The sequence below is a fragment of the Nocardia sp. NPDC024068 genome (assembly GCF_040638875.1).
In the GTDB taxonomy this organism is placed as follows: domain Bacteria; phylum Actinomycetota; class Actinomycetes; order Mycobacteriales; family Mycobacteriaceae; genus Nocardia.
Window position 1 is genome coordinate 1 of record NZ_JBEZYU010000049.1, and the last position, 42894, is coordinate 42894.

General features: G+C 68.1%; 40 protein-coding genes and 1 pseudogene. 15 read left to right on the forward strand and 26 right to left on the reverse strand.

From position 1 onward, the window contains the following. Positions 1–124: 124 nt before the first annotated feature. From AB0F41_RS25470 to AB0F41_RS25545, 16 genes and pseudogenes are all read right to left on the reverse strand, one after another. Positions 125–619, reverse strand: coding sequence for a MarR family transcriptional regulator (locus AB0F41_RS25470; RefSeq protein WP_357427954.1), 495 nt, complete (start codon positions 617–619; stop codon positions 125–127). Between the two features lie 157 nt (positions 620–776). Further along, positions 777–2399 carry an NADH-quinone oxidoreductase subunit NuoN gene (nuoN, locus tag AB0F41_RS25475; protein WP_357427956.1) on the reverse strand — a complete coding sequence of 541 codons (1623 nt, stop codon included), beginning with the start codon at positions 2397–2399 and terminating at the stop codon, positions 777–779. Then, complete coding sequence (locus AB0F41_RS25480; RefSeq protein ID WP_357427958.1) at positions 2389–4011, reverse strand: NADH-quinone oxidoreductase subunit M; 1623 nt, start codon at positions 4009–4011, stop codon at positions 2389–2391. The genes nuoN and AB0F41_RS25480 overlap by 11 nt, the downstream gene beginning before the upstream one ends. After that, entirely contained in the window at positions 4008–5894 is a 1887-nt protein-coding gene (gene nuoL, locus AB0F41_RS25485; RefSeq protein ID WP_357427960.1) for an NADH-quinone oxidoreductase subunit L, read from the reverse strand. The genes AB0F41_RS25480 and nuoL overlap by 4 nt, the downstream gene beginning before the upstream one ends. Position 5895: 1 nt before the next feature. Continuing rightward, the gene (gene nuoK, locus AB0F41_RS25490; protein ID WP_357427962.1) at positions 5896–6195 is read right to left on the reverse strand and encodes an NADH-quinone oxidoreductase subunit NuoK; all 300 of its coding nucleotides are present in this window, start codon (positions 6193–6195) and stop codon (positions 5896–5898) included. Next, the gene (locus AB0F41_RS25495) at positions 6192–7127 is read right to left on the reverse strand and encodes an NADH-quinone oxidoreductase subunit J (RefSeq protein ID WP_357427964.1); all 936 of its coding nucleotides are present in this window, start codon (positions 7125–7127) and stop codon (positions 6192–6194) included. The genes nuoK and AB0F41_RS25495 overlap by 4 nt, the downstream gene beginning before the upstream one ends. Further along, entirely contained in the window at positions 7124–7732 is a 609-nt protein-coding gene (gene nuoI / locus AB0F41_RS25500; RefSeq protein ID WP_357428028.1) for an NADH-quinone oxidoreductase subunit NuoI, read from the reverse strand. The genes AB0F41_RS25495 and nuoI overlap by 4 nt, the downstream gene beginning before the upstream one ends. A 6-nt stretch (positions 7733–7738) precedes the next feature. Then, positions 7739–8941, reverse strand: a pseudogene (nuoH, locus tag AB0F41_RS25505) (NADH-quinone oxidoreductase subunit NuoH); the annotation flags it as partial. Next, positions 8934–11399: an NADH-quinone oxidoreductase subunit G gene (locus AB0F41_RS25510; RefSeq protein ID WP_357427966.1), complete on the reverse strand. Its 2466-nt coding sequence runs from the start codon at positions 11397–11399 to the stop codon at positions 8934–8936. The gene AB0F41_RS25510 and the pseudogene nuoH, both read right to left, overlap by 8 nt. Then, on the reverse strand, positions 11396–12724 hold the full coding sequence (gene nuoF, locus AB0F41_RS25515; protein WP_357427968.1) for an NADH-quinone oxidoreductase subunit NuoF: 1329 nt from the start codon (positions 12722–12724) through the stop codon (positions 11396–11398). Before nuoF ends, AB0F41_RS25510 begins: the two co-directional genes overlap by 4 nt. Next, complete coding sequence (gene nuoE / locus AB0F41_RS25520) at positions 12721–13440, reverse strand: NADH-quinone oxidoreductase subunit NuoE (protein WP_357427970.1); 720 nt, start codon at positions 13438–13440, stop codon at positions 12721–12723. The genes nuoF and nuoE overlap by 4 nt, the downstream gene beginning before the upstream one ends. 64 nt (positions 13441–13504) lie before the next feature. Then, positions 13505–14881 (reverse strand): NADH-quinone oxidoreductase subunit D, encoded by a 1377-nt coding sequence (locus tag AB0F41_RS25525; RefSeq protein ID WP_357427972.1) that lies wholly within the window; start codon positions 14879–14881, stop codon positions 13505–13507. Further along, positions 14881–15654 (reverse strand): NADH-quinone oxidoreductase subunit C, encoded by a 774-nt coding sequence (locus tag AB0F41_RS25530; protein ID WP_357427974.1) that lies wholly within the window; start codon positions 15652–15654, stop codon positions 14881–14883. The genes AB0F41_RS25525 and AB0F41_RS25530 overlap by 1 nt, the downstream gene beginning before the upstream one ends. Then, on the reverse strand, positions 15651–16205 hold the full coding sequence (locus tag AB0F41_RS25535; RefSeq protein WP_357231701.1) for an NADH-quinone oxidoreductase subunit B family protein: 555 nt from the start codon (positions 16203–16205) through the stop codon (positions 15651–15653). The genes AB0F41_RS25530 and AB0F41_RS25535 overlap by 4 nt, the downstream gene beginning before the upstream one ends. 66 nt (positions 16206–16271) lie before the next feature. Continuing rightward, a complete protein-coding gene (locus AB0F41_RS25540; protein ID WP_357427976.1) occupies positions 16272–16652 on the reverse strand; it encodes an NADH-quinone oxidoreductase subunit A in 381 nt (126 codons plus the stop codon). 283 nt (positions 16653–16935) lie between these two features. Further along, on the reverse strand, positions 16936–17346 hold the full coding sequence (locus tag AB0F41_RS25545) for a hypothetical protein (protein WP_357427978.1): 411 nt from the start codon (positions 17344–17346) through the stop codon (positions 16936–16938). Between the two features lie 82 nt (positions 17347–17428). Between AB0F41_RS25545 and AB0F41_RS25550 the strand changes: the two genes are divergently transcribed. Then, positions 17429–17833: an NUDIX domain-containing protein gene (locus AB0F41_RS25550; protein ID WP_357427980.1), complete on the forward strand. Its 405-nt coding sequence runs from the start codon at positions 17429–17431 to the stop codon at positions 17831–17833. Between the two features lie 41 nt (positions 17834–17874). On the opposite strand, the gene AB0F41_RS25555 is transcribed toward AB0F41_RS25550, so the two are convergent. Genes AB0F41_RS25555 through AB0F41_RS25570 form a run of 4 tightly spaced genes read right to left on the reverse strand, consistent with a single transcriptional unit; the run spans position 17875 to position 21671 of the window. Then, positions 17875–18465, reverse strand: a complete 591-nt coding sequence (locus AB0F41_RS25555; protein ID WP_357427982.1) for an ATP/GTP-binding protein — start codon at positions 18463–18465, stop codon at positions 17875–17877. A gap of 10 nt (positions 18466–18475) precedes the next feature. After that, positions 18476–18850 (reverse strand): DUF742 domain-containing protein, encoded by a 375-nt coding sequence (locus AB0F41_RS25560; RefSeq protein ID WP_357427984.1) that lies wholly within the window; start codon positions 18848–18850, stop codon positions 18476–18478. A 16-nt stretch (positions 18851–18866) separates the two neighbouring features. Continuing rightward, the gene (locus tag AB0F41_RS25565; RefSeq protein WP_357427986.1) at positions 18867–19286 is read right to left on the reverse strand and encodes a roadblock/LC7 domain-containing protein; all 420 of its coding nucleotides are present in this window, start codon (positions 19284–19286) and stop codon (positions 18867–18869) included. Further along, positions 19287–21671: a nitrate- and nitrite sensing domain-containing protein gene (locus AB0F41_RS25570; protein WP_357427988.1), complete on the reverse strand. Its 2385-nt coding sequence runs from the start codon at positions 21669–21671 to the stop codon at positions 19287–19289. It abuts the gene before it with no gap. Between the two features lie 166 nt (positions 21672–21837). Between AB0F41_RS25570 and AB0F41_RS25575 the strand changes: the two genes are divergently transcribed. Further along, a complete protein-coding gene (locus AB0F41_RS25575) occupies positions 21838–23391 on the forward strand; it encodes a succinic semialdehyde dehydrogenase (RefSeq protein WP_357427990.1) in 1554 nt (517 codons plus the stop codon). 11 nt (positions 23392–23402) lie between these two features. On the opposite strand, the gene AB0F41_RS25580 is transcribed toward AB0F41_RS25575, so the two are convergent. Then, complete coding sequence (locus AB0F41_RS25580; RefSeq protein WP_357427992.1) at positions 23403–23813, reverse strand: DUF779 domain-containing protein; 411 nt, start codon at positions 23811–23813, stop codon at positions 23403–23405. A 306-nt stretch (positions 23814–24119) separates the two neighbouring features. Next, positions 24120–24428: a hypothetical protein gene (locus AB0F41_RS25585; protein WP_357427994.1), complete on the reverse strand. Its 309-nt coding sequence runs from the start codon at positions 24426–24428 to the stop codon at positions 24120–24122. A gap of 139 nt (positions 24429–24567) precedes the next feature. On the opposite strand from AB0F41_RS25585, the gene AB0F41_RS25590 reads away from it, so the two are divergent. Continuing rightward, on the forward strand, positions 24568–25449 hold the full coding sequence (locus AB0F41_RS25590) for a TIGR03621 family F420-dependent LLM class oxidoreductase (RefSeq protein ID WP_357427995.1): 882 nt from the start codon (positions 24568–24570) through the stop codon (positions 25447–25449). 37 nt (positions 25450–25486) lie between these two features. Here the strand turns inward: AB0F41_RS25590 and AB0F41_RS25595 are convergent, their stop codons facing one another. Further along, positions 25487–26104, reverse strand: a complete 618-nt coding sequence (locus tag AB0F41_RS25595; RefSeq protein ID WP_357427997.1) for a TetR/AcrR family transcriptional regulator — start codon at positions 26102–26104, stop codon at positions 25487–25489. Positions 26105–26222: 118 nt separating this feature from the next. Between AB0F41_RS25595 and AB0F41_RS25600 the strand changes: the two genes are divergently transcribed. From AB0F41_RS25600 to thpD, 12 genes are all read left to right on the forward strand, one after another. Further along, positions 26223–27287, forward strand: coding sequence for an aldehyde reductase (locus tag AB0F41_RS25600; RefSeq protein WP_357427999.1), 1065 nt, complete (start codon positions 26223–26225; stop codon positions 27285–27287). Positions 27288–27297: 10 nt separating this feature from the next. Beyond that, positions 27298–27498 carry a hypothetical protein gene (locus AB0F41_RS25605; protein ID WP_357428001.1) on the forward strand — a complete coding sequence of 67 codons (201 nt, stop codon included), beginning with the start codon at positions 27298–27300 and terminating at the stop codon, positions 27496–27498. Positions 27499–27762: 264 nt separating this feature from the next. Then, the gene (locus AB0F41_RS25610; protein WP_357428003.1) at positions 27763–29304 is read left to right on the forward strand and encodes an NAD(P)/FAD-dependent oxidoreductase; all 1542 of its coding nucleotides are present in this window, start codon (positions 27763–27765) and stop codon (positions 29302–29304) included. Between the two features lie 73 nt (positions 29305–29377). Then, a complete protein-coding gene (locus AB0F41_RS25615) occupies positions 29378–30751 on the forward strand; it encodes an FAD-dependent oxidoreductase (protein WP_357428005.1) in 1374 nt (457 codons plus the stop codon). Positions 30752–30884: 133 nt separating this feature from the next. Beyond that, positions 30885–32009: a protein phosphatase 2C domain-containing protein gene (locus tag AB0F41_RS25620; protein WP_357428007.1), complete on the forward strand. Its 1125-nt coding sequence runs from the start codon at positions 30885–30887 to the stop codon at positions 32007–32009. 211 nt (positions 32010–32220) lie between these two features. Further along, positions 32221–32526, forward strand: coding sequence for a hypothetical protein (locus AB0F41_RS25625; RefSeq protein ID WP_357428008.1), 306 nt, complete (start codon positions 32221–32223; stop codon positions 32524–32526). A 161-nt stretch (positions 32527–32687) separates the two neighbouring features. Then, positions 32688–33398: a response regulator transcription factor gene (locus AB0F41_RS25630; protein WP_357428010.1), complete on the forward strand. Its 711-nt coding sequence runs from the start codon at positions 32688–32690 to the stop codon at positions 33396–33398. Positions 33399–33410: 12 nt separating this feature from the next. Continuing rightward, the gene (locus AB0F41_RS25635; RefSeq protein ID WP_357428012.1) at positions 33411–34499 is read left to right on the forward strand and encodes a HAMP domain-containing sensor histidine kinase; all 1089 of its coding nucleotides are present in this window, start codon (positions 33411–33413) and stop codon (positions 34497–34499) included. A gap of 72 nt (positions 34500–34571) precedes the next feature. Beyond that, the gene (gene ectA, locus AB0F41_RS25640; protein ID WP_357428014.1) at positions 34572–35180 is read left to right on the forward strand and encodes a diaminobutyrate acetyltransferase; all 609 of its coding nucleotides are present in this window, start codon (positions 34572–34574) and stop codon (positions 35178–35180) included. 1 nt (position 35181) lies between these two features. Continuing rightward, entirely contained in the window at positions 35182–36441 is a 1260-nt protein-coding gene (ectB, locus tag AB0F41_RS25645; RefSeq protein ID WP_357428016.1) for a diaminobutyrate--2-oxoglutarate transaminase, read from the forward strand. A gap of 14 nt (positions 36442–36455) precedes the next feature. Beyond that, positions 36456–36851, forward strand: coding sequence for an ectoine synthase (locus tag AB0F41_RS25650; RefSeq protein ID WP_357428018.1), 396 nt, complete (start codon positions 36456–36458; stop codon positions 36849–36851). Positions 36852–36869: 18 nt separating this feature from the next. Continuing rightward, positions 36870–37739 (forward strand): ectoine hydroxylase, encoded by an 870-nt coding sequence (gene thpD / locus AB0F41_RS25655; RefSeq protein ID WP_357428020.1) that lies wholly within the window; start codon positions 36870–36872, stop codon positions 37737–37739. A gap of 65 nt (positions 37740–37804) precedes the next feature. Here thpD and erm read toward each other — a convergent pair whose 3' ends face one another. From erm to AB0F41_RS25670, 3 genes are all read right to left on the reverse strand, one after another. Beyond that, complete coding sequence (gene erm / locus AB0F41_RS25660; protein ID WP_357428022.1) at positions 37805–38659, reverse strand: ErmE/ErmH/ErmO/ErmR family 23S rRNA (adenine(2058)-N(6))-methyltransferase; 855 nt, start codon at positions 38657–38659, stop codon at positions 37805–37807. A gap of 335 nt (positions 38660–38994) precedes the next feature. Continuing rightward, positions 38995–40479 (reverse strand): MFS transporter, encoded by a 1485-nt coding sequence (locus AB0F41_RS25665; protein ID WP_357428024.1) that lies wholly within the window; start codon positions 40477–40479, stop codon positions 38995–38997. Between the two features lie 84 nt (positions 40480–40563). Beyond that, positions 40564–42282 (reverse strand): hypothetical protein, encoded by a 1719-nt coding sequence (locus AB0F41_RS25670; RefSeq protein WP_357428026.1) that lies wholly within the window; start codon positions 42280–42282, stop codon positions 40564–40566. Positions 42283–42894 lie beyond the last annotated feature (612 nt).

Here is a 42894-nt window from a genome sequence, read left to right on the forward strand (position 1 = left end):
GGCGTTGGCGACGATGGTGGTGCTGAGTAGCGCGGTGAACAGCGCGGCCAGCAGGCCGGTCATCGCTTCGAGGATCTGGCGATGGCTCATGGCGACCGGCTCGCGTGAGACCGGCGCCGCGGTATCAGTCGACATCGACTCTCTCTTCCGAATGTTTCTGGTGGTCGGCCGCGGCGCTGCGGCTGTCCCGTTCGATGAGGCGGCTCCGGAGCGTGTGCAGGATCTGCCGCGCGCGTTCCGCGTCGTCCTGGGTCCAGTCGGCCAGAACCTCCTGGAGGCCTCGGACCCGCGATTCGCGGATGCGGGCCAGGAGTTCGCGGCCGGCGGGGGAGACCTCGACGCGGGTGGCGCGGGCGTCGCTGGGATCGGTATTGCGCACCACATAGCCGTCGGAGACGAGCTCGCTGATGTGGCGGCTCATGGCCGAGGCGCTGATACCGATCTGGCAGGCGAGTTCGACCTGACGGCAGGGCCCCGCCATTTCCAGATTGACGAGGACACTGATTCCACCCGGCAGCAGGTTGCCCTCTTCGGGCTGTGCGAGAGACCGGCGCAATGCTCGACTGATCAGAAACAGTTCGTCGAGAACGCCCTGTGCGGTGTCGGGTGAAACGGCCATGTGGGCTCCAGAGATTGTTCAGTTGCTTGCGGTAATCAACTATATGTTTGTTGCTTTACCTAATCAACAATCTGGCGGTGTGCCGGTGACCACAGCCGACCAGCGCAAACGCGAAGACCCGGGTCCGCGAACCCGGGTCTTCGCGCTACGCGGCGGGTTACCGGACGAAGTGGCCCGCGCTGTCGGCCAGATTCAGCAGCGGCTGGGCCACGATGCCGAAGAACAGGGTCGCCGCGGCGGAGATACCGATCAGTGCCGTGGTGGCCGGCGGGACGGCGAGAACCGGCGGATCCGCGGGGGGATCGGTGAAGAACATCAGCACGATCACCCGGATATAGAAGAAGGCCGCCATGGCGCTGGCCAGGACACCGATCACGACCAGGAATCCCGCCTCGCCCGCGGCCGCGGCCTGGAACACCGCGAATTTCGCGACGAAACCGGCGGTGAGCGGGATACCCGCGAACGACAGCAGGAGCAACGCATAGGCGCCCGCGAGCCAGGGCGAGCGGCGGCCGAGACCGGCCCACCGTGACAATTCGGTGGCCTCGGTGCCGTCGGCTTCGCGTACGGTGCTCACGATCGCGAACGCGCCGAGGGTGCCGAGGGCGTAGACGGCCAGGTAGAAGAGGGTGGCCGAGGTACCCCGGTCATCCGCCGCGACCAGGGCGGTGAGCAGGAAGCCGGTATGCGCGATCGAGGAGTAGGCGAGCATGCGCTTCATATCGGTCTGTGTGATCGCCAGCACCGCACCGACCAGCATGGTGGCCACGGCGACCGCGGCGAGCACCGGGCGCCAGTCGGCGGCGATCCCGGGCACGCCGACCTGCAGGACCCGCAGCAGCGCGCCGAGGGCGGCGACCTTGGTGGCCGCGGCCATGAACGCGGTGACCGGGGTCGGGGCGCCCTGGTACACATCGGGCACCCAGGCCTGGAACGGCACGGCGCCGATCTTGAACAGCAGACCCACCGCCAGCATCGCCACCCCCAGCAGCGCCAGGGTCGGTTCGCCGGTCTCGGCCGCGAGGGCGTCGGCGATCCCGGTGAGCCGGACCGTCCCGGCCTGGCCGTACAGCAGGGCCACGCCGTACAGGAAGAACGCCGAGGAGAACGCACCGAGCAGGAAGTACTTCATCGCCGCTTCCTGCGAGAGGAGGCGACGCCGGCGGGCCAGCCCACACAGCAGATACAGCGGCAGGGAGAGCACCTCGAGCGCGACGAACATCGTGAGCAGATCATTGGCGGCGGGGAACAGCAGCAGCCCGCCCAGTGCCAGCATCAGCAGCGGGAACACCTCGGTGGGGGTGATACCCGCGGTCGCCGCGGACCGCTCGGTGGCGCTGCCGGGTACGGCGGAGGCCTGCGGGGTGAACGCGTCCATACCGTAGCCGGGCGCGGCGGCGGCGCGGCTCCAGGTGCCCGGACCCGAGCGCGGCCGGGGCAGCGGCCCGCGTTCCGCGGCGAAGGGTACGACCAGGATCGCGACGATCAGCATCGTCGCCTGCAGGAACAGGGTGACCCCGTCGACGGCGACCGCGCCGCCCACCGCGGTGGTGGAGGTACCGGCGAGCAGGATCACCGCCACCAGCGCCGCGGTCAGCCCGGCCATCGTCAGGGTGAGCTGGGTGGCATAACGCCGGGCCCGGGGGACGAAGGCGTCCACCAGAACTCCCAGTACGGCCGCGCCGAAGACCACGAGAATCGGTGCCAGGACGTGGTATTCGATACTCGGTGCCGGGATGGACGCGGCGAGGATCGCGCCTCCGGTCGGCTCAGCGCTCATGATGCACACCTCCGCTGTTCGCCGCCTCCGGCCGGGCCGGTACCGGTGGTGGTGGATCGGCACTTCCGATGGTGGTGAGGGTCTGATTCACGGCGGGATCGATGAAATCCAGCACCGGTTTGGGGTACAGGCCGAAGAAGATCAGTGCGGCGATGAGCGGCACCACCACCGCGAGTTCGCGCGGAACGAGGTCCCGGATGCGTTCGCTGCCCTCGGCCACCGGGCCGGTCATCATCCGCTGATACAGCCAGAGAACGTAGACCGCGGCCAGGACCAGGGCGGCCGACGCGATCACCGCGGCCACCTGATACCTGCTGAAGGTGCCGATCAGGACGAGGAATTCGCTGACGAACGGGGCCAGTCCGGGTAGCGACAGTGTCGCCAGGCCGGCGATGAAGAACGTTCCGGCCAGCACCGGCGCGACCTTCTGCACACCGCCGTAGTCGGCGATGAGCCGGCTGCCGCGCCGCGACACCAGGAAGCCCGCCACCAGGAACAGTGCCGCCGTGGACAGTCCGTGATTCACCATGTACAGGGTCGCGCCGGTCTGGCCCTGACTGGTCATGGCGAAGATGCCGAGCACGATGAATCCGAAATGCGAGATCGAGGTGTAGGCGATCAGCCGCATCACATCGGTCTGCCCGATGGCCAGCAGCGCGCCGTAGAGGATCCCGATCACGGCCAGCGTGATCACCAGCGGGGCGTAGGTGCGCGCGGCATCCGGGAAGAGCAGCAGGCAGTAGCGCAGCATGCCGAAGGTGCCGACCTTGTCCACCACGGCCATCATCAGGACCGCGCTGGCAGGTGTCGCGGCGACGGCGGAGTCCGGAAGCCAGGTGTGCAACGGCCACAGCGGGGCCTTCACCGCGAAGGCGAACAGGAATCCGAGGAACAGGGCGTTGAGGAGCGCGGGCGCGGCGCCGAGCTGCCCGGAGTTGGCGGCTTCCACCACCAGCCGCAGATCGAAGGTGCCCGCGCCGTCCGCTCCGAGATCCTGCTGGACGGTCAGGACGTAGAGCCCGATCACCGCCGCCAGCATGATCAAACCGCCGAGCAGGTTGTACAGCAGGAATTTCACCGCCGCCCGGGAACGCTGCCGGCGCACCTGCGCGTCGTCGGTGCGGGGTCCGAAGCCGCCGATGAGGAAGTACATCGGGATGAGCATGGCCTCGAAGAACACGTAGAACAGCAGGATGTCGAGCGAGACGAACGAGACCAGGACCATCGCCTCGACCAGCAGGGTGAGCGCGATATAGGTATGGGTCACCCGCTTCCCGGTGCCGACCTCGCGGTCGTCGTGCCATCCGGCCAGGACCAGCAGCGGTACCAGGCCCGCGGTGAGCAGCACCAGGACCAGCGCGATCCCGTCCACTCCGACGGTGTAACCGGCACCGAACGCCGGTATCCAGGTACGGGATTCGACGAATTGGAACTGCTCGCCCCCCGGCTGGAAGGCGGCGGCGATTCCGAGTGCCACCACGAAGGTGCCGATCGCGAACAGCAGGCCCAGCCAGCGGGCCGCCGCCCGTCCGGACGCGGGCAGTAGGAGTACGACCACCGCACCCACCACGGGAAGCAGCCACAGTATGGTCAACCAGGGCACGTCGCTCACCAGATCCTCACGGCCAGCAGGGCTGCGGCCACCAGGGCCGCGCCGGTGAACATGGACAGGGCATACGAACGGACGAAACCGGTCTGGATCCGGCGGAACCGCGCGGACACCCCGCCGATGACGGCGGCGGTGCCGTTGACGAGACCGTCGATTCCGCGGTTGTCGAGGAACACCAGCGACCGGGTCAGATGCCGGCCGGGTCGCATGAAGACCGCCTCGTTGACCGCGTCCCCGTACAGGTCGCGACGCGCGGCGACGGTCAGCGCGGTCACCGCCTCGGGGGCGGTCTCGGGGACTTCGGCGCGCGCGTACTGCCGGTACGCGACTCCTACGCCGACCGCGACCACCACCAGCGCGAGACCGGTGATCACCGGAACCGGCAACGCGGGCTCGCCGTGATGCTCGCCGACCACGGGCGCGAGCCAGTGCTGTAGTGAAGAACCCCACACGAATACCGCGCCGGCGCCGACCGACCCCAGGGCCAGCAGGATCATCGGGCCGGTCATGACCCCGGGTGATTCGTGCGGATGGGTATCCGGTTTCCAGCGCCGCCCGCCGAAGAAGGTCAGCAACATGACCCGGGTCATGTAGAAGGCGGTGAGCCCGGCGCCGAGCAGGGTCACGGTGCCCAGAATCGGTCCCGCGATACCGTCCGCGGCGAAGGCCGCCTCGATGATCCGGTCCTTGGAGAAGAAACCGGCGAACGGCGGCACCCCGATGATCGCGAGGTAGCCGAGACCGAAGGTGACGTAGGTGATCGGCAGCAGGGTGCGCAGCCCGCCGTAGCGTCGCATATCGGTTTCGTCGTCCATGGCGTGCATCACCGAGCCCGCGCCGAGGAACAGGCCCGCCTTGAAGAAACCGTGGGTCAGCAGATGCATGATGGCGACCGCGTACCCGGCAGGACCCAGACCGACGGCCAGGACCATATAACCGATCTGGCTCATGGTGGACGCGGCCAGCGCCTTCTTGATGTCGTCCTTGGCGCAGCCGATGATCGCGCCGAACAGCAGCGTCACCGCACCGACCACGACCACCGCCACCTGGGCGGTGGGTGCGAGGTTGTAGAGGGGGTTGGAGCGGGCGATCAGGTACACACCGGCGGTCACCATGGTGGCGGCGTGGATGAGCGCGGAAACGGGGGTCGGGCCCTCCATGGCGTCCCCGAGCCAGGACTGCAGCGGTACCTGGGCGGATTTACCGCAGGCCGCCAGCAGCAGGAACAGCCCGATGGCGGTGAGCGTTCCGTCGCTCGCGCCGGGCGCGGCGTCGAATACCGCGGTGAAATCGAGGGATCCGAAGGTCGCGAACATGACCATCATGGCCAGCGCCAGTCCCATATCGCCGACCCGGTTGACGACGAACGCTTTCTTGGCCGCCGTGGCCGCCGACGGTTTGTGATACCAGAATCCGATCAGCAGATAGGACGCCAGACCGACACCCTCCCAGCCCAGGTAGAGCACCAGGTAGTTGTTCGCCAGCACCAGCAGCAGCATGGCGGCGAGGAACAGGTTGAGGTAGGCGAAGAATCGGCGCCGGCCCGGATCGGTACTCATATAGCCGACCGAATAGATATGGATCAGTGAGCCCACACCGGTGATGAGTAGCGCGAAACAGATCGACAGCTGGTCCAGGCCCAGGCCGAAGTCGAGCTGTAGCCCGGCCACCGGAACCCAGCTGAACAGGTCGACGGCGACCGCGCGGTCGGCGTCGGCCCGGCCCAGCATCCCGAAGAACGCGAGCACGGCCACCACGAACGACGCCAGTGCGGCCACGGTGGCGAGCAGATGACCCCAGGCGTCGGCCCGGCGTCCGGTGAGCAGCAGTACGGCGGCGCCGGCCAGGGGCAGGGCGGGCAGCAGCCACAGCGATGCGGTATCCATCTCAGAACCGCAGCAGGTTGGCGTCGTCGACCGAGGTCGAGCGGCGGGCGCGGAAAATGGTGATGATGATGGCCAGGCCGACCACGACCTCGGCGGCGGCGACCACCATCGTGAAGAAGGCGAAGACCTGACCGTCCAGGTTCGCGTGCATCCGGGCGAAGGTGACGAACGCGAGGTTCACCGCGTTGAGCATCAGCTCGATGCACATGAACACGATGATCGCGTTACGCCGCAACAGGACTCCGGCCGCGCCGATGGTGAACAGCAGGGCGGATAGGAAAAGATAGTTCTCGGGGTTCACCGGGTACCTTCCTCATCGGCCGGGCGAGCGGTGGTGTGGCCGGCGCCGAGCGCCGCAGTGTCACCGGCGCCGAGCGCCGAACTGTGACCGGCGCCGAGCGCCGAACTGTGACCGGCGCCCGGCGCGGTGTCGCCGGTCGCCGGGGCGCCGACCGAGAGCACCGCGGCATCGGTGAGGGCCTGGGTGCGGCGATGGCGCAGGATGGTCGAGACCGATAGCTCTTCGAAGGATCCATCGGGGAGCCGGGCGGGTATATCGACGGCGTTGTGCCGGGCATAGACGCCGGGAGTGGGCAGCGGCGTCGGCCGGTGCCCGGCATCGCGGAACCGTCGCCGGGACAGCTCCCGCTGGCCGAGTTTCGGTCCGAAGTGTTCGCGGTGCGCGAGCAACATGGCGCCGATGGTGGCCGCGATGAGCAGGGCGCCGGTGAGTTCGAAGGCCCACACATAGCGGACGAAGATCAGCTCGGCGAGTTCGCCGATCACATCGCGGCCCGGAAAACCGGTGGCGGGGAATTCGATGCCGGAGCGCCGCACCCCGTGGGCGATACCGGTGCACAGCAGCAGCCCGAACCCGATACCCACCACCGCCGCGGCGATCCGCTGGCCGCGCAGGGTCTCCTTCAGCGATTCCGCGGAATCGACGCCCACCAGCATCAGTACGAACAGGAACAACATCATGACCGCGCCGGTGTAGACCACGATCTGCACCACCCCGAGGAACAGTGCGTCCTGGGCGATGTAGAACACCGCCAGCGTGATCATCGTGGCCGCCAGGCAGATGGCCGAATGAACGGCCTTGGCCGCGAACACCATACCGAGCGCGCCCAGCACCGCCAACGGCGCGAGGATCCAGAACTGCACCGCCTCACCGGTTCCCGTCTCGGTGAGGGGTGCGGCGGCGAGGAGGGCGGGCGAGGTGGCGAGTGTCATCGGAGACCTCCCTGGGCGGTATCCGCGGTCGGCCGTTCGGGGGTGCCCCGCACCCGGCCCAGGTAGTAGTCGGCCTCGGTGGTTCCCGGGGCCATGGCATGCGGCGGGGCCTGCATATCCGGCGCGAGCGGGGCGAGCAGCCGGTCCTTCTCGTAGATCAGATCGGCCCGGTTGTCATCGGTGAGCTCGTACTCGTTGGTCATGGTCAGGGCGCGGGTGGGGCAGGCCTCGATGCACAATCCGCAGCCGATACAGCGCAGATAGTTGATCTGATACACCTGCCCGTACCGCTCACCGGGAGAGAAGCGCTGCTCGTCGGTGTTGTCCGCGCCTTCGACGTAGATCGCGTCGGCCGGGCAGGCCCAGGCGCACAGTTCGCAGCCGATGCACTTCTCCAGCCCGTCGGGATGGCGGTTGAGCTGATGGCGGCCGTGGTAGCGCGGCGCGGTCGGGACCTTCTCCTCGGGGTAGAACTCGGTGTTCGGCTTCTTGAACATGGTGCGGAAGGTGACCGCGAAACCGGCCAGCGGTTCGAGGAGCCCGGGGGAGGAGGTGATGGTCGAGGTCTTCTCCGGTAGTGGCGGGGTTGGGAACCCCAGGAACACCTCAGTACCGCCGGACGACCTCGGCGCGGCACCGGGAGCCGGCAGATCGTCCTCGGGTCCGAACTCCGGCGCCCGTGCGGGTGCGTTCCCGGCCCGGAGGAACAGGCCGACCAGCAGCCCGGTGATCAGCAGCCCGCCGATCACCAGAATCGGGGTGGCGACGGGGTAGCCCTCGAGGTCGAGAACCCGGGCGGTGGCCACCACCATCACCCAAGCGAGCGAGGTCGGGATGAGCAGCTTCCAGCCCAGATTCATGAACTGGTCGTAGCGCAGGCGGGGCAGCGTACCGCGCAACCAGATGAATACGAACAGGAACATCCAGACCTTGGCGGTGAACCACAGCAGCGGCCACCAGCCCGAATTCGCGCCCTCCCACAGGTTGATCGGGAACGGCGCCCGCCAGCCGCCCAGGAACATGGTCGTCGCCAGCGCGGAGACGGTCGCCATGTTCACGTATTCGGCGAGCATGAACATCGCGAACTTCAGCGACGAGTACTCGGTGTGGAAACCACCGACGAGTTCTCCCTCCGCCTCCGGCAGATCGAAGGGCGCCCGGTTGGTCTCGCCGACCATCGAGATGCAGTAGATGAGGAACGAGGGCAGCAGCAGGAAGACGTACCAGGTGGGCTGCTGCGCGGCGATGATCCCGGAGGTGGCCATGGTGCCGCCGAGCAGGAAGACCGCCGCGAAGCACAGGGCCATGGCGATCTCGTAGGAGATCACCTGGGCGGTGGAGCGCAACCCCCCGAGCAGCGGGTACGTCGATCCCGACGCCCAGCCCGCGAGCACGATCCCGTACACCCCGATCGAGGTGACCGCCAGGATGTACAGCACGCCCACCGGCAGATCGGTCAGCTGCAGGGCGGTGTTCTGCCCGAAAACCGAGACCTCCGGCCCGAACGGGATGACCGCGAAGGCCAGCACGGCGGATACCACCGAGATGATCGGGGCGAGTACGAAAATCGGCTTGTCGACGATCGCGGGGACGATATCTTCCTTGAACGCCATCTTCACGCCGTCGGCGGCGCTCTGCAGCAGCCCCTTGGGGCCCACCCGGTCGGGGCCGACGCGCATCTGCATCCAGGCCACGACCTTACGTTCCACCAGCACGCCGAACAGCACGGTCAGCAGGAGGAATACGAAGATGGCCACAGCCTTGGCGGCGACCAGCCACAGCGGGTCGAGGCCGAAGAGGGACAGGTCATACATGATCGGATGCCTCCGTCCGAGGGTCGGCGCGCCGCACCGTGACGACACTGCCCGGCCCGGCGCCGAGATCGGTGTAGAGCGCGCAGCCGGGTGAGTTCATCGGCAGCCAGACCACCCGGTCCGGCATCTCGGTGACCTCCGCGGGCAGGGTGACGGTGCCGTATTCGGTGCCGACGGTCACCGGGTCGCCATCGGCCGCACCCGCTTCGGCGGCGGTGGCGGCCGACAGCCGCAGCACCGGCTGCCGGGCGATACCCGCCAGGTTGGGCTCACCGTCCTGCATACGGCCGCGATCCAGCAGCATCCGCCAACCGGCCAGGACCGCCCTGCCCGGACCGGCCGTGGCCGCCGGTGCGGCCGGATACCGCGGCGGTGCGGCGGTCGCGCCGGTCCAGGGGCCGAGCCGGTCGAGTTCGGCGCGCACGGTCGCGGAATCGGGCGCGCCGAGTGCGAATCCCATCTCCGCGGCGAGGCTGTGCAGGACCCGCTGGTCGGACAGCGGTGCGGCGGTGCGGCGCACGGTGTTGTCGGTCAGCGCCGCCGCGAACGGCCGGGGCCGGCCCTCCCAGGTACGGAAGGTGCCGGACTTCTCCGTCGCCGTCGCCACCGGGAACACCACGTCGGCCGATGCCGTGACCTCGCTGTGCCGCTGCTCCAGCGAAACCACGAAATCCGCTGTCCTCAGCGCGGCCCGGGCGGCGACGGGGTCGGGCATATCGGCGAGTTCCACACCGCCGACGAGGAAGGTGCCCCCGGTTTCGGCGCCCGCCAGCATCGCACCGATATCGCGGCCGGGCTCGGCGGGCAGGTCGGAGATGTTCCACACTTCGCAGACCTGTCGGCGGGCTTCGGGGTCGCTGAGTGGGCGCCCGCCGGGTAGCAGCGCCGGCAGCGCTCCCGCTTCCACCGCACCGCGTTCACCCGCACGTCGCGGCACCCAGGCCAGTGCCGCGCCGGTCTGGGCCGCGAGCCGGGCCACCGCCGACAGTGCGCCGGGGGCCGCCGCCAGCCGTTCCCCGGCCAGGATGACGGCACCGGGTTCGCGCAGCAACCGTGCCAAGGTCTCGGGTCCGGGGGTCATTCCGGGGGATTCGAGGGTGCCGAGGATCTGCGCCTCGGCACCGGGCACCGCCGGCACGAGCGTGCCCGACATCCGTACCAGCCCACGGGAGGCGAACGCGGCGAGGGAGAAGATCGGCAGACCGCCGGTGCGTGCCGCCTTCCGCAACCGCAGATAGACGATGGGGGACTCCTCCTCCGGCTCGAAGCCGGCGAGCAGCACCACCGGAGCGGTGGCGAGGCTTTCGTAGCTCACCGCGTCGGTATGGCCCGCCACCCAGGCGCCCAGGAATTCGGCCTCTTCCGCGGAATGGGCCCGGGCCCGGAAATCGATATCGTTGGTGCCCAGCACCACCCGGGCGAATTTGGCGTAGGTGTAGGCCTCTTCCTCGGTGATCCGCCCGCCGGGCAGTACCGCTGTCCTGCCGTTGCCGGCGCGCAGGCCGCGCGCGGCCGCGGCCAGCGCCTCCGACCACGAGCAGGGCGCCAGCTCACCGTCCGGCCCACGCAATAGGGGGGTGGTGATGCGGTCGGGCTCGGTGGCGTAGGCGAAGGCCCACCGGCCCTTGTCGCAGTTCCATTCCTCGTTGACCTGTGGATCGTCACCGGCCAGCCGCCGCAGCACCTTGCCGCGGCGATGGTCGGTGCGCTGGGCGCAACCGGAAGCGCAGTGCTCGCAGATATTCGGACTGGACACCAGGTCGAAGGGGCGGGCCCGGAACCGGTAGCTGGTGCCGGTGAGCGCGCCGACCGGGCAGATCTGGACGGTGTTCCCGGAGAAGTAGGAGTCGAGCGGTTCGTGCTCGGCCGTGCCGACCTGCTGCAGGGCGCCGCGGTCGAGCAGTTCGATGAACGGATCGCCGGCCACCTGCTGGGAGAAGCGGGTGCACCGGGCGCACAGCACACAGCGCTCGCGATCCAGCAGCACCGCGCTGGACAGCGGAATCGGCTTCTCGAATGTACGTTTCACACCCTCGAACCGGGTTTCCGTGCGGCCCGTGGACATCGCCTGGTTCTGCAGCGGGCATTCGCCGCCCTTATCGCAGACGGGGCAGTCCAGCGGATGATTGATCAACAGCAGTTCCATCACGCCCTGCTGGGCCTTCGCCGCGGCCTCCGAACTCAGCTGGGTCCGCGCCACCATGCCCTCGGTGACCGGCATGGTGCAGGAGGCCACCGGTTTACGCTGGCCCTCCACGTCCACCAGGCACTGCCGGCACGCGCCCACCGGCGCGAGCAGCGGATGATCGCAGAACCGCGGGATCTGCACCCCGATCAGTTCGGCGGCACGGATCAGCAGGGTGCCGGGCGGCACACTGACGGTCGTCCCGTCGATGGTGAGGGTGACCAGATCGGCCGGCTGCAGATCGGCGGAATCGGAGCGAACGGTGGCTGTCATCGGTTTCCCTCTCCGGCCGCGGATCCGGCCCAGGCGGTCGCGCGGGCGGGATCGAAGGGGCAGCCACCCTGTTCCAGATGGGTGATGTACTCGTCGCGGAAGTACTGCATCGAGGAGACGATGGGACTGGCCGCGCCGTCACCGAGCGCGCAGAAGGATTTGCCGTTGATGTTGTCGGCGATATCCAGCAGTTTGTCGAGATCGGCGGGTGTGCCCACTCCGGACTCCAGCCGGGTGAGCAACTGCACCAGCCAGTACGTGCCCTCCCGGCACGGGGTGCACTTACCGCAGGATTCGTGGGCGTAGAACTCGGTCCAGCGGAGTACGGCCCGGACCACGCAGGTGCTGTCGTCGAAGATCTGCAGCGCCTTGGTGCCCAGCATGGAACCGTTGGCCATGACGTTCTCGTAGTCCAGGGGGACATCGAGGTGCTCGGCGGTGAACAAGGGCGTGGACGAGCCGCCCGGGGTCCAGAACTTCAGGTCGTGTCCGGCGCGGACGCCGCCCGCGTAGCCGAGCAGCTCCCGCAGGGTGATGCCCAGCGGCGCTTCGTATTGGCCGGGCCGGGCGATATGCCCGGACAGCGAGTACAGGGTGAAGCCGGGAGATTTCTCGCTGCCCATGGACCGGAACCAGGTGGTGCCGTGCCGCAGGATCGGCGGAACGCTGGCGATGGATTCCACGTTGTTCACCACCGTCGGACTGGCGTACAGCCCGGCGACCGCCGGGAACGGTGGCCGCAACCGGGGCTGTCCCCGCCGGCCTTCGAGGGAATCGAGCAGTGCCGTTTCCTCGCCGCAGATATAGGCACCGGCACCGGCGTGCACGATGAGTTCGAGATCGAAACCCGATCCGAGAATATCGCGGCCCAGCAGCCCGGCGGTGTAGGCCTCGGCCACCGCGGCCTGCAGCCGGCGTAGTACGGGCACCACCTCACCGCGCAGATAGATGAACGCGTGCGCGGCGCGGATCGCGTAGGCGGCGATGATCACGCCCTCGATCAGCGCGTGCGGATCGGCCAGCAGCAGGGGAATATCCTTGCAGGTCCCCGGTTCGGACTCGTCGGCGTTGACCACCAGATAGTGCGGCTTCACCGTGCCGTCCGGTTCGGGATCCTGGGGGATGAACCCCCATTTCATCCCGGTCGGGAAACCGGCGCCGCCGCGGCCGCGTAACCCGGCGTCCTTCACCGTGGCGATCACTTCGTCGGGTGTCATACCGAAGGCCACCGGCAGCGCGTCGTAGCCGCCGTGGGCGCGGTAGGTGTCGAGGGTCCACGATTTCGGCAGGCCCCAGTGTTTGCTCAGCACGGGCGTCAGCGTCATGGCATACCGTCCTCGGCCGAGTCGGCGACCTCGGGTGCGCGCAGACCCTGGTCGCGTGCGATCTCCAGGCCGGCCAGCGTCGGGGTGCCGGGCTCCCCGTCCAGGACACCGGGGCGGGTGTCGGGGAACCCGGCCAGGACCCGGGCCGTCTCCCGGAAGGTGCACAGCGGCGCACCCCGGGTCGGGGTGACCTTGTGCCCGGCCCGCAGGGCATCCACCAGCGCCCGCGCCGACTCCGGGGTCTGGTTGTCGAAGAACTCCCAGTTCACCATGACCACCGGTGCGTAATCGCAGGCCGCGTTGCATTCGATGTGCTCGAGGGTGACCGCGCCGTCGGCGGTGGTGTCGCCGTGCCCGATTCCCAGATGGGAGCGCAGCGCGGCGAATATCGCGTCGCCGCCGAGGACGGCGCACAGGGTGTTGGTGCACACACCGACGTGATAATCGCCGGTGGGGGTCCGCCGGTACATGGAGTAGAAGGTGGCCACGGCGGTGACCTCGGCGGCGGTGAGCCCGAGCAACTCGGCGCAGAACCCGATGCCGCTACTGCTGACGTGGCCCTCCTCCGACTGCACCAGATGCAGCAGCGGCAACAGGGCCGATCGGGGCTGGGGATACCGGCCGATGATCTCTTTGGCGTCCGGTTCCAGCCGGGCCCGGACCTCGGCCGGATACGGCTGCGGGCGCGTGCTCAGGCGCAACAGGATCTCGGTCAACGGTCCTCCTTCGAAGGCGGTGCGTACGGTCCGCGGAGGCCGAAGCGAGGGCGGCGGGATCGCCTCATCGGTCCACACCGCCCATCACGGGATCGATACTGGCGACGGCCGCGATCACATCGGCGACCATGCCGCCTTCACAGGTGGCCGCGACGGCCTGCAGATTGGTGAACGAGGGATCGCGATAGTGCACGCGATAGGGGCGGGTGCCGCCGTCGCTGACCATATGCACCCCGAGTTCCCCGCGCGGCGATTCCACCGCCTCGTAGACCTGCCCCGGCGGTACCCGCATACCTTCGGTGACCAGCTTGAAGTGATGGATGAGCCCCTCCATCGAGGTGCCCATGATCTTGCCGATATGCCGCGGTGAGTTGCCGAGGCCGTCGTCCCCCAGGGTCAGATCCGCGGGCCAGGCGATCTTCTTGTCCGACACCATCACCGGCCCCGGCCGCAGCCGGTCCAGGCATTGCTCCACGATCTTCAGCGATTCCTTCATCTCCTCGATCCGGATCAGGTACCGGCCGTAGCAGTCGCAGGTATCGGTGGTGGGGACCGCGAATTCGTAGGTGTCGTACCCGCAGTAGGGCATCGCCTTGCGCAGGTCGTGCGGCAGGCCCGTGGACCGCAGCACCGGGCCGGTGACCCCGAGGGCGATACAGCCGGTGAGGTCGAGATAGCCGATGTCCTGGGTGCGGGCCTTGAAGATCGGGTTGTGGGTGAGCAGATGCTCCATATCGCGCAGACGTTTCGGCATCAGCTCGAGCAGTTCCCGTACCTTGGTGACGCCGTTGTCCGGGAGGTCCTGGGCGATCCCGCCCGGCCGGACGAAGGCGTGATTCATCCGCAGCCCGGTGATCGTCTCGAAGACGTCGAGAATCAGTTCCCGTTCCCGGAAACCGAACAGCATGGGGGTAAGAGCACCCAATTCCATTCCGCCGGTGGCCAGGGCCACCAGATGCGACGAGATGCGATTGAGTTCCATGAGCAGCACCCGGATCACGGTGGCGCGTTCGGGAATATCGCCGGTGATGCCGAGCAGCCGCTCCACGGCGAGGCAGAAGGCGGTCTCGTTGAAGAACGGCGACAGATAGTCCATCCGGGTGACGAAGGTGACGCCCTGCGCCCAGGTCCGGAATTCGAGATTCTTCTCGATTCCGGTGTGCAGGTAGCCGATTCCGCAGCGGGCCTCCACCACGGTCTCGCCCTCGATCTCCAGGATGAGACGGAGTACGCCGTGGGTGGACGGATGCTGCGGGCCCATATTGACGACGATGCGTTCCTCGCCCGCGCCGCGCAGCGCGTCGGCCACCTCGTCCCAGTCCTGTCCCGCGACAGTGATCGCGGGGGTCGTGGTCTCGTCGTGTCCGCCGCCGGGCGGCGGTGCGGGTTCCTCGTGGCCGGGCCCACCGGTGACCCCGGGCCGGGTATCGATCTCGCTCATCAGCTGTACGCCCTCCGCTCATCGGGCGGCGGAATGCGCGCGCCCTTGTACTCCACCGGGATCCCGCCGAGCGGGTAGTCCTTGCGCTGCGGGTGTCCGCGCCAGTCGTCGGGCATCATGATGCGGGTCAGCGACGGGTGCCCGTCGAAACGGATACCGAAGAAGTCGTAGGTCTCCCGCTCGTGCCAATCGCAGGTCGGATACACCCGGTACAGCGACGGAATACGGGGATCGGTATCCGGTGCGGCCACCTCGAGCCGAATACGACGCCCGTGGGTGATGGAATTCAGGTGATAGACGGCGCGCAGTTCGCGACCGGTGTCGTCGGGGTAGTGGACTCCGCTCACGCCGAGGCACAGTTCGAAACGCAGTGCCGGGTCGTCGCGCAGGGCCCGGGCCACCGCCACCAGATGGTCGCGGCGCACATGCAGCGTGAGTTCACCGCGATCGGCCACGATTTTCTCGATCGCGGCGTCGAATCCGGCGCCGGAGCCGAGGGCGCCGCGCAGCAGTGCGATCCCCTCGTCGAACCAGCTACCGTAGGGCGGCGCGCTGCCGCCGGGCAGGGCGACCTCATGCACCAGCCGGCCGTATCCGGAGGTGTCGCCGCTGCCGGCGATTCCGAACATGCCCCGGCGCACGCCGATCACCTCGTCGTGGGGACCCACCGGCTGTTCCGGCTCCACGGCCCGGCTGTCGGTCGACCGGGAGCGCTCGGCGCGCGTGGAATCGGAGCGCTCGGCGCGCGTGGATTCCGGACGCTCGGCGCTCATCGCAGCAACCCCTCCATCCGGATCGTCGGCGTCGCCGCGAGCGCCGCCTGCTCCGCCGCGCGTATGGCCTCGACCCGGTTCACCCCCATGGGTGTCTCCTGGATCTTGGCGTGCAGGGCCAGGATCGCGTTGAGCAGCATCTCGGGTCGCGGTGGACAGCCGGGCAGGTAGATATCCACCGGGACCACGTGGTCGACGCCCTGCACGATCGCGTAGTTGTTGAACATCCCGCCCGAGGAGGCGCAGACGCCCATGGCCAGTACCCATTTCGGCTCGGTCATCTGGTCGTAGACCTGGCGCAGTACCGGCGCCATCTTCTGGCTGACCCGGCCGGCCACGATCATCAGATCGGCCTGCCGTGGTGAGGCGCGGAAAACCTCCATCCCGAAGCGCGCCGAATCGAATCGGCCGCCACCGGTGGCCATCATCTCGATGGCGCAGCAGGCCAGGCCGAAGGTGGCCGGCCATACCGACCCTTTTCGCATATACCCCGCCATGGCTTCGACCGTGCTGAGCACGAAACCGCTGGGCAGTTTCTCTTCCAAACCCATGTCCGACTACTCCCTGGGTCTACGACTCGCGCCTCGGCGCGGGTACGGCTGATCGGAGGTGCGCGGCTAGTCCCAGCTCAGGCCGCCGCGCCGCCATTCATAGGCGTAGGCGACCGAGACGTTGACGATGAACAGCGCCATCGCCACCAGGCCGAACACCCCGAGCGCATCGATATGGACCGCCCACGGGTAGAGGAACACGATCTCGATATCGAAGATGATGAATAGCATTGCGGTGAGGTAGTACTTCACCGGAAAGCGTTGTCCGGTAATACTTCCCGCGCCGCCGGCCGTGGCATGCGGTGTCGGTTCGATACCGCATTCGTAGGCCTGTAGTTTTGCGCGGTTGTAGCGCTTGGGGCCGATCAGGCCGGCGATCAGGACCGAGATCACCGCGAACGCGGCGGCGACGGCGCCGAGAACCAGTATCGGCAGTTCGGTGTTCACGACTGCGCTTCCCCTCCTTGCGAACTGGAACCCCGCGGCGGTTGCCGCCGGATTCCGCGAACGGGGCCGGGCGGTCGATGGGTACGGCCCGCGCCGCCGGATCGTCCCCGGAAATCGAGATCGGGCTGGGGGACCAATCGGCGCCGCGGGTTATATGTCATCTCCCGCGCTCATGTGAGCTACAGCACAGCCTACAACTGTTACGCCAGCGCCAACGCGGTTTCGGGGGCCGCTTTGATCGAATTCGGGACTGAGATTTATGAGCGAAAGAACGTAATCGAACTCACACGACCGCGCGGCGGCGCAGTACCTCGACCACGATCTCGGTGAGTCGCAACGGGTCGATCGGATGCGTGGCGACCGCCTCGGCCCGGGACCAATTCGCCAGCCAGGCATCATCGGCGCGGCCGGTGAGCACGACCAGCGGCGGGCAGTCACCGATCTCGTCCTTGAGCTGTTTGGCCAGACCCATCCCGCCGACGGGAGTGGATTCGCCGTCCAATACCGCGAGATCGACGGCCCCGGCGTCCATCCGCTCCAATACCACCGGGGCAGTGGCCACTTCGAGGTACTCCAGCGGGGGTAGATCAGGGTGCGGGCGCCGTCCCAGCGCCGTCATCACCTGGTTCCGGGTGTCGGCGTCGTTGCTGTAAACCAGGACCCGCAGCGCGGCGGGAGGATTCGCATCGGCCACGTCCGCATGGTACGTCCGCGATCGCGTGGTTCGTGGCACCTTGGCCGAGATGGGTCCGCGACCGTGTCGGTACGATGCCGGCGTGACGGAGGAGCGGGTCGGCGAACTCATCGATACGGTCGCCTGGGTACTGATCGTGGAGGGGCGGATTCTGTGTGCCCGGCCGCGAGGTAAGGATGTGTTCTTCATCCCGGGCGGGAAGCGTGAGCCCGGCGAAACCGATCGGCAGACGCTGCTCCGGGAGGTCACCGAGGAGCTCACGGTCACGCTGCTCCCCGGCACGGTGGAACCTGTGGGCGTCTACGAAGCGCTGGACGGCGCGGCGCTGGTCCGGATGAGCTGCTACCGGGCGGACTATCACGGGACGCTGACCGCGAGCAGTGAGATCGCCGAATTGGCCTGGTTCGGGTACGGCGACCGACCCCGGGTGCCGCCGGTGGACCGGCTCTTGTTCGACGAACTGCACGCCGCCGGGCTGCTGCCCTGAGCGCTGCGGCGGCGGGGCCGTGCGACCGGCCCCGCCACTGATCAGCTCTGTTTGGTGGTGAGATTCGGCCGGGTCGCCCGGTCGATGAGATGCTCGATCAGGCTGAGCAGCACATTCTTCGCCGAGACCCGGTCGCGGGCATCGCACAGCATCACCGGGATGGCCGCTTCCAGGTCGAGCGCGTCGCGCACCTCGTCGATGGTGTAGCGCGGTGCCTCGTCGAAACAGTTCACCGCGATCAGGAAGGGCAGGCCGCGCCGCTCGAAATAATCGATAGCGGCGAAGGAGTTGCCCAAACGGCGCGTATCGGCCAGCACCACGGCTCCGAGCGCACCGCGCGCCAATTCGTCCCACAGGAACCAGAAGCGGTCCTGCCCGGGCGTCCCGAACAGGTACAGCACCAGGTCCTTGTCGATCGTGATGCGACCGAAGTCGAGTGCGACGGTGGTGGTCGTCTTGGATTCGACACCGGACAGATCGTCGATCCCCGTACTGAGTTCGGTGATCATCTCCTCGGTGCGCAGCGGCGGGATCTCGCTGATCGAGGCCACCATGGTGGTCTTGCCGACGCCGAAACCACCAGCGATGAGGACCTTCACCGACGCAGCAAGAGCCGGCGCCCCGGGGTCCATCCGGGCAGGGTCAAATTTTTCGGATTCCATCCAGTACCGCTCGCAATATGTTGAAGTCGCCGGGACCGGACTCCATCTGCACCGGAGCCCGGAAGATCAGATGGCCGTCACCGATCAGATCTCCGACGAGAATCTTGGTCACCGCCAGCGGCAGTTTCAAGGCGGCTGCCACCTCCGCCACGGTTTGTGCTTCCGTGCACAGGTGCACGATATCGATGTATTCGGGTTCACTGCGGCGCAACGGCGGGGCTCCCCGGGCTTTGACCACGACAGTGAGCATATCCAGATCGTGGCCCGCACCCATGGTGCGGCCCCGGGTGATGGCATACGGCCGCACCAGAGGTCCGGCGTCGTCATCGAACCAGGGATCCCGTGTACCGGTCATCGCGGTGCCGCTGTTCTCACGGTTGCGGTGTATCGGCCCCGGTTCCGCTGCGGGAACTGGTCGAGAGATGACTGCCCACCCGCTGCACGGTCAGATTCATTTCGTAGGCGACCATCCCCAGATTGGCGTCCGCGGCCGCCTGCACCGCGATGCAGGCGTTGTCTCCGGCGGAGGTGACGAACAGGACCGCCCGGTCGAGTTCGATCACCGCCTGTCGTACGTTCCCGCCTTCGAACCGGGCGCCCGCGCTGCGGGCCAGTCCGTGCAGGGTGGACGACATCGCCGCGAAGTGCTCGGCTTCGGTGCGATCCATTTTCGAGGAGTGGCCGAGCAGCATTCCGTCGGTGGACAGTACGACCGCCAGCCGGACCCCCGCGAGTCGCTCGACGAGGTCGTCGAGCAGCCAGTTCAGATCACCTTGAGTGGAAGTGGACACTTAGCCTTCCTGTTCATCCGGGGACGCGCCGTCCGATGTCGGGCTCCCGGAATCCGCGCCCGGCAGAGGCCTGCGGCCCTGCCGGGTGCCGTTTTCGATCGCCGCCATCAGGTCTCGGGCCTGATCGGCCGAGCGTGGCCGCGTCGTCGCGTCCTGCGTGGCTCCCGAATCTTCCGGTAGCGGTGCGACTTTAGCCTGCCTGGTACGGCGTGGTAAAGCCGGACGACCGTCGGGCAGCACTTCCGGTTCGGTGGTGGTCTCCGCGGGGCCGGTGACGGGCGCCGCGGGGCCGGCGGTATCGACTGCCGGTGGCGCGCTCGGCGCGGCCGGGAGGGGTGCGCCGGGGACCGTTCGCGGACGGTCCTCGACGAGGGTCGCAGTGGCAACGCCCTCGGCGGCGGGTTCGCTGCCGTCGTCCGGACCCGGTGGCACGGCCCTGGGCAATCCGGTGAGCGGAGTGGTCTCCTCCGCGGGATCGGTGAGCAGTCCCGCCGGGACGATGACCACGGCGCGTACGCCGCCGTACTCCGATTCCCAGAGCCGCACCGAGATGCCGTGGCGGCCGGCCAGCTGCGCGACCACGAAGATGCCCAGGCGGGAATCGCTCTGTAGCGAGGCGACCTCGAAGTTCGGCGGGCTGTCGAGCAGATCGTTGAGGCGTTCGCGGGTGTCCTCGGGTATCCCCATGCCCTGGTCGGTGATCTCCACGGCCACGCCCTTGCCGATCACCGATCCGGTGACCTGTACCCGTGACTGCGGCGGCGAGAAGGAGGTCGCGTTGTCGACGAGTTCGGCGAGCAGATGGATGAGATCACCCACCGCGCCCCCGGCGACGCGCATTTCGGGCAGCCGGGCCAGGCGCACCCGGGTGTAGTCCTGAGTTTCGCCGACCGCGCTGCGCACCAGATCCACCAGGGGCACCGGAGCGCGCCACTGGCGGCCCGGTTTGCCGCCGCCGAGAACGGTGAGGTTCTCGGCGTTGCGGCGTTCCCGGGTGGCGAGGTGGTCGAGTTTGAACAGGATGTCCAGCATGGCCGGATCCTCTTCGCGCCGCTCGGCCTCGTCGAGGATCTCCAGTTGCTTGTGGACCACGATCTGACTGCGATGCGCGATGTTGAGGAAGATCGACTTGACGCCCTCCTGGGTGCGGGCCTCGGTGATGGCGGCGGTGACCGCCACCGCGTGCGCGTGTTCGAAGGCGGTGGCCACCGCACCCAGTTCGTCGTGTCCGAAATCGAGCTTCGCGGCGGCCTCGGATTCGTCGATGGCCTCCCCGCCACGGAGGCGGGTGAGCATATCGGGCAGCCGTTCGTCGGCGAGCGCCAAGGTGTGGTCGCGCAACCGGACCAGGCGGTGGATGAACCGGTTGGCCAGGACCAGGGAGATGCCGAACGCCGCGGCGGAGATCACCAGCACGGCGAGTCCGATGAGCAGCGACTGGGTCGTGGTGCGCGACGCCGCGTCCAGCGAGGTCTGCTGCATGACATGGTTCTGGTCGTCCCACAGTTCGAGCATTTCGTGGTTGACGTGATCGGCGGCGGCCTGCCAGGACGCGAGCTGCGCGGGCGGCAGGGCAGCCGAGTTCTCGCCGGACTCCGCACCGGGCACGCTGCGGCCGATGAGGCTGTTCTCCGTGCGCACCAGCTGCTGCCACTGTGGGCTGCTGAGGAGATTGCGCAGCCGTTCGGCGGGTTCGGCGTCGAGTTCGGCGGCCATCAGGGCCGTTTCGGTGTGGTAGAAGCCGGTCTGCTGGAAGTACTCCTCGGGCAGGGCCACCGGCCGTCCGGTGCGCAGTGCCGCCCCCGCCAGGCCGTGGCTGCGGGAGGTCGCCTCGAGCAGGTGCATGATGCGGGTCGACAGGGTGAGCTGGGTGGCCGACTCCGCATCGGGCGCGAAGGAACGGGACAGGTGCGCGCCTACCGACAATGCGTCCAGGAGACGCGCGTAGAACGTGTAGGCGTCGCCCGGCGACACCGTCCGGGCGTCGACCGCGGTACGGATGTTGCCGAGCTGCTGGATGAGGGTGTTGAAGGATCCGACATCGTCGGAGATCTCGTCCGGTTGCAGGTCTCGCAGCCGCTGGGCGGAGTCGACCAGGCCACGCAGGGCCTGCTCGCTGTTGGGCCGCACCGCGGCCAGCGCGGCCGCAGCCTCCGGATCACCCGATAAGTAGGTGAGCGTGAGGCGGCGTTCGTTCTGGACGATCTCGTACACCGTGCGGGTGGGTCCGGAGGCTTCCCGCATCGCTTCGGTCACCTGCCGGTCGTGCTGTCCCTGGTCGATCAGATAGCCCGTCGCACCCACACCGACCACCAACAGGGTCAGGCTCGGGATGAGTGCGATGGCCAGGATCCGGGCGCGGACACCGAGCCTCGCTCTGAACATCGCAACAAAGTAGCCGCTGGGGGCCCGAAGTGCACCTCGAATCCCATTGAACAGGACTCTTTTTGACACCGAGTCGGGAATGTGACGCGCGGTGGGTGTCGAGGGGCGGCGTCAGTGGGTAGATTCTGTTCCGACCTCGTGGAATACCGACAGCTGGGAGGTAGCGATGCCCGTGCCGGATACCGCCGTGTTCGATCGACTGTCCGCGCTGTCCGCGATCGGCGATGCCGGCGCCCGGCCCGCCGCCACCCTCGCCGAGGTCTTCACCGGCCGGCCCCTGGGCACCATACCGGTCGGGACCGCCGAGGACGTCACCGCGGCGGTCGGCCGTGCGCGCGCCGCCCAGCCGCACTGGGCCGCGCGTCCGGCGAGCGAACGTGCCCGGGTACTGCACCGGTTCCGGTCCTCGGTCGTCGAACACCGTGACGCTCTGATGGATGTGATCCAGGCCGAGACCGGCAAAGCGCGCTGGGCGGCGCAGGAAGAGGTGATGGGGCTGATGTTCGCGGCGCGCTATTTCGCGCGAATCGCGCCGCCGCTCCTGGACGATCACCGGGTACCCGGCGCTTTCCCCGTCCTGAACCGCGCCACCGTCGGTGCGCGCCCGGTGGGCGTGGTCGCGGTGATCGCGCCGTGGAACTATCCGCTGGTGCTCTCACTGGGTGATGCGATTCCGGCGCTGCTGGCGGGTAACGCGGTGGTGCTGAAGCCGGACAGCCGGACACCCTTCTCCGCACTGGCCGGCGCCGATCTGCTGTACCGGGCGGGGCTGCCCCGCGACCTACTGGCCGTGGTGCCGGGCCCCGGTGCGGTGGTCGGCGCGGCGATGGTGGACGCCTGCGACTATCTGATGTTCACCGGGTCGTCGGCCACCGGTCGCACACTCGCCCGGCAGTGCGGAGGCCGGCTGATCGGGTTCTCCGCCGAACTGGGTGGCAAGAATCCGATGATCGTCGCGCCGGGGGCGAATATCGCCCGCGCCGCCCGCGCCGCGGTCCGGGCCTGTTTCTCCAACGCCGGGCAGCTCTGTATCTCCATCGAGCGCATCTATGTGGACCGCGCGATCGCCGAGGAGTTCACCACGGCCTTCGTGGCCGCCGTCGAGGCGGCGAAGCTGGGTGCTGCCTACGATAATTCGGTCGATATCGGGTCGCTGATCTCCGAGGAACAATTGCGCACGGTGAGCCGCCACCTCGCCGACGCGGTGGCGCGGGGAGCCGTGATCCGAACCGGTGGCAGACCGCGGCCCGATATCGGGCCGCTGTTCTTCGAACCGACCGTCCTCACCGGGGTGACCGACGAGATGATCTGCGGGCGTGGCGAAACCTTCGGCCCACTGGTGGCGGTGTATCCCGTCGATTCGGTGGACGAGGCGGTGGCGGCGGCCAACGACAGCGCCTACGGGCTGAACGCCAGTGTCTGGGCGGGCAGCCGCACCGAAGGCGAGCGGATCGCCCACCGTCTGCGCACCGGCACCGTCTGCGTGAACGAGGGCTACGCCCCGGCCTGGGGCAGTACCGCCGCGCCGATGGGCGGGATGGGGCAGTCGGGGGTGGGGCGGCGGCACGGTCCGAACGGGCTGCTGAAGTTCACCGAGCCCCAGTCGGTGGTGACCACTCGTTTCCTGAATCTGGATCCGCCGCCGCTGATCCCGCGGGATCTGTGGCAGCGGGTCCTGATGGGTATCGCGCGGGGCCTGCGGTTCTGGCCGGGCCGATGAGTGCGGGCGGGTCAGCTCCCGGCGCCGCGGCCGCGCCGCCGGGCATCGAGCGCCGCGGCTTCGGCGGCGCTGAGCCGGCGGGCCCGTAGCAGGAAGGTCGCCGACGGCTCCGGCGCCTCGCCGTCCGCCTCTCCGGCGGAGGCCGGGCCGAGGTCGGGGGGAACGTCGACGGTCAGGTGCTCGCGGTGGAAACGCGTATAGGCCTGCTCGCTCATCCACAGTTCGGTGTGCCAGGCGAGACGCCCGAAGAGAGTATCCCCCTCGGCGGCGCGGAAATCGCGGATCGGCAGCCATTTCGGGCACGGATCGCCGGGGCCGTGGTGGGGTAGATAGAGCAGGATGGGGCCGTGGTGCTCGATCAATTCGCGTAACGCGTTGCGGGCCCGGTCGGTCACCGCGACCCGGTCGCTGCGATAGGCCATCAGCAGCCTCTTGCCGTGCCGCGGTCGCCCGGCGGTATCAACGAACAGATCCGATGAGACATCTCGCTCCCTCGCCTCGGTATGCCGCGTGGGTGCCCGCCGCGGCACCCGGTAACCGGTCCGCCGCGGCCCCGATTCCGGGTGGCTTCTTCGCCGGCATTCTTGCGAACACATTCTTGCGTATTGGGATCGCAGGAGCGAGAGGGTGGGGTGAGATCGATGAAAAGCCTTGTGGTATATGAACGATGCCTACGCGACCGATGTCCCCGGCGACGGAGCGCCTGCCGGGATCGGTGCCCACATCAGCTATTTCCGGATGAAGATCCCGGCGACATCGGCGCGCTCGATCGGGGTGTCGGCATTGGCCTGCACACTGCACAGACCGTCCACCGCGGCCATCGACAGGTCCACATTCGTTCCGGTCGGTTCGCGGCCGAGCTGCTCTTCGAGGAACTTCGTGATGGTGACCCGCTTGGTCTGCTGATCCTGCTGGACGTATTCCCGGCACGGGGTGTCGCCGCCCTTGTTGAGCGCCTGTTCGATTTCGGTGCAGCCGGCCAGTGCCAGCGCGGCGGCCGCGATCATCAGGCCGGTCCGGGCTTTCGTGGCGTTCATGACATTCCTCCTGGTCGGCTCGGGGGACGCGGCGCCCGCCCGGCGCACACCACTGTATGGGCTGCGGACGGGCGGGTGCGCGCTGCCTGTCCGGTATTCCCGCTCTGCGCGGTCGCTATCCGCAAGGTATGCAGGGGAGGTGACATCACCAGGTGAATTCCGCTTCGGCGTCAATATGACGGTCCCGCAGTCCCGCGACGAATGGGTGCGCAAATGTCGTCGAGCCGAGGAACTCGGGTACGACGTCATCGGGGTGGCCGATCATCTCGGCATCGTCGCGCCCTTTCCCGCGCTGGTCCTGGCGGCCGAGAACACCGAGCGGGTGCGGTTGAACACATTTGTGCTCAACGCCGGTTTCTACAACCCAGTGTTGCTGGCACGTGAGGTGGCCGGCACCGATCGGTTCGTCTCCGGGCGGCTGGAACTGGGTCTGGGAGCAGGGTATGTCCGCGAGGAATTCGAGACCGCCGGTATCCCCTTCGGCACCGGCGGCCAGCGGGTCGCGCATCTGGAGGAGACCGTGCGGACGCTGCGCACCGCGCTGTCGGACCCGGAGTATCAACCCCGCCCGGCGCGGCCCGGTGGCCCGCCGCTGCTCATCGCGGGCTGGGGCGACCGGGTGTTGACGCTGGCCGCCCGGTACGCGGCCGTGGTGGGTTTCACCGGCGCCGCCACCACGGGGACCGGTGCGTTGCGCCTGGCCGGGCCCGAGGCGATCGACGAGCGAGTGGCCTTCACTCGTGCGGCGCTGGGGGAGCGGACCCCCGAAGTGGAGTTGAACGTATTGGTGCAGACCGTGGTGCCGCCGCAGCGGCGCGCGGAGTTCCTGGACAGATACCGATCCGTGCTGAAACCGGAGGTGCTGGCGGTTGTGGACGAGTTGCCCACGGTCCTGATCGGCAGTCCGCCGGAAATCGCCCGGCGGCTGCGCGCCAATCGCGAGCGGTTCGGCTTCGGCTATATCACCGTCCTCGAGGCCGATCTGGAGACGTTCGCGCCGGTGATCGCCGAACTGCGATGAGGTGACGTATATCTCGAACCGCGCGGCCACCGCCGGATCAGGTTTCGCGGGCGAGTAATCCACCGAGGTTGTCGAGGACCGAGTCGACCAGTGCGCTCGCGGGCGTGCCGAGCAGGGCGCCGCGTTTGTCGAGCTGACCGTCGAGCCAGAGCGAGGCCATGCCGTGGCCGAGTGCCCAGACGGTGAGGGTGACCGATTGGGCTCGCGAGGGCTCGAGTTCGCCCGCGGCGACACAGTCGCCGACGGCGTCGGCGAGCACTTCGAACGCGGCCTCACCGGCGGCGCGGGTATCCGGATGTTTCTCCGGTTGCGAGAGCTCGGGCCGGAACATCAGCCGGAAGTAGCCGGGCTGTTCCCGGGCGAATCGCACGTAGCTGTGGCCCATGGCCGTCAGTGCGGCGGTGGGGGAGTCGGCGGCCGTCCGGGCGGCCGTGAGTTGTCCGGCGAGCAACCGGAATCCCTGCGTGGCGAGGTCGGCGAGCAGGGCGGCGCGGTCGGCGAAATGGTGATACGGCGCGCCCGAACTCACACCGGCTTCGCGGGCGACCCGCCGCAGACTCACCGCCGCGATTCCCTCGGTTTCGATGAGCCGCAGGCTGGCCGCGAGCAGTGCGTCGCGGAGGGCGCCGTGGTGGTAGGAGGTCCGGGTCACCATCCGAGCGTAAGCGAGCGGACGGAATAGTCGAAGTGGGGTCTGGACAGCAAATCTATACAGTGCTTAGATTATGTGAGCGGCGTTCAGATTGGCGCCGCCCGAACCAGGACAGGTGAATATGAGCACACGGGTACTCGTCACCGGCGCTACCGGATTCGTCGCCGGCCATGTCATCACCGAACTACTCGGGCACGGGTACGCGGTGCGCGCGACGGTGCGCGACCTCGCCGCGACCGCCACGCGAGCCCATCTGGTCGACCACGCCACGCGCATCGGCGGTGAACTGGAATTCGCCGAAGCCGATCTGGACCGCGATGCGGGCTGGGCCGAGGCTGTCGCCGGTTGCGGCGCGATCCTGCACGTCGCCTCCCCGTTTCCGGCGGGGCCGCCGGATGACGACGACGAACTGATTCGCACGGCCGTCGACGGGACGCTGCGAGTGCTGCGTGCCGGTGCCGCCGATCCGGCTATCCGGAGGGTGGTGCTGACCTCCTCCATCGCCGCGGTCGCGCACGGGCATCGTGATTCGGCGCCGCGTACGGAAGCGGATTGGACCGTGGTCGAACGCAGCCCGGCCTATCAGCGCAGCAAAACGCTCGCCGAGCGGGCGGCCTGGGAGTTCGCGGAATCGCTACCCGCTTCGCACGGGTTCTCGCTGGTCGTGCTGAACCCGGGGATGGTGCTCGGTCCGGTGCTGTCGCCGGTCACCAGTACCTCGCACGAACCGGTTCGCCGGTTACTGGCCCGGGAGGCGCCCGGAGTGCCTCGGGTGGGGTGGTCGGTGGTGGACGTCCGGGATCTCGCGGTGGCTCATCGGCTGGCCCTGGAGACGCCGGAGGCGGCCGGTAGGCGGTATATCTGCGCCGGCGAACATGTCTGGATGCGGGATATGGCCCGGATGCTGGACGAGGTGTATCGGGCCCGCGGGCTGCGGATCGTCACCCGTCCCCTCCCCGATGTGCTGGTCCGGGCGGTCGCGCTGGTGGACCCCGGGCTCCGGCTGACGGTGCCGGCGCTCGGCCGGGTCGAGCGCGTGATCGCCGATCGGGCGCGCCGGGAGCTGGGCTGGACGATGCGACCGGTCCGGGAGACCGTTGTCGATACGGCGGAGAGCCTGCTGCTGCGCGGCGTGGTCCGGCCGCCCGGCGCGGTGGAGCCGGCATTCGCGACGGCTGAGGCGTGAGGAGGCCGAAGTGCTTGTCACGATGGTTGTGATCACGGTGGGCGCCCTGGTGCGCAGGTTCGGGAGCCGGGGACGGCCCGGGCGGCCGCGGGCGGATTCCGCGGCGAACCCGGAACGGGGGCGGCCACGGTGGCCGTCCGGGTTCGTGGTTCCGGCGGGGCTCGGCCTGTGTGGCGCGGGGGCGGTGACCGCGGCGCTGGTGCTGTGCTGAGGCCGCCGCCCGGTGCCGGCGTATCGGGCCCGCCCGGCGGCGCGGGTCGGGTCGACCGGCGCCGGCAAGAATTCGTGATGGGTTGAATCGTGGTCCGGGTGCGCGCACGATCGAAGCTGCCACCGGGATTCACCGGGTGTCGTGTGTGGCCCGGCCGCTCGCGTGCCGAACCACGGCAGTATCAGGTACCCTGAGTTACATATAAGGGTGCGTCTGTCGTGATTCCCGGCGACGGCCCCGGCACGAGAGCAGACGAGGAACGCAATGACGCGGCATGTCGACGTACTGATCATCGGAGCCGGACTGTCCGGTATCGATGTGGCCTGCCACCTGGAGAAGGAGAATACGGGGCGCAGCTACGCGATCCTGGAGCGCCGTAACGCCATCGGCGGCACCTGGGATCTGTTCCGCTATCCCGGTATCCGGTCCGACTCCGATATGTATTCCTTCGGCTACGGCTTCCGTCCCTGGCGGGGTACGAAAATGCTCGCCGACGGCGCCTCGATCCGCCGCTATATCGAGGAGACCGCCGCCGAATACGGGGTCACCTCGAAAATCCGGTTCGGACGCAAGGTCGTCTCGGCGAGCTGGTCGACGCCGGACAACCGGTGGACGGTGCGGGTGATCGAGGAGGCCACCGGCGCCGAGGAGACCTGGACCAGCACCTTCCTGGTCGGATGCACGGGCTACTACGACTACGACAACGGTTATCGTCCCGGATTCCCGGGCGAGGAGACCTTCTCCGGGCAGATCGTGCACCCGCAGCACTGGCCCGAGGATCTGGACTACCGCGGCAAGAAGGTCGTGGTGATAGGGAGCGGCGCTACCGCCATCACGCTCGTTCCGTCGATGGTCGACGACGCCGAGCACGTGACCATGCTGCAGCGCTCGCCCACCTATATCGCCTCCATTCCCGCCGACGATCCGGTCGCGGTGGGGCTGACGAAAGTGGGCTCCCCGGCCGGGCTCACCTATCAGGTGGGCCGGGCCCGCAATATCGCGGTCCAGCAGGCGAGCTACCAGCTGTCGCGCAAACAGCCCGGACTCGCGCGCAAGATGTTCCTGAACTGGGTACGCGCCGCGGTCGGGCCCGGGGTGGATATGCGCCATTTCAGCCCGTCCTACGCGCCCTGGGATCAGCGGTTGTGCGTGGTGCCGGGCGGTGACCTGTTCAAGGCGCTGCGCCGCGGCCGGGCCTCGGTGGTCACCGATACGATCGACACCTTCACCGAAAAAGGGGTGCGCGTCGGTTCGGGCGAGGAGATCGAGGCCGATATCGTCGTGACCGCCACCGGCCTCACCATCCAGATCCTGGGCGGGGCCGTGCTGGAGGTGGACGGCGAACCGGTCGTGACCCGGGAGCGCGTCATGTACAAGGGATCGCTGCTCGACGGCATTCCCAACGCCTTGATGGTGCTCGGCTACACGAATGCCTCCTGGACGTTGAAGGCCGACCTCGCCGCCGAATACTTCTGCCGGGTGCTGAACCGGATGCGCGACAGGGGATACACGCGGTTCGAGGTCCATGCCGGGCCCGGCGACCGGTCCGAGATGTCGGTGATGGGTGGCGCGCTGAGCTCCGGCTATATCCGGCGCGGTGACGCGGTGATGCCGCGGCAGGGCACCGGCGGACCCTGGAAAGTGGTGAACAGCTACTTCCGGGACCGCGCCTACCTGCGCAGGAGCCCGATCGAAGACGGCATCCTGACCTTCACCGATCGCACCGGTACCCGGATCACCGGAACGCGCGGTCCGGTGCGGTCCGCGGTGGGCCGCCTGCCGGTGTTCGGTTCCCGTTCGGCCTGAGGCATATCGCCGCCCCCGCCACGCCCCGGTGCGGACGTCGAACGGCGGGCCGGGCGCTGGGTAGGTTGGTCGTATGACCGATCGGTTGGTGATCGTCGGCGGTGACGCCACCGGAATGTCCGCGGCCGCACAGGCCCGGCGGTACCGGGACGCGGACGACCTCGAGATCGTGGTGTTCGAACGAGGCCATCACACCTCGTATTCCGCCTGCGGGATCCCGTACTGGGTGGGTGGGCAGGTCGAGCACCGCGACGATCTGATCGCACGCACCCCCGAGGAACATCGGGCCCGGGGAATCGACGTGCGGTTGCGAACCGAGGTGGTCGAGTTCGATATCGCCGGCCGCCGGGTTCGCGGCCATGATCTGGCCACCGGAGCCGAAACCTGGACCGGGTACGACGCCCTCGTCGTGGCGACGGGGGCCCGACCGATCCGCCCGGAACTACCCGGTATCGACGCGCCCGGTGTGCACGGGGTGCAGACCCTGGACGACGGTGAAGCCCTCATCGCGACCCTGTCCGCCACCACGGGCCGGCGCGCGGTGGTGGTCGGCGCCGGCTATATCGGGGTCGAGATGGCGGAGGCGCTGATCCGGCGGGGATTCGAGGTGACCGTTGTCCACCGTGGGGCCGAACCCATGTCGACGCTGGACCCGGATATGGGGTCGCTGGTGCGCGGCGCCCTGCGCGGGCTGGGGGTGACGGTGGTGGGCGACAGCGAGGTCGGCGAGATCCGGACCGGCCCCGACGGACGGGTACGCGGTGTGGTGGCCGGCGGTACCGTGTATCCGGCCGATGTGGTGGTGCTGGGAATCGGTGTGGTTCCCGAGACCGGCCTCGCCGCGGCGGCCGGGCTGCCGCTCGGTGGACACGGCGGCCTGCTGACGGATTCGGCCCTGCGGGTCCGCGGGCACGACGACATCTGGTCCGGCGGCGACTGTGTGGAGGTTCTGGATCTGGTCTCGGGGATGCGCCGCCATATTCCACTGGGCACTCACGCGAACAAGCACGGGCAGATCATCGGGGCGAATATCGGGGGCGGCTATGCCACCTTCCCCGGTGTGGTGGGGACGGCCGTGAGCAAAGTGTGCGATCTCGAAGTCGCGCGGACCGGGTTACGTGAGAAGGACGCGCGCGCCGCGGGTCTGCAGTACGTTACCGCGACCATCGAATCCACCAGCCGTGCAGGCTATTACCCGGAAGCGGCTCCGATGACGGTCAAGATGATCGCCGAGCGTGGTACCGGCAGGTTGCTCGGCGTGCAGATCGTGGGACGGGAAGGCGCCGGTAAACGTGTCGATATCGCGGCGGTCGCGCTGACCGCGCGGATGACCGTAACCCAGATGATCGCACTCGATCTCGGCTACGCCCCGCCGTTCTCCCCGGTCTGGGATCCGGTGCTGGTCGCGGCGCGTAAGACGGTGCGCGCGGTCGAGGAGCGCGGTTGAACGCGCCCGCCCGCCTACCCCGTACTATCTTCCATCGTCAGTATGGAAACGGGTCGATCGAAGGGGGCGGTGTGCGGACCGGGGGTATCGGGATCGGGCAACACCGGGAGCTATTCATGATTATGGCGGCAGGATGAACTCCGACGCGAACGCCGGGGGCGCCGACCCGGCCGATATCCTGGGCGCGGTGACCGAGCCGATAGTACGGGAGACCGAGCCGAGAATACGGGAGACGACCGATACCCGGCGCCGGCTCGCGGCCGTCGAGGACACCGTCCCGCGGCAGGCGGTCGCCCAGGGTATCCATCGCGTCGCACTGCCCGACGACGAGCTCGCCGAAGTGGTGTGCGTGCACTGCGGGACCCAGGGCCGTGGCCCGCGCTGCTCGGCCTGTGAGCGTCCGCACCGGATCCAGGACCGCTTCGAGGCCGATCTGGGCGTGGCCGGTCTGGTCACCGATCGAGGGATCCTGCACGCGCGCAACGAGGACGCGGTGGCCGCCGCCGTGGTCCCCGACGACGACGGCCGTCCGGAGACCATCGTGCTGGTGGTGTGTGACGGTGTCTCCTCCTCTCCGGATCCGCAGGCGGCCTCCGGATCCGCGGCGCGTACCGGTGTGGATGCGTGCCTGGCCGCGCTGGCCGGCGACCGGACCGCCGAGGAGGCCGCCGCCGCGGGGATGGCGGCCGCGTCCGAGGCGGTCCGCAATCTGGTCGGCCCGGACGGTGACGCGCCCTCCTGCACCTATGTTTCGGCGATCGTGCGTTCCGAGGCCGATGGCCGGACCTCGGTAACCGTTTCCAATATCGGTGACAGCCGCGCCTACTGGCTGGCTCCCGGCGAACCGGCCGCCGAACAACCGGCCCGGCCCGGCCATCCCGCCGCTCTGTCGGCCGCGCAGAAACTCACGGTCGACGATTCCTGGGCGCAGACCCTGGTCGAGGCGGGCGCGATGGACGAACAGGCGGCCATGGCCGATCCGCGAGCCCATACCCTGATGCGCTGGCTGGGCGCCGACGCGGGTCAGCACCCGTGGTCGGCGGACAGTATCCGCACCTATTACGTGGAGTCACCCGGACTGCTGTTGCTGTGCACCGACGGGCTGTGGAACTACCTCCCGGCTCCGGCGGATCTCGCTCAGCGCGCCCTCGGCGCACCGACCGTCGACGCGGCACGCGCGCTCGTCGATTACGCCGTGGTCTGCGGCGGCAGCGATAACATCACGGTCGCGCTCGCCCCGGTGTCCGGCGGTCTGTGAGTCGTTTGCCGGATCCGGCAACTTCTCGGCAATCGGTATCCCGGGTGCCGCGACAGCGGGTGCCGGTAATCCTGCCCGATGTGGACGGGCCGGCTTCCGGTTGTCCGCCGTGTTTGCAAAAGTGCGAAGTCGGGTACAAACCCGGAAAGCCGGTGCGACACCCAAGGTCGGCCGGACGAGCAGGTACGCACCTACCGCAAGGAGGTTCGTCATGAAGGGTGGCCTGTCCGCCGCTCCGGGAACAACGATGGTCACCACGAATCATGAGGTCATCCGCCAGTGGGCTCAGCGGCGCGGTGCGAATCCGGCGACGATGCCCAACAGCCGTTACGACGGCGAGATGGGCGTGCTGCGATTGGATTTTCCGCACTACGGCGGTGCGGTCCTGCAACCGGTCAGCTGGGCCGACTGGTTCGCGAGCTTCGACGCACGCAAGCTGAGTTTCCGATACCAGGAGTTACGCGCCGACGGAACGCCGAGTAACTTCTTCCGCCTGGAGCATGCGCACGACATCTGAACGTGAGTCATTTCACTGCAGGGGTTTACTTCGCGGTCATTCCGGCTAATCGTATAACCGGAAGGTTGCTCGAGTAAGCTGAGTAGCGGGCTGTCGCGTCGGTTTGGGGATGCGAAACCCGCGCCGCGGCACGCCACGTGCGTCTGCAAGGGAATGAAAATTTGAGCGCGAACCTGATGATCGTGGAAGACGACGACCGGGTCCGGGGTGCTTTGCGCCTGGCGATGGAAGACGAGGGCTACGACGTCGCGGAGGCCGAGGAAGCCGAGGCCGCGCTCACCCATCTGCGCACGATCGGTGTGCCCGATGTGATGATCGTCGATCTGATGCTTGGCGGAATGGACGGGTTCACCTGTATCCGTGAGATCCGCCGGGAGCACGATGTGCCGATCATCGTGGTCAGCGCCCGCGACGATACCCACGATGTGGTCGCCGCGCTGGAGGCGGGCGCTGACGATTTCGTCACCAAACCCTTCGAAATCAAGGAGATCACCGCGCGGATGCGGGCGCTGCGCCGTCGCGCGCGGTTCTCGGTGGAACGTGAGGCCCCGATCGAAGTGGTTCTCGACGCCGATCCCGACGCACCGTTGATCCTGTCCCCCGACGGGGGCGCGGTCCGGCGGGGGGACGAAGAGATCGGTCTCACCATCACCGAATTCCGGCTGCTGTGCGAACTGGCCGAGGCGCCCGGCCGGGTGCTGAGCCGCGATGTCCTGCTGGAACGCGTCTGGGACCGCGGTTTCTTCGGGGACGAGCGGATTGTCGATGTGCATATGCGCAGATTGCGAACCAAGATCGAGCGGGATCCTTCCGATCCGCGGATCGTGGTCACCGTCCGTGGCCTCGGTTACCGGCTGGACGTGCAGCGCTAAACGATGAGCAGTGTGCAGAGCGCAACCCGGATCGGACCCGATCCGGGGCGCTGGAGCCTGCGTAGCCGGGTGACCACCGCATTCGCGGCGTCCTCCGGCCTGATGGCGCTGGTCCTGGTGCTGGCGGTGTTCGCCGTGGTCAGCGAGGAGAGCCGTACCTTCAGCGAACGCCTTCGCCATCGGCCCGTCCTGCTGATCAGTTGCGCGCTGACGGCGGCACTCGTCGGCGCCGGGGTCGGAGTCTGGGTCGGCCGCCGGATGCTGAAGCCGCTGCGCGATGTGGCCGAGGCCGCCGCGCTGATCGCGTCGGGGGAGCTGGATACGCGACTGCCCGATAGCAACGACCAGGACCTGTCGAGTACTGTGGCGTCCTTCAACAGAATGATCGATTCGCTACAACGGCGGATCGATCGGGAACATCGCCTGTTCGGTGATGTGAGCCACGAGTTGCGGACCCCGCTGACCACCTTGACGACGGCCGTGGGTGTACTGAACCGGTACCGGGACGACTGCCCGCCGCGTTCGCGTCAGGCCTTGGACCTGGTGACCGCGGAAGTGGAACACCTGCGGCGGCTCCTCGACGATCTGCTGGCGCTGGCCCGGGTGGAAGCGGGAATGCACCACGGGGATATGGACTCGGTATCGGTGGGTGACCTGCTCACGCACACCCTCGGCGACAGCTACCGCCCGGCCGCACTGCTCACGGTCGACGACGACGTCACCGTGCTCGGCCGCAAACTGGAGCTCGAGCGCGCGGTGCTGAATCTGCTCGAGAACGCCGACCGGCACGGCCGAGGCGTTGTCGGGGTCACGGTGCGCCGCGACGGTGCGGACGCCGTCGTCGAGGTCGACGACGCCGGACCCGGCGTGGCGGCCACCGACCGCGACCGGATCTTCGAACGCTTCGCCACCGCGCGCTCGGGGCGGCGTTCCGCCACCGGCGGGACCGGAATCGGCCTGGCGCTGGTGGCGGAAACGGTGGTGACCCATCGCGGCCGAGTGGAATGTGTCGAACGTCCCGGTGGTGGGGCCCGTTTCATCATCCGGCTTCCGGTTATACAAAGAGAGGAACGACGTCATACGCCTGTAACACGATCGTAAAGAACTCGACCAGGTCACCTCAAAGTTCATTCGTGAGCCTGGGAAAGTACTGCAAGCAGACATCGGAGTTGTATGTCTTTACAAGCTGAGTCCACGCAGACCGCCGGCACCGCCGGCACCGACTCGACGCCTTCGTCCGCAACCGATGCGGAGCCCGCCAGTACCGGCGTGGTCCTGCGCGCGCCGCGGATCGCCGACGCCGCGAGGTTGTGGCAGATCGCCGACGAGTCGCAGGTCCTGGATGTCAATTCGAGCTATGCCTATCTTCTGTGGTGCCGCGACTTCGCCACCACATCTGTAGTCGCCGAGAGCGACGGCCGCGTGGTCGGCTTCGTCACCGGCTACCTGAGACCGGAGGCGCCCGGCACCCTGTTCGTATGGCAGGTCGCTGTCGACGCCGACCAGCGCGGCCGGGGCACCGGCGTCGCCATGCTGGATTGGCTGGTATCCACCGTCACCGCGCCCGGGCACCCCGCCGGCGGCAGCGTCGATGCGCTGGAGACCACCGTTTCTCCTGATAACCCCGCCTCGATCGCCATGTTCTCGTCGCTGGCCCGCCGCCGCGGCGCCGATATGGTGCGCAGCGATCTGTTCGACCCGGATGTTTTCCCGGACAGCCACGCCGCCGAGGACCTTTACCACATTTCCCCGATCGCCCGTAATAACGAAAGGGATCACTGAGATGATTACCCCCGAAACGACGATCTTCGATGAACTGGAATCCAATGTCCGCGGTTACTGCCGCTCCTGGCCGACGGTTTTCGATACCGCCCAGGGCGCATGGTTGCGTGACGAGAACGGTAAGGATTTCCTCGACTTCTTCGCCGGCGCGGGCGCGCTGAACTACGGACACAACAATCCGGTACTGAAGTCCGCGCTGCTGGACTACATCGCCGGTGACGGCATCACCCACGGTCTGGATATGTCCACGGTCGCCAAGCGCAAGCTGCTGGAAACCGTGCGCGATACCCTGCTGGCCCCGCGCGGACTGAACTACAAGGTCCAGTTCCCCGGCCCGACCGGCGCCAACGCGGTCGAGGCCGCGCTGAAGCTGGCGCGCAAGGTGACCGGCCGGCAGACGATCCTGAGCTTCACCAACGCGTTCCACGGCATGACCCTGGGCGCACTGTCGGTGACCGGTAACGCGATGAAGCGCGCCGGCGCCGGTGTGCCGCTCAACCACGCCACCCCGATGCCGTATGACGGCTATTTCGACGGCACCATCACCGATTTCCTGTGGATGGAGCGGGTGCTCGACGATTCCTCCTCCGGTCTCGACCGCCCGGCCGCGGTGATCGTGGAAACCGTGCAGGGTGAGGGCGGTGTGAATCTGGCGCGCGACGAATGGCTGCGGCACCTGGCCGCGCTGTGCTCCGAGCGGGGCATCCTGCTCATCGTCGACGATGTCCAGATGGGTTGTGGGCGTACCGGGCCGTTCTTCTCCTTCGAATCGGCGGGTATCACCCCCGATATCGTGACCCTGTCCAAGTCGGTCGGTGGATACGGCCTGCCGATGGCGCTGGTGCTGATGAAGCCGGAACATGACGTGTGGTCACCGGGCGAGCACAACGGCACCTTCCGCGGTAACAATCCGTCCTTCGTGACGGCGCAGGTAGCGCTCGAACACTATTGGTCCGATGATGTACTGGAGAAGGCCACCCTTGCCAAGGGGAAGCGGGTGGCCGCGGCGCTCAACGAGGTCGCCGTGGCCGTTCCGGGAGTATCCACTCGCGGCCGTGGCCTGGTACACGGGCTGGTCTTCGAGGACGCCTCGCAGGCCGTCAAGGTGTGCCAGGTCGCGTTCGACCGTGGTCTGCTCACCGAGACCTCGGGTGCGTCCGACGAAGTCGTCAAACTGCTGCCGCCGCTGACCATCGCCGATGACGAACTCGATCAGGGTCTGCACATCCTGAGCGACGCCGTCGAAACTGTTTGCAGCTGAAAGGGAAACACCGAATGATCGTTCGCACCACAGAAGAGATCACCGGCACCGCACGCGATGTGGGTGCCGAAAGCTGGCGGAGCAAGCGCATCGTGCTGGGCGGTGATGGAGTCGGATTCTCGTTCCACGAGACCACCATCGAACCCGGCACCACCCACGTCTTCCACTATCAGAACCATGTGGAAGCGGTCTGGCTGGTCGAGGGTGAAGGCACCCTCACCGACCTGACCAACGACCGCACCTACGACCTCGCCCCGGGCACGATGTATCTGCTCAACGGGCACGAGAAGCATGAGGTGCGGACACGGACACGGATGCGGATGCTGTGCGTGTTCAATCCTCCTGTCACGGGGCAGGAGGTGCACGACGAGAACGGCGTTTATCCGTTGATCGCCGTTCCGGCCGACTGAGAGGAAGGACGAACGACGTTGGTAGACAATCGGATCGATCGCTATCCGACCAGAATCGCGGAGCGCCTGCCGCTACAGCAGCGGCACGACGCAACTGTGTGGGGCCGGATCGGCAACGCGGAGCTGGATGCGTTCGATACCGACGGTTTCGCAATGATGGATCGCTTGCTGTCTCCGGAGGAGGTGGCCGAATACGCCGCCGAGATCGACAGGCTGGCAAGCGATCCCGAGTTGTGGGGTGACGAGCGGCTCATCGTAGAGAAATCGTCGCAGCAGGTGCGCTCGGTATTCGAGGTGCACAAGCTGAGCCCGGCGGTGGCGGAACTGGTGCGAGAATCACGGGTGGTCGACCTGGCCCGGCAGGTTCTGGGTTCGGATGTGTATATCCACCAGAGCCGGGTCAACTATCTGCCCGGGTTCGGCTCCGGTTTCTACTGGCACTCCGATTTCGAGACATGGCATGCCGAAGACGGTATGCCGTCGCCTCGGGCGGTGAGCCTGTCCATCGCGTTGACCGACAACTACCCGTATAACGGCAGCCTGATGGTTATGCCGGGGTCCCACCAGACGTTCGTGCCCTGTCGGGGTGCGACACCCGCGGACCACTTTCGGGAGTCACTGCGAGAGCAGGAGATAGGGGTGCCGAGCAAGGCCGATATCACGGATCTGGCCCATAAGTACGGGATAACCCAGTTCACGGGTCCGGCCGGTTCGGCGCTGTTGTTCGATTCGAACATCATGCACGCGTCGGCGAACAACATCACACCGTTCCCGCGGTCGAATATCTTCCTGGTGTTCAACAGTGTGGAGAATGCCCTGGAAGAGCCGTTCGCCGCGCCGGGACAACGGCCGACGTATATCGCCGATCGCGAATTCACGCCGGTGTAGGGCGGCGAGCCGCCCATGGCGACGGGGACGAACCCGCGAGGTTCGTCCCCGTCGTCGTGTTCGAATCACCGGCTGCGCCGTGACGTCTCCCGCGCAGCGCGGGGAGTAGATCCGCCGGTATCGCCCCCGTCGAGAAGGCGGAAGACGATGAGCCAGGACCCCGGTGCCACGAAGCCCACCGGAACATCGGCGGGGATTCCGGCCGCCGCGCACGCGGCCGCCACCGCACGGGCAGGGTGCGCGCGCCGCAGGGAGGCCGCGAACGATCCGCCGACCCCCGAGAATCCCAGGTCGACCAGCCTCCGGTATCGGTTCCGGATATGTTCCGGGAGGAGTGGTTCGGTGCGGGGCACGATCCGCAACAGAGCTGCGTCGACCCGTGGCACCGGAGAGAATTCGCGTCGGTCGAGCCGGTGGCCCAGGGCGAATTCGGTATCCGGCCAGTGCGTCACGGTGAGTTTCGACCAGCGGCCGTAGTCGCCGGTGTGTTTGCGGGCGAACTCGTACTGGGTGAGCAGTGTCGCCGAGCTGAGATGCCGTGCCGCCAGACACCACCGGACGATATCGGTGGTGACCGCGAACGGGACGTTGGCGACCACGGCGAACGGCCGGTCCGGCGGGGCGGCCGCCCGGAAATCGCTGTGTACCACGTGGAATCGGGGGTTCTCCGCGTAACGCACGGCGAGCCGCCGAGCGTAGCGGCGGTCCTTCTCGTAGGCGAGCACCCGGCCGGCGCGGTCCAGAAGTGGACGGGTGAGCGTCCCGTCTCCGGGCCCGATCTCGAGCACGAGGTCGTCGCGTCCGATACCCGAGGAGCGCACGATACGGCGGGCGGTGGCGGGGTCGGTGAGGAAGTTCTGCGACAGCCGTTTACGGGTCGCGGATATGCGGGCAGGCGAATGCCGGTCGTGGCGGGACATGGATCCTCCGAGGGAGTGGGCCGAATCGAGGTGTGCTTGATTCGCCCGGACCCATGCCGGGTGCAGATGCGGCGCCGACGGGCGCCGGAATGGGGGTCGCGACAGGCGGGGCGGTGGGTGCCGACGGGCCTACCTACGGCCGGGTGATCCCGCGGTGGGGATTACCGGCCGGTCAGCGGAGTGTGGTGTGCACCGGCAGAGTCCGAGCTGCCGTGCGCAGGCGGAGGTAGAACGCGCCGACCGCGCACACTCCGTTGATGCACAAAGTTCCCATGCGGGCGACTGTAGGTGATGGTGGCGAGCCGGTACAGCGAATTTCCGCTGCGAAAAGGGGCTCATCGCGCGCCCGCGTGTTCTCCGCAGGTTGCGGGCGGGGCGAGCTCGGCCAGTTCGGCGTCCACGGTGGTGCCGGCCGGACCTGCTGAAGGGATGTCCGCGGGCGTGATCGCGGCCTGGGCGCCGTCGCGGTAGCTGCGGCTCAGCCGGCGGTAGTACTTGCTACCCAGCGCATATCCGGTGAACAGCAGGCCCAGTATGCCGAGCAGCACGAACACCAGAGCCATTCCACGGGCCTCGCCGGTACCGAACCAGCCGCCGATCGACCGGGCACCGGGCCCGTCGGTCATGAACGGGATGAAGAAGAACTGGGCGAGCGGGCTGATCAGGAAGGCGGTCAGCGGAGAGGCGGCCTGTTCCACGCTCTGCGCGAAACCGAAGACGCGACCCTGCCGTTCGTAGGGCACGACCTTTTGCAGCACCGTCTGTTCGGCCGCTTCGGCGAAGGGCATGAGCAGCATGAACACCGCCATTCCGCCGAACAGCAGGAGCACTGAATCGCGCATCGGGAAGATCAGCATGACGGCCCAGAGAGCCATGTTGACCAGCAGGATCAGGCGCACCGGGTTCGACGAGGTGCCGGTCCGCGCGACCAGCAGTCCGCCCACGATCATCACACCGCTCAGCACGCCCCAGGTGACGCCCCAGACCTGCACCGACATCATGGACAGGGCATAGGGATCCATCAGCGCCATGAGCCCGCCGAAGAGCAGGTTGTTCAGCGCGGCGAACGTGATCAGCGGGATCATGCCGGGGATCCCGCGGACGACCCGGACCGTTCCGCGGAGATCGACGCGACGAGGTTCACCGGCGGCAGCGGCCCGGGCCAGCGTATCGGGGAGGGTGAGCCGGTGCAGGTGCACCAGCGCGCCGGTCAGCACGACCACCGCGAGGATCAGGATGCCCAGCATCCCGTTCCAACCGACGAGCAGGGCACTGGCCACCGAGGTCACCAGGTGCGAGATGCCGGTCGTGGTGCCGACGAGGCCGTTGGCCCGGTCGCGGACGCGGGCGTGGAACATAGCGGTGACCACGGTCGGCAGCGCGATCGTGCGCAGCCCGCCGGCCACCACTCCGGTCATCAGCAGCACGATCAGTATCCACAGCCGTATGCTCGCCGGGTCCTGCCAGGCGGCGGTGGGTGTCGCCGCATAGAACGCCAGCGCGAGTGCGTAGATGCCCAGGGAGATCAGCGCGGAGGCCTGCATCACCGACTTCTTGCGCTGGTGGTCGACGATACTGCCGAACCAGACGCCGGTACCCGCCATGGCGACCAGGAAGATCCCGGCGATCATCCCGGTCGCGAACACCGAGCGGGTCTGCAGGTACACGAAGAAGGTGATGCCGAACCACACCGTGAAGTTGATGAATGAGACGAGCAGCACGTTCACCAGCAGTTGCGCGAAGGTTCGCACGGTGGGGTCGTGGACGTCGAGGCGGTCGGTGGCCTCGGCGGCGGTTCGGTGTGGGGTTCCCATACTCATGAACTCAACTACCTCGACAATGGTTTAGGTCAAGGGGTGACCGTGCGGATACGTCACCACCTCAGACCGGCTCCGCCGCCGAAACTAATCGCCGCCCACCGCGCCGATGCCGGGATGAATGGCGGTGGCGATCACTTCCTCGGCGACCGCCTGGGCCCGCCACATTCGTGCTTCGGCCCCGGCTCCGCGCCGTTCGAGCAGGTCCGCCAGCCCCGACATCGCCGGGATCAACCGTCGCGCGGCGGCCGCTCGCCACCACACTTCGGCGGCCTCCGGCTCCTCGCGCCGCAGATACAGCAGCCCGAGATCGTAGGCGGCGCCGATATGTCCGGCCCGGGCCGCCGGTGCCCACAATCGGACGGCCTGCTCGTCATTGCCCAGCGCATGCGCGGCGCCGCCCAGGGTGTGGAGCCGATCCGGATCCGCGAGATCGGTGGCGGATGTGGGCTTCCCGGCCGGTACCGGGGGCAGCGAACCGTCGGCCACGGTATCGGCCAGCGCGTCGGTCATATCGAACGAGTCGTCACTCCGATGGCGTGGCGCCGCCGGGAGATGATCCGCGACCAACGCGGCCCGGTCGCTCGACGCCGCGGGCCGGGGCGGTTCGTGCCCGTAGTCGGGAAGGCCGGCGTCCCGGATCACCGGCACCAGGCCGGTCTGCTCGGGATTCTCTGCCCAGCCGGCCGGTCCGGCGGTGCCGTACGCGCTCGGGCCGCCGGGAAACCGCTGGTAATCGTCCGCGGTGCCGCCATCGTCGTACCAGGTCTCGTCGTAGCCCCCGTCCCATTCCGCGGGCCATTCCTCGTAGCCGCCGAAATCGCGGAGACCGAGGTCGAGGTCCGAGGTGGCGACGGCCGGGAGGTCCCGGGTGTACCGCGGGAAATCCGTGCCGCGCTGCGGGTCCCGGCTCAGCAGGAACAGATCGGCGAAACTGCAGGGATAACCTTCCACCTCGGCGATGCCCGGCGGCCGGACCGCGGTCGCGGCCGGATCGGACTCGTCGGAGTGGCCGGCGGTTTCGGCCGGATTGCCGGGTTCGGGCACTATGTCGCCGAAACCGCCGTCCACAGCGCCCGTTCCGGAAGCGGAACGGGCACTGTCGCGTTGGTACAGCGCGGCGTCACCGGGGGCCGAGATCGCCGGAATCCGCGGGGTGAACAAGCGCGGATGCGGATCCAGCGGGATGCTGCGGATCTCCACCACCAGATCCGCGAAATGCGGTGGACCCTCGCCCACGCTGCACCACAACACCGTCCGGCCCGAATCGGTCTGCTCGACGACAACGCCGTAGTTGCCCACCCACGACTGCGGTTCGCCTGTCGCGTCCGACCACACCGGTGTCAGCGCGAACAGCGCGTCGGGCGAATCAGCGGTCAGATCGAAGGTGATACCGCGTTCGAGGGCGTCGCGCCAGATATCGACTCCGGCGAGATGTTTCCCGTCGATATCGATGTATCCGCCGATCACGGACAGTCCGATGCCCACTCCGGCCGGCCTCGCGGGCGGTGTCGCCGACAGCAGCGTCATGGTGAGCGCCGATGCGGGCGTGGACAACTGCTCGCTGTACATCGGGTAGACGGTGGCGCCCTGCCAATCGATCGGTTCGGCGCTGAGGTAACGATCGGCCAGTACGACCGGAGGTTCGGCCGGATCGTCCGGGAAGTCCGCGGCGTCCATGGGCGCGGCCACCGGCGGCACGAGTTCCAGCAACGGCATGGCATCGTTGCCCGGGCCGCGTAGATGCCGCGGCAGCTGCCCGGCGGCCGGTACGCGTACGTACCTGTCATCCTGCGATGGAATCACTCCGGTCGTCGACGCTACCGGATCGTACATATCCTGCCCCGCCTTTCCCACCGCTCCGATTCACCCCGCAGCAATGCGGTGGCTATACCGTACTAGCCGGATCCTCCGGATGGGGTGCGATTTCGTGCCCGACAACACGTTCGAGTGCCGCGGTATCACGTTCCGGCGCCCGGAACAGCACAGACGGCCTGGCGAATGCCTGGTTCGCAGCCGCGCGACAGGACACGCTGGGGCGCGCGGACTTCCGTAACCTACTTCGGCGACGCCGGGACCATCGGATGCAGCGAACGCGCCGCGCGAACAGAGGGGTACGCCATCGCGCACCGCACACGATCCGGGTGCCGGCCGGATAAGTGGTCGGACACTGGCACGCCGGGTGCCTCCGGGCGCCCGAACCGTGATCGGGCCACTGCGCCGGTGGTCCCCGGCCCGCACGAAAACCGGCCCGCAAGGCCCGGCACCATCGTCACCACCCGATTCCGATCCGAACCGGGCTCATCCAGAGAATGGGCCACGTCCTCGGTGCCGAGTTCAGCGAGGCCCTGAAAGGGTTCGGCCCGCGTCTGCTGTCAGCCCTCGAAGCGAGGCGGCGCAGCCGCGAGTCTCGAGGGC

Bases quoted from the DNA above. Each gene is read 5' to 3' on its own strand.
- AB0F41_RS25650 (WP_357428018.1), top strand. From the start codon at position 36,456: ATGATCGTTCGCACCACAGAAGAGATCACCGGCACCGCACGCGATGTG.
- AB0F41_RS25585 (WP_357427994.1), bottom strand. From the start codon at position 24,428: ATGAACGCCACGAAAGCCCGGACCGGCCTGATGATCGCGGCCGCCGCG.
- AB0F41_RS25615 (WP_357428005.1), top strand. From the start codon at position 29,378: ATGACCGATCGGTTGGTGATCGTCGGCGGTGACGCCACCGGAATGTCC.
- nuoF (WP_357427968.1), bottom strand. From the start codon at position 12,724: ATGACGCTGACGCCCGTGCTGAGCAAACACTGGGGCCTGCCGAAATCG.
- AB0F41_RS25665 (WP_357428024.1), bottom strand. From the start codon at position 40,479: ATGAGTATGGGAACCCCACACCGAACCGCCGCCGAGGCCACCGACCGC.
- nuoL (WP_357427960.1), bottom strand. From the start codon at position 5,894: ATGGATACCGCATCGCTGTGGCTGCTGCCCGCCCTGCCCCTGGCCGGC.
- AB0F41_RS25525 (WP_357427972.1), bottom strand. From the start codon at position 14,881: ATGAGCGAGATCGATACCCGGCCCGGGGTCACCGGTGGGCCCGGCCAC.
- AB0F41_RS25535 (WP_357231701.1), bottom strand. From the start codon at position 16,205: ATGGGTTTGGAAGAGAAACTGCCCAGCGGTTTCGTGCTCAGCACGGTC.
- ectB (WP_357428016.1), top strand. From the start codon at position 35,182: ATGATTACCCCCGAAACGACGATCTTCGATGAACTGGAATCCAATGTC.
- AB0F41_RS25570 (WP_357427988.1), bottom strand. From the start codon at position 21,671: ATGTTCAGAGCGAGGCTCGGTGTCCGCGCCCGGATCCTGGCCATCGCA.
- AB0F41_RS25610 (WP_357428003.1), top strand. From the start codon at position 27,763: ATGACGCGGCATGTCGACGTACTGATCATCGGAGCCGGACTGTCCGGT.
- AB0F41_RS25595 (WP_357427997.1), bottom strand. From the start codon at position 26,104: ATGGTGACCCGGACCTCCTACCACCACGGCGCCCTCCGCGACGCACTG.
- AB0F41_RS25560 (WP_357427984.1), bottom strand. From the start codon at position 18,850: ATGACCGGTACACGGGATCCCTGGTTCGATGACGACGCCGGACCTCTG.
- AB0F41_RS25530 (WP_357427974.1), bottom strand. From the start codon at position 15,654: ATGAGCGCCGAGCGTCCGGAATCCACGCGCGCCGAGCGCTCCGATTCC.
- nuoN (WP_357427956.1), bottom strand. From the start codon at position 2,399: ATGAGCGCTGAGCCGACCGGAGGCGCGATCCTCGCCGCGTCCATCCCG.
- AB0F41_RS25580 (WP_357427992.1), bottom strand. From the start codon at position 23,813: ATGGCCTATCGCAGCGACCGGGTCGCGGTGACCGACCGGGCCCGCAAC.
- erm (WP_357428022.1), bottom strand. From the start codon at position 38,659: ATGTCCCGCCACGACCGGCATTCGCCTGCCCGCATATCCGCGACCCGT.
- AB0F41_RS25510 (WP_357427966.1), bottom strand. From the start codon at position 11,399: ATGACAGCCACCGTTCGCTCCGATTCCGCCGATCTGCAGCCGGCCGAT.
- AB0F41_RS25555 (WP_357427982.1), bottom strand. From the start codon at position 18,465: ATGGACCCCGGGGCGCCGGCTCTTGCTGCGTCGGTGAAGGTCCTCATC.
- AB0F41_RS25495 (WP_357427964.1), bottom strand. From the start codon at position 7,127: ATGACACTCGCCACCTCGCCCGCCCTCCTCGCCGCCGCACCCCTCACC.
- AB0F41_RS25575 (WP_357427990.1), top strand. From the start codon at position 21,838: ATGCCCGTGCCGGATACCGCCGTGTTCGATCGACTGTCCGCGCTGTCC.
- AB0F41_RS25470 (WP_357427954.1), bottom strand. From the start codon at position 619: ATGGCCGTTTCACCCGACACCGCACAGGGCGTTCTCGACGAACTGTTT.
- AB0F41_RS25625 (WP_357428008.1), top strand. From the start codon at position 32,221: ATGAAGGGTGGCCTGTCCGCCGCTCCGGGAACAACGATGGTCACCACG.
- ectA (WP_357428014.1), top strand. From the start codon at position 34,572: ATGTCTTTACAAGCTGAGTCCACGCAGACCGCCGGCACCGCCGGCACC.
- AB0F41_RS25600 (WP_357427999.1), top strand. From the start codon at position 26,223: ATGAGCACACGGGTACTCGTCACCGGCGCTACCGGATTCGTCGCCGGC.
- AB0F41_RS25620 (WP_357428007.1), top strand. From the start codon at position 30,885: ATGAACTCCGACGCGAACGCCGGGGGCGCCGACCCGGCCGATATCCTG.